This is a genomic window from Bifidobacterium sp. LH_512 (assembly GCF_056356435.1).
Genome location: NZ_JBKEUE010000001.1, coordinates 461,011 through 518,681, shown reverse-complemented (window position 1 = coordinate 518,681; position 57,671 = coordinate 461,011). Strand labels below are relative to the sequence as shown.

The window sequence follows — 57,671 nt, the reverse complement described above, 5'->3', positions numbered from 1 at the left end:
CCGCTTCGAACGCCAGACAAGATCCTGTTCCTTCGACTCCGGGTGTGGCGCTTCCGCCACTGCGCAGCACCACACGGCCACAGGTGATGTCGCGTTCTGGATCAAGCGCATGCAGATCATCGGCCGCATCGTTGACGATTGACGTAATCTGCACCTGCTGCGTCATATCGATACCGCGACCTTCATCCAAGCGCGCCAACGACAGCAAATCTTCAACCAGAACCGTCATACGTGAGCTGGACGCTTCGATATGAGCGATCGATTCGTCCGCACGTTCGAGAGCGCCCGGCATACCACGCTGCATTTTATATAGTTCGGCATACCCGTGGATGGCGGCCAGAGGAGTTCGAAGCTCGTGGCTTGCGTCGGAAACGAAACGCTTCATTTTTTCGGTCGTTTCCTCTTGTGCGTGGAAACTTCCTTCGATTCTGGCCAGCATACCGTTCAAAGAGGCCGAAAGAGAACCGAGCTCTGTGTTTTCAGGCAATGACGGAACACGTTGGCCGAGGTCGCCTGCGGCGATTTTCGCAGCTGTTTTTTCGATACGTTTTAACGGGGCCAGCGTGCTTTGCACCATAATCGTGCCCAGGACCGCGCCAAGCAACACCACGGCAATGCCGATCATCGCGCAGAATTTAGTCAGACTATCGACCGTATCGACTTGGCCACTGAGAGACAGACCGATATATACAATGCCCCGGTCGACGCTGACGCCGTCAACTTTCACCTGATAGTTCAATGCGACCACGCGCCACGGCGCGCTTGCCGATTGCAGTGTTGCGTGGCTGGCGTTGACGCCGGCAGGAACTTGCACTATTGCCGCCGTGGTAAAAGGCGTTCCCAACGTCACACCGTCTCGGCTGCCGTTCGCCGGAAGCGCTGGTCGGGATTCCACGCCGTCCTGAAGTACCGGCTGTAACGGCGTATTCTGGATTACGTCGTTGTTGTCGCGCACCTGCAGGTAATAGCTGCTGATTTGTGGCTGTTCCTTATTGCTGTTGCTCAACCATGTGATGTTATTGAGCACCAGTTCGGACTGCTGCAGCAGTTGCGTATCCGTTTTGTCCAGTAGATAGCTGCCGACGGATATGCGAATGAAGTAGGAAATGCTTATCGTGCCTACGGTCAACAGCACGATAATGCAGGTGACAAGCTTTGTGCTCATCGATACCGCATCGATATGCCGCCCGATGGCTTGATGAAACCAAGCACGGAATCTGGAGGTTTTCATATTGGAATAACCATCCGTCGACTGCCCGGGAGCGGGTGTTCCCGACGGTTGATTATTCGGATTGTTTCCCGGAACACGCGACGATTGAGGAGTCGGCTGAGGATTCATCTGACCGCCCGGCTGCGCGGCCGGTTGCGCGTTCGGCTGGGGATTCGGCTGTGACATCGGAGCTCCTTATTCGCCACGGTATTTCGCGGTTTCGCCATAGCAGCCCCGACGAACCGTTCGTCGAGGCTGCTTTGCGTTTCAGTATGCCGGTTTGCCGCCGGCTGGGGACTGCTGTCGTCGTCAGTTCTTCGGCGCACGGATCATATAGCCGATGCCGCGCTTCGTTTCAATCAGCGGAGCGACCTTATGGGTTTCGCCGTTTTCATCGGTCACCATAATGCCGTCGACTTTTTTGCGCAGATACGAGATGTAGGATTCCACGATTGCCGCATCTCCGCCCCAGTCATATTGCCAAACATGATCGAGGATTTGCGCTTTCGACAGGACGCGTCCTTCGTTGTCCATCAGATAACGCAACAGCTTGTATTCGGTCGGGCTCAGATCAATCGGCTGTCCGGCACGGGAAACGTCATGCGAGTCCTCGTTGATTTCAAGGTCGCCCACGCGGATGATCGGGTTGTCTTCAATCTGCTCGTGCGTACGACGTAGGATCGCGCGGATTCGAGCGACGACTTCTTCAAGGCTAAACGGCTTGGTCACATAATCATCGCCGCCGACGGTCAGGCCCATCACCTTGTCTTGTGTGTCATCACGCGCGGTGAGGAACAATACGGGGGCGGTGATGCCTTCTTGGCGAATTCGACGGGTTACGGTGAAACCATCGATGTCCGGGAGCATAACGTCCAGAACAATCAGATCAGGCTGCGTTTTTGAAATGACTTCGATGGCTTCGGAGCCGGATGCGGCGGTAGTGACTTCGAAACCCGCGAAATGCAATGAGGCGACAAGAAGCTCGCGGATGGACGGCTCATCGTCGACGACTACGATGGATGCTTCAATTGGTTTGCTCATGTTGTCCAGCATCGCGCGACTCACTGGACGTTTCCTGAATGTCCTCTGAGTCTTTTTTGGTTATCTTTCGTGCAGCGGAGCGGCGGGCACGTCTGCTGTGACGGCTTGCGCCCTTGCCTTTCCTGCGGCTGCGCCACATAACGATTCCCACAAGGGCTACGGCCACTACAACCACTGCGCCGACGATAGAGGCGACGGCGATTATCGTGGTCCTCATGGATTCGGCATGCTGTTTGATCGAAACGATTTCATCCATCATCGCCAATGCGGATCCGGCCCAGTCGGGAGTGTTCTGAGTCAATGGTTCGGCGGCGACGGAAGACAAATCATCAACTGTCTTCTGGCTTTTCAGCCAATCATCGGAATTCGAGGACACCGCCACAACAAGATTTCCGTCTCCCGACGCCACTGCGAGCATCACCGTGTTTGCGACGGGGTTTACTGATTGCAGCACTTCCTGGACCCATTGCGCCGGCTTTTCGTCATCGTCGAAATTCTCCAAATACAGCAGGCGGACGGTGACTCCGGTTTTGTCCAGCGTCTCGCTCATGGCATCCGTAATCTGTGCCATGTTCGCGCCAAGCAGATTCTGCGTATCAGTGATGTTGTCCGTCATTGTCGCGTCATTGGTCTGAACGCTTGAGGCGTCGGAATCCGCTGCATTCTCCGCATGCGCATATGGAGTTATCCACAGGCCTACTGTCATGCTCAACAGCATGGCGAGAAGCATGCAAATGGCTTTATGCCAAGGATTCTTACGTGTCGACAATGTTGACGACACGCCATTAAAGAGTAAAACAGGCTTCTCTTCGACCACACTACCGGTTTTTCCGGCGCTTTCGATTCGCTTTAGCATATGCTCAACTTTACCGTTCGACGGAACGAACCGTCGTTAACGGCCATAACGGCAATGGTGCATGTTACGAAAGGCAGGGAATATGGCTCAATATCAGGTGGATTCGGAACGTATCCAAGCGTCCAGCGCGGCGGTTAACGCGTCCGTCGCCGCAATCAGACAAGCCGTACAGAGCATGTATGGCAATCTCAATGATCTGCAAAACGTATGGCGCGGCTCGGCGGCCACTCAATTTGCCGGCGTAGCACAGCAATGGCATGCGGCGCAGCAACAGATGGAGCAATCTTTGGAATCGATTCAGCGTGCGCTCAGTCAGGCTTCGTTGCTGTATGCGGATACGGAAATGCAGGCGTCCCGTCTGTTCGCCGGCTGATTCGCTCCAAAAACGGGAGGACCCGTCTGCCTGTGCAGGCGGGTCCTCCTATAGTCCAGATTTCACAAATGCTGGATTAGTAGCCCATGTCCGGGGAAGCCGGGGCGGCTGCCGGCGGTTCCGGCTTGTTGGCCACAACGGCTTCAGTGGTCAGGAACAGGCCAGCGATGGAGGCGGCGTTCTGCAGAGCGGAGCGGGTCACCTTTACCGGATCGGTGACGCCAGCGGCGAGCAGGTCGACATACTCGTTGGTGGCGGCGTTCAGACCCTGGCCATCAGGCAGGGAACGGACCTTGTCGATCACCACGTCACCAGACAGGCCAGCGTTTTCGGCGATCTGCTTGATCGGAGCTTCAATGGCGCGGAAGACGATGGCGGCACCAGTGGCTTCGTCGCCTTCGAGCTCGACATCCTTCTGAGCCTTGGCAGCAGCCTGAACCAGAGCCACACCACCACCCGGCAGCAGGCCTTCTTCGATTGCAGCCTTGGCATTACGCACGGCGTCTTCGATGCGATGCTTGCGCTCCTTGGCTTCGACCTCGGTGGCCGCACCGACCTTGATGACGGCGACGCCACCAGCCAGCTTGGCCAGACGTTCCTGCAGCTTCTCGCGATCGTAGTCGGAATCGGTGTTTTCGATTTCGGCACGAATCTGAGCGACACGAGCGGCCACGTCCTCGGTGGAGCCAGCGCCCGACACGATGGTGGTCTCGTCCTTGGAAACGATGATCTTCTTGGCAGAGCCCAGCACGTCCATGCCGACGGAGTCGAGCTTCAGGCCCAGCTCTTCGGACACTACCTGAGCGCCGGTCAGGATGGCCATATCCTGCAGCATGGCCTTACGGCGGTCGCCGAAGCCCGGAGCCTTGACGGCGCAGGACTTGAAGGTGCCGCGGATGTTGTTCAAGATCAGGGTCGGCAGAGCTTCGCCGTCGACGTCCTCAGCGATAATCATCAGCGGCTTGCCGGTCTTCATCACCAGCTCGGCGATGTGGACGACATCCTGCTGAGAGGAAACCTTGCCGGAAGTCAGGAGGATGTACGGATCCTCGAGAACCGCGGTCTGGTCTTCGGCGTTGGTGACGAAGTACGGGGCGATGTAGCCCTTGTCGAAACGCATGCCTTCGGTGAAGTCCAGATCCAGGCCGAAGCGGTTGTTGTCTTCAACGGTGACAACGCCATCCTGGCCGACCTTGTCCAGAGCTTCGGCGATCTTTTCGCCGACTTCCGGATCAGCGGCGGAAATCGTTGCGGTAGCAGCGATCTGTTCCTTGGTCTCAACGTCCTTGGCGGCAGCAACAAGTTCCTTGACGATGGCTTCGGTGGCCTTTTCAATGCCACGGCGCAGAGCGATCGGGTTGGAACCGGCGGTGACGTTCTTCAGGCCTTCGTGAACCAGGGACTGAGCCAGCACGGTAGCGGTGGTGGTGCCGTCGCCTGCGACGTCATCGGTCTTCTTGGCGACTTCCTTGACCAGCTCGGCGCCGATGCGCTCATACGGGTCGTCCAGGTCGATTTCCTTGGCGATGGAAACGCCATCGTTGGTGATGGTCGGAGCGCCATAGGTCTTGTCGAGAACCACATTACGGCCCTTCGGACCAAGGGTGACCTTAACGGTATCGGCGAGCTTATCCAGGCCCGCGAGCATTCCCTGACGAGCTTCGTCGTCGTATGCGATGATCTTTGCCATTGTTCCTCCACATATGGCTTAACGGATGTATTCCCACTCCGGACGCGCGATCATGGACCAGCCGTCAGCTGCCGGTTATCACTCTCACTGCCCGAGTGCTAACTGGAAGATTAGCACTCTCGGACGTCGAGTGCCAACATGACGGTCGCGCTTTGCGCTCTTGGCATGAAAAATGATATGCCGGCGTCCCGTAAAGAAATACGGAACACCGGCATACGGCATGCATACACGCGTGCGGGAATCTATGTCAGACGTCAGATAATAAGGTTGGCCGGGGTCAGTCGAGCAAAACCACGACGATCGGTGTGGCCAGGCCATCGCTTTGTTCCACTGCGGTAATTCCCAGCGTCGCGGCGACATCTTCAGCCGTGGCCTTATCCGTTTCATTCTGATACCAGACAACTGTATACGCAGGAACCACGCCGGCCGGATTGTCCGCAACGACATTCGTGTAACCAGCCGAAGTCAGTTCACTGGCGTGCTGCGCGGCATATCCACTGATGCCCGTCGCGTTGACCACGCGCACGGAAGTCGCCTTATTGACGGTCTGCTCAACGGCGGGCTGCTGCGTGTCATCGGCGGGATCCGAAGCATTCGAATCATCGGACGATGAGGTGTCCGCAGTTGAGGTGTCATCGTCTGCGGCGTCTCCCGTCGAGTCAGCGGTCGAAGACTGGTCGGAGTCGCCATCGGAGGAGGCATCCGCCTGTTCGGCGCCGGACTGATCGTAGGAATCGGCAACCTTAGATTGCGATGACGTATTCCAAGGCAGCATATCAATCTTCGATAATTCGCCTGAGGCCATGCTCCAGAACAGCAGGCCGGCCAGAATCGCCACAATGATCACGACGACATACGGAGTCACTCGCGCGCCCACGGAACGCGCTCCACGGTGCACGCCGACCGGCCCCATAGGAGGATTGTCGAATTCGTCCTTTTCATACGATTCGTATGTCACCTTGTCGTTCTGAGCCATATCGCTGACCTCGTTTCTCATGTCTTCCTCCCAGAAAGTGTAACGGCCACTCCCGTCAGACTCAGTGAATTCACGCGAAAACAACGACAAAATAAGCATTGCATCGTACAGTGGTGGGCATGAGCAATGCGCATGTCAAACCGTTATCCGAACTTGTAGACCCGGGTTGGGCCGCCGCCTTGGCCGCAGTCGAGCCGAATGTTCATCGTATGGGAGATTTCCTTCGCGAAGAGCTCGCGAAGGGAAAACATTATCTGCCGGCGAGCAAAAACATCCTTCGTGCCTTCACCATACCGTTTGATTCCGTCAAGGTGCTGATTGTGGGCCAAGACCCGTATCCGACCCCGGGGCATCCGGTCGGATTAAGCTTCTGCGTGGCCCCGGACGTCCGTCCGCTGCCGAAAAGCCTGATCAACATCTATAAGGAGCTTGTGGACGATCTCGGCGTTCCCCAGCCGGCCAATGGAGATCTGACGCCGTGGACCAGGCAAGGGGTCATGCTGCTCAATAGATGTTTGACCGTCAGGGTCAGCGAACCCAACAGCCATCAAGGCAAGGGATGGGAAGCCATCACCGAGGAAGCCATCCGCGCGCTGAACGCACGCGTGAACCCCGACGGGTCACCGAAGCCATTGGTCGCAATTCTCTGGGGACGTAACGCGCAGACATTGGAACCTCTGCTCACCAATGCCTATATCATCAAGTCCGCGCATCCCAGCCCATTGTCCGCCACACGTGGATTCTTCGGGTCGAAGCCGTTCTCCCGAGCCAACGCAGCTCTGCAATCCATGGACGCCACACCAATCGACTGGTCATTGCCCGCCGCACAGCCCGCACCGCTCACCGGGAACCTCAATCAATAGCAATCCTGCACAGCGAACACATCGAATGCAAACGATAAGGTAACAACCATGTCTTTATTCTCTTCCCCCTCGAATCCCCCGCAGCCCGCACAGCACGCGCCTGCAGCTCCCGCGAATTCCGGCACGACTGCACTCACCCCGGAGCATCTCAACCATGCTCACCAGCTAGCCACGAAAGTGCGTTCCCATTTCTCGCAGACCATCGTCGGACAGGAAAAGATGTGCCAGTCACTGATTCTGACCATGGTGGCCGGAGGCCATATCCTGATTGAATCGGTGCCTGGCTTGGCGAAGACCACGGCCGCGCAGACGCTGGCGACTTCGGTTTCCGGTACGTTCAAACGTGTGCAGTGCACACCCGACCTCATGCCTTCCGATCTTGTCGGTACACAGGTCTTCGACTTCTCCACGCAGAAATTCTCCACGCAGATCGGCCCTATTCACGCCAATTTCGTGCTTCTCGACGAAATCAACCGTTCGAACGCGAAAACACAGTCGGCGATGCTGGAAGCCATGGCTGAAGGCGCCACCACCATCGGCGGCCAGCGCATTTCGCTGCCTCGCCCGTTCATGGTTATCGCCACGCAGAATCCGATTGAGGAAGAGGGCACATACAACCTGCCGGAAGCGCAGATGGACCGTTTCATGATGAAAACGGTTATGACCTATCCGACAGCCGATGAAGAACAGTCCATGCTGGCGATGCTGACCCGCCGCGGGTATGACGCCCTTGATCCGACCAAAACCGGCACGGATACGATTTCCATTCAGGATGTCGAATTCCTGCGTGCCGCCGCCCGTCATGTGCACGTGTCGGAGGCCGTTATGCGATATGCCGTCGACTTGTCAGCCACATCACGCGGCATGGGCACGAATCCGGTGCAAGGACTTTCCTCACTGGTCAGGCTCGGCGCCTCCCCTCGTGCTTCGATCGCGCTGATTCGCATCGGACAGGCGAATGCCCTGCTGGCCGGCCGTGATTATGTCGTTCCGGAAGATGTGAAATCGTACGCGTTGGAAGTGCTGCGCCATCGCATCATGCTCACCTTCGAGGCTCTGGCGGATGGCGTGACCACCGATCAAGTCATCGATTCCATCGTCAGGACGGTTCCCGTTCCATGATCCGCCCATTTTCCCGCCTGAAAACCCGTCCGAAAACAAGTCCGGAAACAAGCCGGAAAGCGCATACGGAGAACAGTCCGGCAGCCGGCGACGCACCCGACGCTGGAATGCATGTTTCCATTCGCAAACGTATAGAAACGCTGGGCTCATCATTGAGCCTCCCGACCGTACGCAAGGCTTTGGGCGCGTTGGAAGGCGAGCATTCATCCGGTCGCCGCGCCGGCTCGGCCGATGTGATGGACATTCGTGCCTATGAGTACGGCGATGAAGCGCATCGCATCGATTGGAAAACCAGTGCCCGCGTCGGACGTCCGATGATTGCGCAACGCGAACGTCTGGCCGCCAGCAAGGTGTGGATGTTGTTTGATGTAGGCGTTGAAATGACCGGCATATGCGACAGCGGCGAACACGCCTATGATGTTGCGGCCAACGCATTATGCATGTTCGCGGCGTTGAGCCTGCGCAGGTCGGATCCGGTGTCCTTGGTGTTCGGCGACGAATGCAGCATCACACGAGTCCCCTTCCATGGGGGGCTGGCGCAATTCGAGCGCACACTGGATAACGCCTTGCATCGAGAATGGTCCAATCGTCGCAATATCGACGCCTTGCTGAACTATGCCACGCATATTCGCGACCGCGACGCCCTTGTTGTGATCGCCACCGACGAGCATGCGCTGTCGGCGCGTCACACGAAAGCCCTTCGCCGCATCATGCAGACGCATCCCGTGATACTGATTGATGTGACGACTATCAATCCGTTCGTTTCACGCCATAACGGTGTCGTGCTTGACGGCATGTCGCCCCGTGCGGTGCCCGCTTTCCTGCGCGACCGTGAAGCGGTACGGGAAGTTGATACGCATCGTCATTTCATCGCCGCGACATTGGAACGTGAAATGACGCGCATGGGCGCTCATGTGATTCGCGCCGGATCGAGCGAGGCCATGTTCAATGCTTTCGTGCGTCTTGTTTCCACGTCGCTGTCGTATTCGATGCGCAATCATCTGAAAACCGCGACCATGCCGGCGAATATGGGAACGAATATGGGGGCGAATGCATGATAATCGCCGTGAATGGAACGGGCGTCGACGTCTCAGATCTGACGGTGACGCCGCAATTGGATTGGTCCGCCTCGTTGACGGCAGCGCTGGTGGCCTGTCTTATTCTGGCCGCATTATGTGTGGCCGGTGTCGTATGGCTGAGCAAGCCGAAGCGTCGTGCCGCACAGTCCCGCAAACAGGGCACGCATACGCAGCACGCTACAGGACGAGTATGGCAGCAGCGCATCGCCGATATCGTCGACCGCTATCAGGCGGGCGACTTGCCCCGTCGGGATGCGTTCGACGAATTGGCGGCATTGACGCGTGAATACGCTTCGTCCGTCAGCGGCAAGGATATGCGCAGCGATACGCTGCTTGATATCGGCAACCGTCCTCGTTCTTCTTCCGACAGACAAGGTTTGGAATCATTGCGTCAGACCATCGCAGCATTGTATCCGCCGCAGTTCGCCGATACCGTGACGAATGAATCCGCTCGTGAGGCGACGGTCGAGCAGGCGGCCGAATGGGTGTCCAAATTCGTGGAAAGGTGGCGATAGCACATGCTGACTTGGCAATGGATCTGGGCGTTGCCTGCCGGCCTTGCGCTTTTCGCCCTTTGCATGGCGCTGGCATGGCTGATTGCGAAACGCCGTCAGAACGCTGCCCCGCAGCTTCGCGTGTTCAGTCTTGATGATGATCTGGATACGGAAAAAGCGTCCTCTCTGTTCCGCCAATGGAGAGCGTTCAATCGCCTCGCTGCGGCGTTGCTCGCCCTCGCCGTGCTGTTGACTTTGACGTTGGTCGCCCGCCCGTCGCAGGTCGATCACGGTGAGGAGCGTTCGGCGACACGCGATATCGTATTGTGTTTGGATGTGTCGGGTTCCACACTGCCGTATGACCGTGAGGTCATTGAAACGTATCTCAAGTTGGTGGAGAATTTTCAGGGCGAGCGCATCGGCATGAGCATTTTCAATTCGACATCCCGCACGGTTTTTCCGCTGACTGACGATTACGATTTGGTAGCCGATCAGCTGCAGCAGGCGAGCGACATTTTGCAGGGCGTTCAGTCGCAGGACGACATCGATGCGATGAGCGATAAGGATTATCAGAAGATTTCCGATTGGCTTGACGGCACGCAGAACAGGACTGATGCGACCTCGTTGATTGGCGATGGCGTTGTCAGTTGCGCTGCGATGATCCCTGGTTTCGTATATGGCTCGTCCTCGTCGTCGGGCAGTGCGAGCGGTGAGATCGGAGCGGATGCGGGCAGGTCGGCTTCCATTGTGCTGGCCACAGACAATGTGCTGTCGGGAACCGCCACATATACGCTTGACGAGGCGTTGTCGATGGCGTCGGATGCGCGGATTTCAGTGGATGGTCTGTTTTCCGGCCCATCTGAAAGTCTGAATGATGAGACCACGAGCGATATGCGTACCGCAATCGAGTCGCATGGCGGTATGTTCCTGACGCGTTCTTCCGGTTCAAGTGTTGACGAGTTAGTTCGTCAGATTGATTCGCGTAGGGCCAATGCCGACGAGGATGTCGCCCAGGCGGCCGTTGTCGATGCGCCCGGCTGGTGGACGCTTGCGCTGGCTGTTGCCGTATGTGTGTGGATGTTGATTTCGTGGAGGTTGAGGCGATGAGCGGATTGTCTTTTTCCCCCGCATTGGGTTGGCCCGCCGGCATCGTCATTGCATTGGTGATGCTGGCGTTCGCCGTTGCCGAAGCCGTGTTGCATATTCGGCGCGTCAGCGAAAGCGATGAGACGCTTGCGATGTGTGTGCGACGTTGTCTGATATGCGTGATGATTGCGGTGATGGCGTTGACGCCGAGTGTCGTCTCTTCGACGACGAGCAGGGCGGTGAACGCCACTGATGTAATCGTCGCCGTTGATGTGACCGGTTCGATGGCTGTTGAGGATGCTTCGTATGCTTCGCCTGATACGGTGAGTCGTTTGGACGCCGCGAAGCAGGCTGTGCATGATTTGACCGATATGTATGCCGATGCGAGTTTCGCTGCGATTCGTTTTGGTGTGAGCGCCACCGTTGATGTGCCGTTGACGCCGGACACATTGGCCATCGGCAATTGGGCCGATGCATTGACTACGGAACCGACTTCGCTGTCGACGGGTTCTTCCCTGGACGTGCCGATCGACCAGTTGCTGTTGACGTGCAAGAACATTCATGAGCAGCGTCCTGATGATGTGATTATCGTGTATGTGATTTCCGACGGCGAACAGACGTCGTCACGTACAAGACGCACGTTCTCTTCGCTGCGTCGCTATGTCGATGATGCGTTCACGGTTGGCGTGGGTTCGACCGAAGGTGGCAGGATTCCGCTGGTGGAAAACGGCTTGTCTTCGGACGGGTCTGATGGGCAGACCGAATGGGTTGTCGATCCCGAAACCGGCGAGCCCGGCATTTCCCATCTTGACGCTGACATGTTGACCACCATCGCCGACGAGATGAGCGGTTCTTATATTTCCACAGACGCGACTCAAACCGTAGATACAGGCCATTCGGCCGAAGCGTCCGAACGCTGGCATGTCACGTCCACGGTGAAGGAGCGCACTCGTGTTTCGCCGGTGACCTGGCCTTTTGCCATCGTGGTTTTGGTGTTGCTGGCATATGAGGCCGGCGCTTGGATGGTTACGTCAAGGAGACTGCTGTGAACAATACGTTTGGCCATGGCATGACGGCTCCGACACACACGGCTGGCGCGAAGCGCGCACCGTTGCCTATACGTGTCGCGCTGATCATCGCCTCCGTACTGTTTGCGGTGGCGTGCGTGTTCGCCGCTGTGAATCTGGCTGCGCTGACGCAGTACAATCAGGCCACACAAACGCTGAATGGCAACATTCGGCAGGCGCAGGATCCGAGCACTGATTTGAATACGCTACTGGTAAGCCAGCAGCAGACCGATACGCAGTTCGGCGAGGCTAATGCGCTGCGTGCCGCGCTGCTTCCCTCGTTGCGTGATGCGATTAATGCCAATGCCGCGGTGTCGTCGACATTGACCGAGCGCATTCAGACGCAGATCAGCGCGCAATCCGGCGATTCTCAGAATTCCAATGACGTTTCCGGCGGCCAGTCCGGTGACGGCATGAATGAGTCCGGATTGACCGACGCGCAGAAACAGCAGATCGAGGACCTGCTTCGCAACAATCAGACGTCGAATAACGGCGAAACCACGGATACGTCAAAAACAGACGAGAAGAACAGTGACTCGTCACAAAATTCGTCCGATCAGGCAAAACCCTGGTAAATCAACGTTCTATGGAGATGGCCGATAAGTTATCCACAATGGTTTATCGGCCGTTTCCTTGATTTTCCAACGACGACACGCCGAACGGAGCCGTTTCGCCGTCTCTTCGTCCACAGGCCTCCGTTCGGCTGGACACTGCATCTCACGCTGGTTTGAATGGTGACATGAACACCACGACGCATACCACCGCCAATAATTCATCGCTGATTGCGGCGACGCCTGTTTCGCCGACAGCCACTGTCTTTACGCCGCAACGCACCGTCGCATTGCGTCAGACCGTCACACCATTCTCGTATATGCAATGCCGATGCCATACCATCGTCGACCAGGCACGCGATACGGTTGACACGTCAGCGGTTTTGACAACAAGCCACTTCGACAATCTGTTGGACGCCATAATCCGCACGTCGAATATCGATTGGACAGGCAATGCCGCCACCTTGTTTCGCGAGCGCATGACGATGATGTGCGAGCAGATCGTGTCATATGACGCCGATGTTGAGACGACGGTAAGGATGGCGACGTGAACTGGCATATCACTTCGTCGATTTATGGCGGCACGCAGTATGCGCCGGCAACGATGGCCGAATATACGGCGATCGCCGAGTCTTTGGTGAAGAGTGCCGCCGACATGCGGGCTTTGGCTGTTTCCTGGACAGATACGGCTCTTGCTTTGCAACGGTATCGCATGTCGATGTCGGTATGCGATTCGGCGGATCCGTCCGTGTCGGCCGCATTGTCTTCACATGCAACGTTTCCTTATGATGCCGTTGCGCAACGTTGCGGCATGCATGCACAGGATTGCACGGCATTAGGCAATGAGTTGACGCAGATGGCAGATCTGCTCATTCGGGCGCATTCATTGTATTCGAAAACCGAAGCGGAGAATCGTCGTCTGATGACCGAATTGATTCAGGGTTTCACGCAGATTTTCCCCAAGCAGATGTTCATTGGAGCGGGGGCGCTTGCCGCGGGCGGCGTATTGTACGGATCGATCAAAGAGGGAAAGTTCAACGCCACCCATGCGCTGACTTCCACCTCGTGGGCGCAGGAAGGTCTGATGAGCGGATTGGGAGCCATGGTTGGAGGCGTTTCCATCAAAAAGGGTTTGTCTCGCACCGATGAGGTGAACACCGCGGCCAAACGTCTGGCGGGGGTCACGGCTCCGGCATATGACCTGGTTCAGGGCAATGCTTTGCAGGTCAAGCAGGTGGTTTCCAATAGTGACGTCATTCAGGAGCCGCATTCCGTGGCTGAGGCCATGGAGGGATTACGCCGTCTTGGAGAGGAACGGCTGGGCAAAATCGATTTGAACAGCGGTTTGGAATATGGCACCATCGCAATTTCTCAGTACCGTAGGGCCGATGGTTCGACGTCTTGGCTGGTTACGATTCCGGGTACGGATGGCCAACCGGATTCCCCATTCGGCTGGCCACAAAATGTGGAGCTGATGAGTGGCGATAAGACGCGGCGTATGAGAGCTGACAGCGCACGCATGGTGGCCGAGGCGATGGAACGTGCTGGCATTGGCGAGGATGAGCCCGTTGCGATGATCGGGCATTCGCAAGGCGGAATCGTAGCCGCCACGCTGGCTTCCGATTGGAGCGATACCTACAACATCGAGCATATCGTCACGGCGGGATCCCCTGTTGCGAATCATCCGATTGATGAAGACACGTGGGTGACCAGTGTGGAGATCGACGATGAACTGGTCGCAGCATTGGATGGCGCGGAGAATCCCGCAACGGACACGTGGCTTACCGTCCGGGGTACGTCAACGTATACTCCCGACAACATTTCGACCACGGTCAACGACGACGGCTCGTGTACGCCCGGCATAGGGGCGGGAGCGTTGAATCCGTTCGTTGGCGCGACGGTGAAGGACCAGTCCGACGGCAAGGAGATAACTCACTGGCTGAAATACCATCAGGCCGCGTATAGGAATGCAACCGATTTGGGATCTCCAGCATTGCAACAACATGAAGAACATTTCCAGAACATTCTCGACGGCGAATTGGTGGAAACCACATATTGGCAGGGTCGGATGCAACGGTCGCGGACCATGGCCCCTTCGCAATCGGATGTCACCGTGAACATGATCGGGCGGCAATGATCGGATTAATCTATGTGTAAACGCATAGGCAAGGCCAAGTTTACGGCTGCAAGTACTCTGGTGCGTATGAAGCTTACTGATATCTCCCCCGCAATCGCATTGACCCCTCTGGACGGCCGTTATCATAACGCCACCGCACCGCTTGTCGAATACATGAGCGAACCGGCCCTGAACCGCGAGCGCATGCGTGTGGAAGTCGAATGGATGATTCTGCTGGCCAACGGTTTCGAAGGTAACGGCAATCAGCCCATCGTGTCCGGCGTCAAACCGCTTGACGAAGACGAGCAGGCGTTCCTGCGTGCGATTCCCGAACAGTTTGGCGCAGAAGGTATCGCACGGCATGCCGCCCATGAGGCTGTCACCCACCACGATGTGAAGGCCGTGGAATACTATATCGACGACCAGCTCGACAAGGCCAAAGAGACGCTGGGACGCGCGACTCAGCTGTCCGATTTGAAGACGCTGGTGCATTTCGCCTGCACGTCCGAAGATATCAACAATCTTTCCATCGCCCGTTGCGTGAAGAACGCCATCGAACAGGTGTGGCTGCCTGATGCGCAGGCCATTGTCGACCATCTTGCGGCCAAGGCCGAAGAGTACCGCGACAAGGCGCTGCTGTCGCTCACTCACGGCCAGCCGGCAACGCCGACCACGCTGGGCAAGGAGCTCGCAGTCTACGTGTACCGTCTGAACCGTCAGCTGGGCAAGGTGCGCGCTCAGGAATATCTGGGCAAGATCAACGGCGCCACCGGCACGTTCGGCGCTCACTTGGCGGCCTGCCCGGATGTCGATTGGGTTGCCGTCTCCCGCGAGTTCGTGACCAATCGCATGGGTCTGACGTGGAATCCACTGACCACGCAGATTGAATCCCATGATTGGCAGGCCGAACTGTACGGCACGATCAGCCATGCGAACCGCATCATGCACAACTTGTGCGTCGACGTGTGGATGTACATCTCCCGTGGCGTGTTCGCACAGATTCCGGTCAAGGGAGCCACCGGTTCCTCCACCATGCCGCACAAGGTCAATCCGATTCGTTTCGAAAACGCCGAAGCGAATCTCGAGCTGTCCTGTTCGCTGCTGGACACCTTGTCCGCCACGCTGGTGGAATCCCGATGGCAGCGCGACCTGACCGATTCGACCACGCAGCGCAACATCGGCTCCGCGCTGGGTTATTCCGTGCTCGCCCTGTACAACCTCAAGGGCGGTCTGGAATCCATCCATCCGAACGATATCGTGATTGAACGCGAACTGGATTCCAACTGGGAGGTACTCGGCGAGCCGATTCAGACCGCCATGCGCGCATGCGAGCTTGCAGGCCTGCCCGGCATGGAAAAGCCGTACGAGAAAGTCAAGGAACTCATGCGCGGCCACGAAATCAGCCAGACCGATGTGGAGAATTTCATCGACGGTCTCGCCTTCGATGAGGCCACTGCGGCACGTCTCAAGGCTCTGACTCCGGCGTCCTATACCGGTGTCGCCTCCAAGCTGGTCGATTTTCAGCGCTGACGCCTATCCGGCATAATCGCGTCCGACAGACACTACGTATGACGCCTCGCGTATGGGTCTGGGAGACTACACAATCTCCCGTCCCATACGCGAGGCGTCATGTTTTCTTCCATCCCCTACTTTTCATCCTCTACTTCTCATGGACGCCATCACATGAATAAGAAATATCGGCGAATCCTCAACCGCACAAAGTCATAAGACTGTATTATCGAATTAGTTCGATCGGCCCGCATATATCGGGCAAGGCACACCAATGAAAGCGGAATACGTGTCAGACGTCATCACCCCATCCGTTCAAGATGTCCATATCGAAGATGTGCGTCCTCGCCGCACCAGAGACTTCGCCGACCTCGTCCATGCCGCGGCGGCACTCGCCGGCGGCATTGTGATACTGCTGCTCACGCTGTATCTCAAAGGCACCGCATCAGGCGTGGAATCGGATATTCATACCGCCGGCAAAGCGGTTGAATGGCTTGTCAATATCCCATCATCATTGGTGCAGCAAATCGCCATCGTCGCCATCACCGTCGGTGTGCTCGCACAATTATTGATTCATGCGCAATGGCTTCAATCCGCGGTCTCACTGATTTCGCTGCTCTGCGGATTCGCTTCGATATGGGCGGTCTCCTGGCTGATAACGCATATCGCAGACCCTATGCTGATCGCATCACTGTCGTCATCATCACTGCCTCATCTATCGTCTGGAATAAGTCTTCTCCCCGACTTCTACGCGGCGATGACGGCTTTTCTTACAACCGCCGGACCTCGTCGTATGAGTTCGTCGGTGAAATGGGGTTGGAATACGCTCTATGCGGTCGCTATACTGACGGTGGTGCTGTCATGGCATTCGCTGACCGGCGTGCTGCTGGCATACGTGGTCGGCCGTGCCGTGGGCATGATCATCCGTTTCATCATGGGCACACAGAACAACGGCGTATGGGGCATGCAGATCGTACACGCGCTTCACACGCTCGATCTGAATATCATAGGTCTGCAACGCCGTTCCGAAACGCATACGGATGCGGGACTTCTACGCACCGATCTTGATGACGATCTCGTGGAGAACTCCCGCATCTACGATGCCTATGACGAAGCCGGCAACCGTTATACGGTATCCGTTTTGGACAATCAGATTCAGATCGCAGGCTATTTGAACCAGCTTTGGCAGTGGCTGCGACTGTCGGGCGTGTCAATGAGAAAAGACCGTTCCGCCATCGACGCCCATCATCATCATTACGCCATGCTGCTGGGATTGCGCAGCATCGGATTGCCCGCCCCGGAACCGTATGGGGTTATCGACAGCGGCGAATCCTCGATTCTGGTATTGAACGCCCGGCATACGCCGCTGGAATGCAATCTCAACACGCTCACAGACGACGATGTCATCGGCTTTATGACCTATCTCAAAACCGCGCATCATCGCGGCTACACGCATCGTCGTCTAACAGCCGACACGTTGGCCCGCATGGAAGACGGCACACCGGTTATCGCAGGATGGCATAACGGCGATTTCGCAAGCGGCCCCAGCAATCGCGCATTGGATCAAGTGCAGCTGCTTGTTCTGTTCAGCGCGCTTATCGGCACGGAACGCACGATTGCGAACGCCCGCAAAGTGTGGGACGACGAGCATCTGATCGGGCTCGCCCCGTTCGTGCAAAAAGCCGCGGTGCCCGCCGCTACGAAATCGATGCCCAATTGGGACAAGCATGTGCTGGAAGAACTGCGTTCCGGCTTCAGCGCACTCGCCTCGCAGGAAGTGGCCGATACCATGGAACCGGTAACGTTGTCTCGTTTCTCATTGCGTTCCTTCTTCGCCATCGCGCTGTTGGTCGTTGCGGTTTCCGTCGTGTTCACGCAGCTCAAACCCGATGAGATGGTCAAGGCCGTACGTGAGGCGAATCTCACCATGGCATTGCTCTGCATTACCTTCGGTCTCATTGCTTGGGCCGGCTCCGCGCTGACTATGGGCGCATTCATGGATAAGGACAAACGCAAGCCCTTCGCTTTGATGTGTTCGCAGATGGCGTCAGGCTTCACCGCCGTATCCATGCCCGCAGGCGTTGGCCCCGCTCTGATGAATCTGCAGTTCCTTCGTCATAACGGCTATCGCGGGGCAAAGGCAACGGCGATTATGAGCGCCGTCGCGGCTATTCAATCGGGCACTACCGTCGCGTTGGTGCTGCTGATCGGCATTTTCACCGGACGCAATACGTTGTCGGGAATGATTCCGACCAACACGCTTATTATCGCGATTTCCGTCATCGCATTGGTTATCTCGTTGGCTTTGGCGATTACGCCCATACGTTCGCTGATCATCAAAACATACTTACCTCTGCTCAAACAGTATGCACGCGCTTTGATCGATGTAATGACGCAGCCGAAACGTCTGGCGGTCGGTCTGGCCGGCGCGCTGATTCTCAATGTCGCCACCGGCTTAGGCTTCTGGGCCGCATTGTTGGCATTTGGATACCCGACAAATCCGTTTGAAACAGTGTTTCTTTTCCTGTTGGCCAACACGTTGGGTTCCGCAGTGCCGACGCCTGGCGGCCTAGGTGCCGTCGAAGCGGCTCTTTCTGTTTCGTTCAGCGCGATCGGCGTCCCCTCGCCTATCGCACTGTCCGCGACACTGGTCTACCGTGTGGCGTTCTACTGGCTGAGAATCCCGATTGGAGCCATGGCCATGAAGTGGCTGGATCGCCATAATTTGATCTAACCGGTCTCTTTTTTGCCATCTCAAGATGGAAAACCGCCAAAAACCACTGAAAAAACGCCGATTTGGCGTCATTATGCGCTAATATTCAGTATGAACGTGGATATTCGGGTAAGCAGGATATCCCCTGACTTAAGAAGGAATGCTTTATGGCATACAACAAGTCTGATCTCGTCTCGAAGATCGCGCAGAAGTCGAACCTGACCAAGGCTCAGGCTGAAGCTGCTGTTAACGCTTTCCAGGACGTGTTCGTCGAGGCAATGCAGTCCGGCGAAGGCCTGAAGCTGACCGGCCTGTTCTCCGCCGAGCGTGTCAAGCGCGCCGCCCGCACCGGCCGCAACCCGCGTACTGGCGAAACCATCGAGATTCCGGCCACCTATGGCGTGCGCATCTCCGCAGGCTCCCTGCTGAAGAAGGCTGTCACCAAGTAAGTTGTTCGGCCTTTATATGCCCGAAGGATCGGGAGCATCCATTACGGATGCCCCCGATTTTTCATATCCGCTACATGCAGCATTCCAGCAAGGAGCGCATCAATGCAGCGAAATCGGGATTCCGGTCAGGATCCGATTCAAACGGATCAATCATCATCGCCTCCCGATGAAAAGGCGCAGTAACCGCCACGCGTGTCCAATCACAGGAAAATTGAACGCCAGTCTGTCGGGCGGCTGCGATAAAACGTCCACGCAACGCGGCGCGAGTGTCGCCAGGGGCGTGCTCACGCGCGTATTCAGCCTGTAAATCATCAACAAGCACACGTATCATGCCATGCTGTTGCAGCGAAGCGAACAGCCTGCCGTTGACGATATCGTGATAATCCATATCCAACTGTTCCGCTCTGGCCACGGCAATCGGTCCACGACGACCTTCCAATACGTCAAAAAACCGGCGTTTCGCCATCCAGTCGACGCGATCGACTAAACGTATTGTCTCACCGTCATGGAAAGCGTCCAAGGTATCACGCCAATCCTGCAGCACCTGCATCACACTGGTGTGAGGCAGTGAATCGACGATTTGCGGATGCGTCTGTACAAAACGGTCAACGATATCCAAATATCGATATTGCACTGCCAATGCCCCGCCATGCATCACGCTGCCGTTCGCCATCGCGAAATCGGCGGAGCGACAGGTCAGATCGGCGCTTACCGCACGGTTCACCGCACCGGGGTCGGCGAATGCGAAATCAGCGAATCCAGTGGCGACGCCGTCACGATGGCATTGTTCGATAACGCACAACACCAGATGCGTTGTCGCCAGCTTCATCAGTGTCGCCCATTGTGAACGATTCGAATCCCCGATGATGACATGCAGACGTCGGAACGCGTCAGGATCGGCATGCGGCTCATCCCTCGTGTTCACCATCGGACGAGAACGCGTCGTCGCCGAGGAAACGGCCTCATCCAGGAAGCCGGCACGCTGCGTGATTTCAAAGCCCTCAGGCGTCACACGTCCTGCTCCGGTGAAGATCTGGCGGGTGATCAAAAACGGCAGCAACTCATGTTCCACCGTCTGTAACGGCACAAAACGGCGCACCAGATAGTTTTCATGGCATCCGAACGAATGACCGGCGGAATCCGCATTGTTCTTGAACAGATGGATTCGTGTCTGCTCTCCGTGCGTGGATTGCAACGTCTCTTCGGCTTTCAAGGCCAACGAACGCATAATCCGTTCGCCTGCGGCGTCCAAGGCCACAGCATCCCGCGGATCGGCCGCTTCCGCCGTCGCATACTCCGGATGGGATCCAACATCAAGATACAAGCGTGATCCGTTCGTCACATACATATTCGTTGAGCGCGCCATGCTCACCAAGGGGCGGAACATCATCATGGCGACCTGTCCGGCATCACAAGAACGGTCCGCGCCGGTCACACTGACGCCGTACTCGGTTTCCAATCCGAAAATACGGGAGAACCCGTCGATTTCTCGACGGGTCCGTTCTGTGACGATGCCGCTGGCGCTATCACGCAGCTGCGGCATCATTCACCGCCTTTCTGCACGAAACTGTCCACGTATTCCTCCGCATTGGAAGCGAGCACCGATTCGATATCGCCCAATACCGCATCCAGCATGTCGGGCATATCCTGTGAGGCCGTGGCCGCAACTACCTGTTCCCCGGCGTTGTTTTCCTGCGCCGACTGGGCTTGCATGAATTCCTGAGGCATAATCGTTTTCCTTCCCAACAGTCTCGGCAATCGAATCAGTCAGCGCAAATAAGCGCATAATTCGTCGGTGATGATGCCGTTCGTCGCGACCACATCGTTTTCGCGGCGCCAGTGGACGGTGTCGTCGTTCCACGTGCGCAATGTTCCTTGGGCTTCCCAGATCACAATTGCGCCTGCGGACACGGCAGGCACATCCCACTTATGTAAATTCGCCTCGAAATATGCGTCGTACGTGCCATCGGCAACCTTGCACAAATCCAATGATGTGGGGCCGACACGTTTGATATCAGCCGGTTTGCCTGCAATACGGCCAATCACATCAAGCGTGCGCTTCGATTCCTCCTGAACATACGACATGCCGAAACTGATGACGGAACTGTCCAGATGCGGCGTGGTCGACGGGATGATCTTCTCGCGCTTGTCTCCGATCGGCGTTTTACGAATGCGAATCGCACCGTTGTTCTTCACCGCCAAATAAGTCAGGCCCAAACCCGGCGCATGCACGATACCGATAATCGGCTGTGCCGAGCATTCTTCATTGAATTCGAACAGCGTCAGGGTAATCGCCCATTCGGGCATATTGCGAGCGAAATTAATCACGCCGTCAATGCCACCGACGCACCAGTATCGTTCGCCCGGATGCGGTTCCTCCGGACGAAACTGCCAAAACCCGTCGAACACATCAACGTAGGTCAGTCGATTGCTGATGAACTGATTCAGGCGTTCATCCAAATCGGAAGTGAAATGCAGATGGTCTTCCGACAATTGCAGGCTTTTCATATCACGCGGATTCGTCTGTTCGGTCAGAGCGTGCTTGCCGGCGTCCTGCATGATACGCGCGGCTTCCAATGCGATGTCTCGTAGCTTTTCCATATTCGTTCCTCTTACTGCTCCGTTGGCGTTCCGGTCTTCATCATGTGCCAGCGCTACCGCTTGGCTGTGGTACACACCAGCCGCAATGCCTTCTCACATTCGCGGCTTTTCATAAAATTCATCCTTCTCTATTAATCAGGTTCATTCTACCTGAACATTGTGATGTACGCGCCTTATATCTCACGGCATTACGCGCCAAGTATCCGCAGCGCGTCCACCGCATCATGCGCGTCAGCATATGCGCCCATCTGCCGGGTGAACGCCAGGGGATCGGACATATCAAGGGTCAGCATTCCGTCACGGGAGCGTTCATCACGCACTGTTATATGGGTCCAAGATACGGCAACGATATCCGAGGCGAAACGCTTCACGAAATCGGCACGCGTCCATGCACGCGTATCGGCGGGAGCTTCAGTCATGGCTTTTCGTGTTTCCACATCACCGATTGCGCGCTCCGTTCCGGCACGCAAACGTTCCCATACGGATTTTGCCGGATCAAGGGCAGCCCACGACAGGTCCAAGGCGCGGATGCGCGCATCATTCCATGCGCATCCGGTCTTACGGCGAAGACGCTCCATCAGCTGCCATTTGAGTAGCCATTCAACACGCGAGGCTTCAGTGGTCAGGCCCAGTCGCGTATCGTCGTCGGCATGGCGGATAGCTGCTATGTCGACGAGCGCCTGCCCCCACATCGCCATGATATTGGAGGTCGAACGGTCAGGCCATGCGGGTTCGCCTTGCGTATTGGTGCCGTAGATGATTGCCGCCGCCGCATATACGGCGGCCCGCAGATTCACTTGGATGGACCATGCTGTAGCAGTCGTACCGTTTTCGAGAGGGAATTGGGCGCCAAGCGTCAGGTCATGTGACACCGTGTGCATGGCTTCGACGGGGTCGGCCGGCATGATGCGTGGCCACAGCTCGTTCAAATCGATTCCGGCGTTGTCGGCGTGTTCGAGCAGCCATAACAGCATGCTGGTGACGCCGAGTTTCAGTATTTGTGGCGTGTCCATACGATTGGCGTCGCCGACGATGACATGCAGTCGACGCTGGTCGGCGGTGGCATGCGATTCGTCGCGCGTGTTGATGATGGGCCGGTCGAAAGTGGTTTGCAGGCCGACTTTCATATGGAAGTAGTCGGCTCGCTGGCTGAGCTGGAAGCCCGCCTGTTCGCTATGTTCGCCGATGCCGACGCGGCCTGATCCGGTGTAGATTTGCCGTGTAGCGAAATGCGCGATCATCAGTTTGGTGACGTCATCGAATGGTATGCGGCGCAGCATCATATAGTTTTCGTGCGTGCCCCAACTGGCGCCTTTGCCGTCCACGTTATTGCGGTGCAGTTCGATTGGCCGGCCGGTTTGTTCACTTGCCTTGCGCGCGGCCTGCAGCATGATGAGGTCTCCGGCGTGATCATAGCGGACAGCTTCGAATGGGTCGCATGTTTCCGGCGCGGAGTATTCGGGATGTGCGTGGTCGACATAGATGCGTCCGCCGTTGGGGGCTATGACATTGGTGATGTTCAGCTGCGGCGCGTCGGTAAGGATGTCTGGATGTACGGCGGCGCGTTCCATACGAATGCCGCGCGCGTCGTTGACGGGATCTTCCTGACGGTAATCCCATCGGACATGCTTCGTTTCGGACGTGGCGGCGGCGCCGACCACGTCGAATGACAGACGTACCGGATTATATGGTTTGCCGTCCGGGCTGGAGACTGCATATTCGGTTTCCGTGCCCATCACTCGACGTACGCTCATCGGCTTCCTTACTGCTTCTTTATAAGCGTGTATACGCTTGGATGCTGTTTTATTATTCGCGGCTGGCGTCGTCGTGATGCGCGCGGATGCGTGTGATTCGTCCGGCGTCCAATCCGTTGATTCGTCCCCATTGTTCCGCATCGGCGTCCAAAACGGAATCGCGTGTCTCATCAAATTCGTCGTTTACCGCACCGGCCAGCAGTGCGGCATCAATAGCCACGGGCCTGCCAGTGAGGATGGATGCTTTGACGGCCTTGGTTTTGGCCCTGTCGATGATGTTTTTCAGCATGGCTCCGGAAATCACATCGGAAAGATGCAGGGATTCCCAATGGCCATGCTCATCGCATACGTCACACAGATTACGTCGGTTCGAATCATCATAGATATCGTCCACCAGCAAAGCGGCAAGCGTATCCGCATCTTGGCCTTCCCGCAACGGCAGGTCGTCGGTCAGATAATGGCGAATAATAGCTTGGGCCTGCTTGGCTTTCGGGCGTTCCACATGAATTTTCATGTCAAGACGACCTGGACGCAATACCGCCGGATCAATCATGTCAATGCGATTGGACGCACCGATCACCATCACATTGTCCAATCGTTCGACGCCGTCGAGTTCGGCCAGGAACTGCGGCACGATCGTGGTTTCCACATCGGAGGAGATGCCGGAGCCTCGCGTGCGCAACAGGGAATCCATTTCGTCGATGAACACGATCACCGGACGGCCTTCTTCCGCACGCTCGCGGGCACGTTGAAAAACCAAACGGATCAATCGCTCGGATTCGCCCACGAATTTGTTGAGCAGTTCCGGTCCCTTGACCGAGAGGAACACTCCTCCGGTAGTCTGTCTCGACCGTTCAGACTGACCGCCTGTACCTCCGCCTTGCGAAAGCGCATGCGCCACCGCTTTGGCAATCAGCGTTTTGCCATTGCCTGGAGGACCGTACAGCAACACGCCCTTCGGCGGATTGAGATTGTATCGTTCAAACAATGCACGATGCTGGAACGGCAACTGTACGGCGTCACGAATGCGCTCAATCTCATCATCCAATCCGCCGATATCGTCAAAGGATACATCCGGGGTTTCCTCCAGCACCAGATCGGCATCATTCTCCCCCGGCAACGCTTCCAATGCGATGCGGCATGATCCGTCGACGATTACTCTGTCCGAAGGGTCGAACGACGTGTGGGCCAGCGCATAGCTGCGCCTGACCAGCGTAAGGTTGCCGCCCGTATCGGCGACCAGCAGCCTGCCGTCATCCAGCACTTGTTTGACCGTGCGCACAGTGCCGATGGTTTCATTGTCACGCTGTTCGACCAACACCATGTTTTCGTTCAGCAACACGGTACGGCCCGGCTCCAGGCGGGCTGCGGGAAGATTCGCCGCAACAGGCACAATCAGGCGACGATTGCCAGAAACGATTTCCGCCGCCGCATGCTGCACGCCCTGATCGTCGGTACGGCAGGAGTCGATGCGGATCATCGTGGCGAAGCTCATCGGCGGGTGTGCAAGCTGCGTAAGTTGGGCTTTGGCTTTGGCCAATTCTTGCCCCGCACGGTTCAACGCCTGCGCCAATGCATGGTTCTTTGCACGCAGCCGATCATTCATTTCAGCCATTTCGTCCATGGTGTCCACGCCCGTATCATTCATGGCTTTGATTGTCGCAGCGATTTCCGACAATCAAATGCATGCCTGAAGAAACTCTGCACTTTTGTGATGATCTGAAGCCTCGCCCGACCCTTTCACAGCCTGGCTTGTTGGTGATGGACGTTGATTCCACGCTGATTGACGAGGAGGTCATCGACGAATTGGGGGTTGCGGCCGGAGCCGGCAAGCGCATCGCGGACATCACGGCACGCGCGATGAATGGCGAATTGGATTTCGAGCAGGCTTTGCGGGCGCGCGTCGCATTGTTGAAGGGGCTGCCTTCTTCGATTTTCATGCAGGTGTATCGTTCGCTGCATACAACGCACGGCGCGAAAACGCTTATCGACACACTGCATGCGCACGGCTGGAAGGTCGGCGTAGTGTCGGGAGGCTTCCATGAGGTCGTCGACATAATCGCCGACGACCTGAAGCTTGATTATTGGATTGCGAATCGTTTAGAGATCGCTGACGGACGTCTGACAGGCCGTGCGGCGGGGCGTATCATCACCAAGCAGGTCAAACTGGACGCGCTGTGTGAATGGGCGCAGGCCGAAAACCTGCCGATGACGCAGACCGTGGCCGTAGGCGACGGCGCGAACGACATCCCCATGATCCAGGCCGCGGGCCTCGGCATCGCATTCTGCGCCAAGCCGCGTACTAAGGCCGCCGCTCCGCACTCCATCGACCGGCGCGATCTGTCCTTGATACTGGATCTGCTGGACTAAACCCCCGATAGTGGCAATACCGAATCCCATACTGGCCCCATACCAGCCCATACAGTCCCCGAATGCCGCCCCGCACCACATTCTTCTGACGGTTTTGACCGCAACACGCCGAGGCGGGCGGTCAAAACCGTCAGAAAAGAGCAATCCAGTCGGACAGCGGCTCCGCTTGAACGGGTAATTCAGGTTATGCGGCCTCCTGTTTCAATGCATCCACATCGGATTGGAACTCGGCGACATGCTCGTCAAATTCCTCCGAATCATTGTCGTACAGGTCGCTTCGCACATCGGAATAGAAATCGTAGATGTCGGATTTCGCGTCGGACCATTCATCATATACATCCGACATCGTATCCGACCACATGTCGTATGCATCGGAACTGACATCCGACCACTCGTCGTACGGCGCCAGATCGTAACCGTCCGATACTACGCCATCATAAAATTGATCGTAAAGGTCGGATGACAGATCCTCATAGATGCCGTCATACACCGCATCAGCGGCATCCTCGTAGATGACGTCGTATATGCCCTCAAGATTGTCATATTGGTCATCGAAATCTTCGTCAAGGGAACCGGCAAGATTCGCGTAATCAATTGCATATTGACGCAATTGCAGGCATATGTCCGACGTGCCGGCCAATACCTGATCGTAGTATCCCTGCACTTGTTCGACATTGGCCGTATATGCGTCATAACCGTCGATCTTTGCGACCAACGTATCGTAGTCGGCCTTCATTTGCGCAACCTGCCCGTCGACATAGGCCGTGATTTCAGCTTCAAGATTGTCAAGGGAGGACGCCTCAACCGGCGTCGCCGGCGCATCCTTCTTTTGATCCTCCTTCGTATCATTTGATTTTTCGACGGCATTCTGCGAAGCGCTCCCTGCGGCATCATTCACCGGCAACGCATCATTCGTGCTGCAGGCGGCAAGAGACGCCATCAAGGCAAAAGAGCACAGAAACACCAACGACTTCTTCATTGCAGTCCCCTTTCTCGTGGACGCAGGATGGATACGACGATGAAAGACAGGGCATATCATTGCCGTATCGTCATCGTCAATGACACCATTATTGTTGGGACAAGTGAATCCGGCATCAGCTGCCGACTGAATATCGCATGTAGAACATCCGATATGATGTGGTCGCTGTTGCCGCCTCATCGAAACAAACGGCGGACGTCGACGCACCGCCAATATCATGCAGGAAGGCCCGCCATGTTCGACAAGCATCTGACCGAAGATCTGCTGGAGCGGCTGTTGAAAAGCGACGATGTGGATTCCTATCTGGCGCAGGAGCAGCTCGAAGAATACAACCTGCAAAATTATCTTTGGCAGCTGTTGGAACGCCAGCATATGAAACGTTCCGCGCTGGCACGCGAGTCGGGCATCAACGCCACCGTCGTCTACGACATTTTTACAGGGAAAAGCCGACCAGGACGCGAGCATGCGCTGATGCTCGCCATCGGACTCAACTGCGATTTGCGCGAAACGCAGCGTCTGCTCCGTCTCGCGGGAGCGAATGAGCTGTGGTGCAAACGACGCCGCGATGCGATCATCATATGGTGTATCGATAACGGTTTCGACCTGAACGCGGTCGAAGACGAACTGCGTCGTTTGGGCGAACCAACGCTGCGCGACGATGACGACGCCGCAGGCGATGCATTCGAAGCAGACACGAAGGCGATGCCGTGAACGATTCCCAAGCCATGCACGCAATGGGCATCGATGACGCCTATCATGTCGAACGTACGCTCGCTCGCGGACCGTACGGTGTCACGGAACTGGTGACCATCGATGGCGTCGGACCGTTCGTCCGCAAGAAAATTCCTTCGGCGCTGGCCCAGCGTTCCATATGGGCCTCGCTGAACGGTCTCGGATGCGACCGCATTCCCCATGTGGCGGCCATGTATGAGCTTCCCGATTGCTTCGCGGTCATCATCGAATACGTGCCGGGAGAAACGCTGTCGCAATATCTTGACGGCCATGGCACGATCGGAGTCGACGAAGCCGTCGCCCTGACCATGCAAATCTGCGAGTCGATCCTTGCCGTGCATCATGCCGGCATCCTTCACCGCGATATCACGCCGGCCAACGTCATCGTCGCCAACGATGGCGCGCATATCATCGATTTCGGCATCGCCCGTGAACTCAGCCACGAATCGCACGGCGACCGTGACACCACCGTTTTGGGGACATACGGTTTCGCCGCCCCGGAACAATACGGATTCGCCCGTACGGATGTGCGCTCCGACGTGTATTCCATCGGCAGAATCCTCGGCACCATGCTGACCGGCATGTTCCCCGATGCCGAGAATTATGAATCTGCGCTGGACAGGACGTTGTCGGATAAGCCTGATCTGCATGCGATCATCAAGCGCGCATGTGCATTCGAACCGAGCGCTCGATACCAGAGTGCCGACGATCTGCTGGAAGCGCTCAGATCCGGCCGCGACACCTACGAAGCCGGGTACGACACCGTGCAAAACCACGGCAACGGCATGGGGGCCGCGAAGAAGACCACGGCAGTTCCGCCGCATCACGCCGTGCGCGTCATGGTCATCGCCGTCGTCGCGATTCTTATCGTCATCGTATCCGCGATGATGCTGACGATCGGAGTTCCGTTCCTTTCCGACCATGCAAACACCCTTCTCAGTTCCGGGCAGCAGGGCGATATGTCGTCGCAGACATCGCCCGGTACCGCTGATGCCACCGACGGCATGCCGAAAGACGGTAAAACGAAAAACGACGAGACGAAGGACAGCACAGCGCCGGATGACGACGCCGTTGCGTCGGGCAACCCCTTGGAGCTGGTGGAGACCGGATGGTCGGCGGAAGACGGTTTTGTAAGCTACGCGGTGGGTTTGCGCAACACCAGTGATTCGGTCAATGTCGAATTCCCCTCCATAGAAATCACCGGATACGATGACCAAGATGACATCATATTTTCGGATACGCAGGTGCTGAGATATGCCTTTGCCGGCCAGACGACATATTTCAGCGGTCTGGCCGGGGATGGCGTGGCCCCGGCACGGGTGGATTTCTCCATACTCGACCCACAATCCCATGAACTGGACTCTTCAACGGACGCTGTGGTGTTCTCCGTTTCCGATACGAAGGAAATCGTCACCGACAATGACGGGATAACCTTCACAGGACGTATCGGCATCAGTCAGAACAATACAAAGCTTCAGGAATCATCATCGGTGAACGTGTCATTGGTCCTACGAGATGCCGACGGATCCATCATCGGCGGCCAAGAAACCTTCGTCGACTGGCCGCCCGCAGGCGGAACACGGCCGTTCTCCATCAAGACGTACGGTCTTCCTGATTACGCATCCTATGAAATCCATGCGCAAATATGGTGAAAGCGGTTCGAACCGATTCGATTGGAATCGTCCCGAACCGCTTTCGAACGTGATCAATTGCAGTATGCGCCTTCGGTCAGACGGGCGCCGCGGGCCCAGTCGGCGGCGCGCATGGCCTTTTTGCCTTGGGCTTTGACTTCGAGCAGTTCCAGCGGTTCGCTGGCCGTGCCGACCCACACGTTCTTTTTGCCGGCCTGCAGCACGCCGGCGGCCAGTTCCTTCGGAACGCTCGGATTCGTCATATCGGCAGGCTGTGCACGTAGCACGTGCAACGTGGCTTCATCGTCGCCATTGTGCAATGTGCACCATGCGCCCGGATTCGGCGTGCATGCGCGAATCTGACGGTCGGCGGCGAATACAGGCACGTCAAAACGAATATGCGCATCTTCGACGGTGATTTTCGCAGCCGTTTCATACACGCCTTGAGGCTGTTCGGACGGAATGATCTGACCGGATTCCATGCCGAGCAAGGAGGCCGCCAACAGAGGGGCACCGTCTTCGGCAAGACGGGCAAGCAGTTCGCCCGCGGTCTCATGCACACCGACGCGCACGGTTTCCTGCGCCAGAATCGGACCTGCATCCATACCACGCGTAATACGGAACACGCTGACTCCGGTCACATCGTCGCCCGACCAAATCGAGCGCTGTACCGGAGCCGCGCCACGCCACAACGGCAGCAGGGAGAAATGCAGATTGTACCAACCCATCGGCAGCGCGTCGAGCACATCCTGTTTCAGGATTTTGCCATAGGCGACCACGGCCGCAGCCTGCGCACCGGTCGCAGCCAATTCGGTGATGAAGGTTTCTTCGGACGGATCCGATTCGATAACCGGCAGCCCCAATTCCAATGCCGCCTGCTTGACTGGGCTTGGCATCAGCTTGCGGCCGCGGCCAGTGGGGGCATCAGGACGTGTCAATACCGCGACGACTTCGAAATGTTCCGTATCCTCAGCCAACGCGCGCAACGACGGCACTGCAACATCCGGAGTGCCTGCAAAAAGAACTTTCAGCATTTCCTATTCCTTCATCATTCAATCATCCTGCAAATTCAATCGGCAAAGCATCAACCCGCAAATCGTCAATCAGCAAGGAACAATCGACAAAGATATTATTGCAACGCCGGAATGTTGACGCCCTGCGCTATCAGCAATTCACGAAGCCTCACCGGATCGCTGAAGCGGACGCCGCGAATTCCAGCAGCGTTCGCGCCGACGATATTCATGGCCTTGTCGTCGACGAATACCGCACCATCGGCGGCGATGCCGAATTCCTGCAATGCACGATCGTAGATCTCCTTGTGCGGCTTACGCATCTTCACGAAGCCCGACACCAATCGGCCGTCCAAATCTTCAAGAATGTCGCACTGGCGCTCCGCTTCGGCGAACATCTCCTTTTCCCAATTGCTCAGGCCCCATACACCGATGCCGGCTTCTTTCAAATCCTTGACAAGCACACGCGCGCCCGGCACAACGCCTGTCAGCGTATCGCGGAAATTCGCCACATAGTATTCGAGCATGTCGGCCCACCGGTCGCCGTGTGTGCCGCGCATCCATGCGATGGCCTCCTGCTGTGAGGCACCACCATCCATCATGTCGTTCGCATCATAAAAACCGGAGATATCGTTATCGAGGAAACGGTCGATGGTCTCCTGACGGTAACGTGACAGCATCGCGGCGCCCGGTTCCCAGTAAATCAGCACGTTGCCAAAGTCGAAAATCACATCCGTGATCGGCTTTCCGACATTGGCTGCGGCCGCATCGTCAGACACCAGCACGTCGTATTCCATATCCGGTTCTCCCGGCCAACCTTTCATCGCTTCCTCCGTCGAATCATGCCCAATAGTAAACGCATATCCATCGTTTCACGGCACTGAGACGAGCCCGGCCAATACGACAGGCTGCAAGCAGAAGGCACCAGCTGCAACACGCAGTTCTCACACATCCGGCTCGATATCAAGTCTTATATAAGATCCTTCGGATCCAATTGGAAACGCAGCTCCCCCGGTTCACGCGCAGCAACGTGTCGGGCGGTCTCTCTACGCAAGCGCAACGCCAATTCCGCACGATGCGACGGCGATACGCGAACAACCGCTTTAACACGATCGTCAGTGCCTTCCAGCTCGCGGCTGTCCACCGTTTTCGGAGGCGGAATCGGCACCGGTCCAAGCACCGCGGGCATCGCGCCCGCAGGCCCCTGCACGCTCGCCCATTCGCCGTCGAGCGCGCCAATGCGCCGCAGCAGCAACCGTACCGCTTCACGCTGTCCCCACACACATGCCGCAGCGCAGGCCGGAGGCAATCCCGTTTCGATGCGTTCCGACACCTCCTGTGTGGCGAGACGACCGGAATCCCACAGCATCAACGACTCCGCAAGCACCGGATCGCTTTCCCCGAGCAGCAAGGCCTGTCCTCCCCTGCTTCGAGGCGCACACATCGAAACGACGCGCATCCAATTGGACAGCACGTCGAGGCGTGCGTCCATGCCAAGCGCGTATAGACTCGTCCACGCATCCAAAATGGCGACGGCACTGTATTCGACGCCGTCCGAACGTTCGCCGCGCACCCTTGGCTCAGCTCCGGGAGTCGCAATCACCAGCATCGGAGCGAACGCGACCTCCTCAACAATGCCGCATGGCTGGTTGGGCGTGGAAACGACAATCGGGGCGTTGCGGAACAATCCGCGTAACTCCTGCGCGGTGCCGGCCGCTCCGACCCGTACGACGCGCATGCGTTCATTGCCGCATCCTTGGCACTGCCATCGCACGGTGGCGGCGCCGCACCAACGGCAACGCACATCGCCTTCGCGCAGGCGTTCCAACGGCCCTGTGCAACGCGGGCATCGCGCCTGCCGATGGCATCGGGAGCAGCTCAAGGTTTCGGTGACGCCGTCCTGTGGAATCGACAGCAGCACCGGCCCACGTTCAAGTGACTTCGTCAATGCGCGTACAGCGGTCTGCGGCACGCGCGTTCCGAGACTGGAATCGTTCAGACGTGCCAATTCCTCACGGTTCAGCCATCTGACCCAAGGCACGCGTTCTTTTGCGACGGTCGGAAAGGGTTTGATCAGCGTACTGTATCCGCTCACCGGCGCCGCCATGGCATGACCACCGGAGCATTCCCATTGGCTGATGACGCTGCGTGCATTGGCCATGGCAACGAAAACACCGTCATGCAGTTTCGCGCGCAAGCGCATCACGCCGCGCGCATTCGCGTATGGCATCATGCCGTCCGCATTCTGATAGGCGGCATCATCCACGATGGCGAACAAGGCCGGCCCTTCGACGGGCGCATACATGACGGCGCGTGTGCCGATCACGCAGCGCACCTGCCCCGTCGTTACGGCCAGATACGCACGATACCGTTCCGCCGGCGGCATCGCGGCCGTCAATATGGCGACGTCGCCGTCATATCCGACGAAACCGTCGGCAGAATTGCCGGTTAGATCGCCGTCGCCGTCGTCATTCGGCTTCTCCGCTTTCACTGGCGCGAAAGGCCGCAAACCGGCCATGACGAATTCGCGCAGCAGATCATTGACTTCCCGCATTCCCGGAAGCGCGATAACCGCAGGTTTTCCCGCGGCAAGCGCCTGCAAGGTGATCCATGTCAGATCGCGTTGCCATTGGCTGGCGCCCGGCAGCGGATTGCATACGAATGATTGAAAATCGTCGTCCTGTAATGCGCCGCGTAATAAAAACGCGTTCGCATAGTTGGCGGAAACGCCATTGAAAAGATCGTCGGCGACGTATTGGCAGAGCCGGCGACGGCTGTCTGCCTCGCGCGGCATCGCCATGATATTGCGCTGTTCCTGTTCGATACGTGCCACACGCGGCGGCACCGCCATACGCAGGATGTTGGCGCGGGTGCCACCATATGCGTCGGCGATTGCGGTGATGTCGTCTCGCATGGATTGCGGAACAAGCGCATCCGGCGTGATGACACGTTCGATATAGCGCAGTGCCGATGACGGAGTATCGCTGGTGTCGGCGCGATTCCAGATGATGCCGTTGAGACGCTGGCCGCCGAAACGTACACGTACAAGCGTGCCGGGCTGTGCCGCGGCGGATTGTTTCTCTTCGATCAGATAGTCGAAGGTTTGCCCGAGATGGGTGGCCTGCACGTCCAGCACAACCTGTGCGACAGGGAGATGCGCAGCTGGTGTTTTCGTGGCGGGCGCGCGCTTGCGACGCTTACGCGGGGCCAACCCGTCAAGCGTCAGCTGTTCAGCGTCCATCATGTTCATGTCTCTCAGCATACCTTCCCGGAAAACCACATAAAAGCATGCCCGGATATCTCGTAAGACATATCCGGGCAGTACAGGCAGTACAGATGTTTACGGCGGGGACGACACAGTCAATCCAAGCGGTGATATGGTCTTCGCCGTATCAGCCTTTTACTGGGCTAGTGCGGCCTTCAACGCTTCAACCTTATTGGTGCGTTCCCAGGGGAATTCCACGTCCACACGACCGAAGTGGCCGTATGCTGCGGTCTGCGCGTAGATGGGGCGTTTCAAATCGAGCTCGTCGATGATGGCGGCCGGACGCAGGTCGAATACGTCACGTACTGCCTGCTGGATTCGTTCACGGGTCATACCTTCGCATTCGGTGCCGTAGGTTTCGACATTGATGCTGACCGGGTCGGCCACGCCGATGGCGTAAGCGACCTGCACTTCGACCTTGTGCGCAAGGCCGGCGGCGACAATGTTCTTGGCGACCCAACGTGCGGCGTAGGCGGCCGAACGATCGACCTTACTCGGATCCTTGCCGGAGAAGGCGCCGCCGCCGTGATGGGCCGCGCCACCATACGTGTCGACGATGATCTTACGACCGGTAAGGCCCGCATCGGCGGCCGGGCCGCCCAGCACGAAGGATCCGGTCGGGTTGACGAGCACACGGTAATCGTCATGTTCGACACGGTCGCCAAGCACGTCATCAAGCACCGGGCGAATAACATGCTCTGTCAGATGTTCCTTCAGCCAATCCTGATCGACTTCGGGATCATGTTGGGTGGAGACCAGCACTGTATCGATGCGGATCGGTTTGTCGTTCTCGTCATATTCGACCGTTACTTGGGTTTTGCCGTCCGGACGCAAGTGCGCCACTTCACCGGTTTTACGCACCTCGGCCAGGCGCTGCGCCAGACGGTGAGCCAAGTGGATCGGCAGCGGCATCAGCACGTCGGTTTCGTCGGTGGCATAGCCGAACATGACACCCTGATCGCCGGCGCCTTGGGCTTCATAACGTTCTTCTCGGGAGGCGACCGATTCCTGTTCGTGGTTCAGACGTTCCACGCCCTGATTGATTTCGGCGCTCTGACCGGTCAATGCGACCAGCACGCCGCAGGAATCGGCGTCAAGACCGACAGTGGAGCTGGTGTAGCCGATGCGACGCACCACATCTCGCACAATACTCTGAATATCGCTGTAGCCTTCGCTGGTAACTTCGCCGAATACGAAGAACTGACCCGTGGTGGCCGAGGTTTCCACTGCGACGTGGGAGTGCGGATCCTGACGGAGCATGTCGTCAAGAATGGCGTCGGAAATCTGATCGCATACCTTGTCGGGATGGCCTTCGGTAACCGATTCGGCGGAGATGAGCTTACGTTCTGCCATAATGGCCTGCCTTATCTAATTGTTTCGTGCTACGCCGCCCGTGCCGCCTGGTGGGAGCACGTGCGATGGTGATGAGAATTCGTTCATATTCCGCCGACGCATCGCCTCCATAACGAGACCGGCATCGGCTTGGATTGGGCGCATAGGAAACGCCCCGCACCTATGCGAACGCTAATATCAGGCGCACCGCTCAGGCATCGGGGCGTTTCATGTACGTATACATGCGACCGACAGCGTCCGATATTTGCATCGAGCGTCATGCCGACCGGAAAGAGTTAAGGAGTTGAAGATCAGTTGCCTTCGCTCAAATCGTCTTCGCCAAGGGTTTCTTCAAGAAGACCCTCGTTGATTTCGCGGAACGCGATGGACAGCGGTTTCTCCTGGTTCTGGTATTCGACCAGCGGGCCGACGTTCTGCAGCAGGCCTTCATTAAGCTGGGTGAAGTACGAGTTGATCTGACGCGCACGCTTGGCCGCGAACAGGGCCAGCGCATACTTCGAATCAGCATGTTCCATGAGATCGTCGATGGGCGGATCCGCAAGTCCGGTGGGGGTAGGCTGAGTGCCGAATGCCATAGTGATTGTCTCCCAATCCTCGTAAAGCTTCAAAGGCTTCTTTTCCAACCACGTAAGTATACCCATATGATGCGACTTCCATGCATATCCCACTATGTGGCTATCGCTTTCACCATCCCAAGAAAAAAGACTTGAATGGTGGCCATGGAAATGCGATCTGCGAAATTGATGAATGGACGTATCTTTGCCGGCGCCCGCGCACTGTATCGTGCTGCCGGCGTCGACGGTAAGGATTTCGGCAAACCGATTGTGGCCATCGCCAATTCCTTCGACGAGTTCGTGCCCGGTCACGTGCATCTGAACAAGGTTGGGCGTCTGGTCAGCGAAGCCGTGAAGAAGGCCGGCGGCATTCCGCGCGAATTCAATACGATGGCCGTTGATGACGGCATCGCCATGGGGCATACCGGCATGCTGTATTCGCTGCCGAGCCGCGACATCATCGCTGACACCGTTGAATATCAGGTCAACGCGCATTGCGCCGACGCCCTGATCTGCATTTCGAACTGCGATAAGATCACGCCGGGCATGCTGATGGCCGCGCTGCGGCTCAACATTCCGACCGTATTCGTTTCCGGCGGCCCGATGGAAGCCGGCACCACCGTGCTTCCCGACGGAACCGTGAAGGAAAACACCGATCTGATCGATGTGATGTATGCTTCCGCCGACGATAACCTGTCCGACGACGACCTGCTCGCCTATGAGAAAACCGTCTGCCCGACCTGCGGCTCCTGCGCCGGCATGTTCACCGCAAATTCGATGAACTGCCTTACCGAAGCAATCGGTCTTGCTCTTCCGGGCAACGGCACTGTGCTGGCTTCTCATTCCTACCGTAAATCCCTGTTCGAACGCGCCGCGCAGACCGTGGTCGACATCGCGCACCGCTACTACGACGAGAACGACGAGTCCGTGTTGCCGCGTTCCATCGCCACCAAGCACGCATTCGAAAACGCCATGACGATGGATGTCGCCATGGGCGGCTCCACCAACACCGTGCTGCATATTCTCGCCATGGCCCAAAGCGCCGACGTCGACTTCACGCTCGACGACATCGAACGCATCAGCCATACCGTGCCGTGCATCTGCAAGGCTTCCCCGTCCGGCGAGTGGGAGATTTCCGATGTGCACCGTGCAGGCGGTATCACCGGCATCCTAGGCGAGCTCGACCGTGCAGGCAAGCTGCATCGCGACGTGCATTCCATCGACTACCCTTCGCTGGAAGCCAAACTCAACGACTGGGATATCATGCGCGACACCTGCACCGAGGAAGCGAAGCAGTTCTATCTCGCCGCCCCGGGCCATATCGTCTCCCCCGAACCGTGGACACATACCACGCTTGCCGATTCGCTTGACCGCGATCGTGTGAACGGCGCCATCCATGACATCGACCATCCAGCCGTTACCGAAGGCGGTCTTGCCGTGCTGCGCGGTAACCTCGCCCCTGACGGCTGCGTCGTCAAAACGGCTGGTGTTCCGAAAGAGATTTGGAAGTTCCATGGTCCGGCACTGGTCGTCGAATCCCAAGAGCAGGCCATTGAGGTTATTCTGAACGACACGCTCAAGCCCGGCCAGGCTCTGGTCATTCGTTATGAGGGGCCGAAGGGTGGCCCGGGCATGCAGGAAATGCTCTACCCGACCTCCTTCGTCAAGGGCAAAGGCATCGGCAAGGAAGTCGCATTGATCACCGACGGACGTTATTCCGGCGGATCCTCCGGCCTGTCCATCGGACATGTCGCTCCGGAAGCCGCAAACAAGGGGCCGATCGCTTTGATCAAGGATGGCGACATGATCGACATCGACATTCCTGCCCGTACCATCAATGTCGAGCTGACCGATGATGAGCTGGCCGCACGTCGTGCCGAGCTTGAAGCCGGCGATGGCTACGTTGCGCATCGCGACCGTAAGGTATCTCAGGCATTGAAGGCGTATGCCGCCTTCGCCCGCTCCGCGGACAAGGGTGCGACGCGCGATCCGGAGCTAATCGACCGTTTGTCTGGCCTCGCCTAAGGGGGCTGATACATTTTTGTGTGGCAGATGTCAACCGTCAGGTCGTGTCTGCTGCCAAAGAGAAGAAGAGACAGGGGAGATTCGCAATGTTGTGGACCTCCCCTGTTTACGATTGCGCACAATGCCGTATATGCGCAATCGCAATTGCTCTGTTATATAGATAAGGACGCTGCAATCATATGCATACGTCCTTATCCGATTTATCCTATTTGCATTACGTGCAGCGCCTGCGGCCGCAATCAGGCGTATTGCAATCGCAATACTGCGAATAGCCGAAATTATTCGCTTAAACCGTATTCTTCGGCGATAACATTCCACAGCTCATCCGCCGCCTGTTCGACGGTTTCGTTAACGATCACCACGTCGAATTCCGGCTCGGCCGCGATCTCTACCTTTGCGGTTTCCAATCGCTTCACACGCTGCTTTTCGTTTTCGGTGCCACGTCCGGTAAGACGACGGACCAATTCGTCGAAGCTCGGCGGCGCGATGAACACAAACACCACGTCGAGTCCGAGTTCCCCGGCGCGCTGCCTGACACGACGTGCCCCTTGCAGATCAATTTCCAGCAGGGTCGGAACATTATTCTTCAGATGCTCCTGCACCGGGGCAAGCGGCGTACCATAATGGGCCATGCCGTGCACGACGGCGGTTTCCAGGAATTCCCCCGCCTTTTCTTTGGCGAGGAATTCGTCTTCGTTCATGAACCAGTAATTGACGCCATCCACTTCGCCGGGGCGAGGATCACGTGTTGTGGCGGAAACAGATACCCAGATTTCAGGATGACGTTCCAGAAGCTTCGCTTCCACTGTGCCTTTGCCAACCGCAGTAGGGCCGCTTAATACAATAAGACGGCCGCCGCTTGGAGTGTGCTGCATATCATTCCTTTTTCTCGATATTGATACTGATTCATTGCTGGGAAAACAATGATTGCGATTGATTTCGTGCAATACATTGCAATGTGATTGCGGCGATATGTTCAACGCGATATGCGAAATTCCGATTATATGATGGTATCTAGTTGATACCGTCCTGTTCAGAAGTTTCGGTTGCTTCCATCAATGCCTGCTGAACGTCCCACGCAATGGATTCAGTCGCTTGACATAGCGATGAGATATCCGGGCCGTGCGCGGCGATGAAGCGCGAAACCGTGACGAGCACATTGCCTTTGGTGCCTTTGAACACGGTTTTGAGGTCTTTGGCTTCCGCTCCCTGCCATCCGTAGCCTGGGGAAAGAATCGGACCGGTGAATTTGGTTGGATCAACGCCGCTATCGTTGATCCATTGGCCGATGGTCGCGCCGATGATCAGGCCTGCAGAGCCCATGCTTTCAATGTCGTTATTGAATTTTTGCACGGTGCTGGCAATGCCGTAAGCGACGGTCTTGCCTTTATACTCACCGGTTTGGCGCAGGGCAGTCTGCAGGCTGGCGCCTGCCTGATTCGAGGTCAACGATGCCACGAATACGCCTCGGCCATTGTTCAGTGCGTCATTGATGACGTTTTCCAAAGAACGAGCGCCATAATATGGCAGCAACGTGATGGCGTCGGCCAGCAGTGGCGCGTCCGGCTTGAAGTAGGCGTCCGCGATTGCGGAGATTGTTGTGGACAGGCCTCCATGCAGACAGTCGACAATGGTGATGATGCCCATCTGTCGTGCTGCATAGAGCACTCGTTCGAGCGCTGCGAATCCTTTGGAGCCGTAGCGCTCGAACATTGAGGATTGGAATTTCACTGCGGCGGCGCGTCCATTCGCCGCCTGCAGCATGCGCATGGCGTAGAGTTCCGCACCTTGCGCATCGACGTTGTAACCCCAGTCAGTGAGGAGCTTCCTGTGCGGGTCGATACCGACACAGAGGGGCCCGTATTTTGCCATCGAATTGCTTAGCCGCAATCCGAAGTCGGAACGTTGGGCCTGGATCTCTTCACTGCTGAGGTCACTAATCATCAGTTCTTATGCCCTTTCCCACCGAACATCTGTGCAGAATGTTCCTGGATGCTCATGATCTGATAATCATTGTTCTTCACCGCTTCGATGGCCATCAGCACTGCGGAGAATTCCGTGATCGTCGTGAACTGAGGCAGGTCGGCGGCGATGGCGGCGGCGCGGATGGCGTAGCCGTCGGAACGGGAGCCACGGGAGTTAGGCGTGTTCAAGATCATGTCGATCTTGCCTTCCTCAATCAGCTGGACCACGTTCTTGCCGATGCTGCCCTCCGCATGTTTGATCACAACCGGCTCGTCCGGAGCGGAATCGATGCGCGTGCTGATCTTGTCGACAATCTGCGCGTCGATACCGTAACGGCGCAGCACGGAGGCCGTGCCTTCGGTGGCGCACAGCGAGAAGCCGAGTTCCACCAGTCGTGCGGCCATCAACGGCAGCTGACGCTTGTCGGTGTCATTGACGGAAACGAAAACGTTACCACCAGTGGGCAGACCACCTTCATATGCGGCGAGCTGGCTCTTGGCGAATGCGTGCGGGAAGTCACGGTCGAAGCCCATGACTTCGCCAGTGGAACGCATTTCAGGTCCGAGCAACACATCGACGGTCTTGCCGACCGGGGTACGGAAGCGCTTGAACGGCAGGACGGATTCCTTGATGGCAACCTGCTGACCCGGATGAATCATGCCGCCGTCGCCTTCCGGAAGCAGCAGACCGTTGTCACGCTGCTGCTGGATGGTTTCACCGGCCATGATACGGGCCGCTGCCTTCGCCAAAGCCACGCCGGTGGCCTTGGACGCAAACGGCACGGTACGAGAGGCACGCGGGTTGGCTTCGATCACGTACAGGGTGTTGGCCATGAAAGCGTACTGCACGTTGATTAGACCCTGGACGCCGCAGCCCTTGGCAATGGCGTAGGTGCCTTCACGCAGACGACGGATTTGATCGTCGGACAGTGTGCTCGGAGGCAGGGTGCAAGCGGCGTCGCCGGAGTGCACGCCGGCCTCTTCGATATGTTCCATAATGCCGCCGATGTACAGCTCCTCTCCATCGAACAATGCATCGACGTCGATTTCGACTGCATCCTGCAGGAACTTATCGATCAACAGCGGCGAAGGAAGGCGTCCGGACACGACGGTGTCAGCCTGGGCTTCGGCCAATGCGCGGTTGACATACTTTTCGAGCTGGGCATCGTCGTAGACGATTTCCATGCCACGACCACCAAGGACGTAGCTCGGACGCACCAGCACCGGGTACCCGATGTTCTGTGCGGCGGTGCGAGCCTCTTCCAAAGACAGCGCAGTACCGTAGCGCGGAGCGTTCATGCGCTCTTTGCGCAGCACTTCGCCGAACAGCTCGCGGTTTTCCGCCAAATCGATGGATTCCGGAGTGGTACCCAAAATCGGCACACCGGCGGCCTTCAGACGAGCGGCCAACGACAACGGAGTCTGGCCGCCGAGCTGAACGATAACACCCTTGACCGGGCCCATCTTCTTTTCAGCCTCGTAGATTTCCAGCACGTCTTCAAAGGTGAGCGGCTCGAAATACAGACGATCGGACATGTCGTAATCGGTCGACACGGTTTCCGGGTTGCAGTTGACCATGATCGTGTCATAGTCCTTGCCAAGCTCCTGCACCGCGTGCACGCAGGTGTAGTCAAACTCGATGCCCTGTCCGATACGGTTCGGGCCGGAGCCGAGAATGATCACGGCTTCACGGTCACGCTTGCGCAGTTCGGTTTCGTCCGCATAGCAGGAGTAGTAGTACGGGGTGACCGCGTCGAATTCCGCGGCGCAGGTGTCGACGGTCTTGTAGACCGGACGCAAACCGTAGGTCCAGCGCAGTTCACGGATGGTGTTCTCACCTTCGTCGCCCAAATGGCGCAGGTGGGCGATCTGCAGATCGGACAAGCCGGCCAGCTTCGCCTTCTTCAGCAGCTTCTGGGTGAGCTTTTCAGCACCCTGGACTTCCAGAGCGGTGTCGTTGATCAGGAAGAACTGCTTCAAGAACCACGGGTCGATCTTCGTGGCGTCGAAAAGCTGCTTCATGGTTGCGCCGCCCCAGATGGCGCGCTGCAACTGCAGATAACGGTGTTCGGTCGGAATCTTGACAGCTTCGATGAGTTCGGCGACTTCATCGGCGGTCGGCTTGTCGCCGTCCCAGCTGAAGCCCATATGCCGCTTGTCGATGGAACGCATCGCCTTACCCAGGGATTCCTGGAAGTTGCTGCCCAAAGCCATGGCTTCGCCGACGGATTTCATCGACGTGGTCAGGCGCGGATCGGCGCCTGGGAACTTTTCGAAGGCGAAACGCGGGACCTTGGTCACCACGTAGTCGATGGTCGGCTCGAAGGAAGCCGGCGTAGACTGCGTGATGTCGTTGCGGATCTCGTCCAGAGTATAGCCCAAAGCCAGCTTGGTCGCGATTTTGGCGATCGGGAAGCCGGTGGCCTTCGACGCCAGCGCGGAGGAACGGGACACGCGCGGGTTCATTTCGATGACGATGATGCGTCCGGTTTCCGGATGGATGGCGAACTGGATGTTGCAGCCGCCGGTATCGACGCCCACGCCGCGGATGATGGCGATGCCGATGTCGCGCAGCTTCTGATATTCGCGATCGGTGAGGGTGAACACCGGAGCCACGGTGATGGAGTCACCGGTGTGCACGCCGACCGGGTCGACGTTTTCGATCGGGCAGACGACCACAACGTTGTCTTTGCGGTCGCGCATCAATTCAAGCTCGAATTCCTTCCAGCCTTCAATGCCTTCTTCGATCAGCACTTCGTCGGTCGGGGAATAGTGGATGCCTGCGCCTGCGATGCGGTGCAGTTCCTCTTCGTTGTGTGCGATGCCGGAGCCGAGACCGCCCATGGTGAAGCTCGGGCGCACGACCAGCGGATAGCCGAGTTCGTCGGCGATGCGGTCGCATTCTTCCAACGAGTGTGCAATGAAGGAGCGAGCGGATTCGGCACCTGCCTCGTCAACGACCTTCTTGAACAGTTCACGGTCTTCGCCACGATCGATGGCTTCAAGGGAAGCTCCGATCAGCTCGACGTTGTACTTCTTCAGTACACCGGCTTCGCCCAAGGCCATGGCGGCGTTCAATGCGGTTTGGCCGCCAAGGGTCGGCAACAGCGCATCCGGACGTTCCTTGGCGATAATCTGCTCAAGGATCGGGGTGGAAATCGGCTCGATGTAGGTGGCGTCGGCCATCTCCGGATCGGTCATGATGGTGGCCGGGTTGGAGTTGACCAGAATGACGCGGATGCCTTCTTCACGAAGGACGCGGCAGGCCTGAGTGCCGGAATAATCGAATTCCGCGGCCTGACCGATGACGATCGGGCCGGAGCCGATCACCATAACGGACTTGATGTCTGTACGCTTAGGCATTGACGGTTCCCTCCTTGGCGGAACGCATCAGTTCCGCAAAACGGTCGAACAGATAGGCGGCGTCGTGCGGGCCGGCGGCGGCTTCCGGATGATACTGCACGGAGAATGCCGGGATGTCGACGCACTGCAAGCCTTCGACCACATTGTCATTCAAATCAATATGGCTGACGAACACCTTGCCGTACTTGCCGTTTTCGAACGGCGCCGGCACCGGATCGCCAATGGGGGCGTCCACGGCGAAACCGTGGTTGTGAGCGGTGACTTCAACCTTGCCGGTGGTCACATCCTTGACCGGCTGGTTGATGCCGCGGTGGCCGAACTTGAGCTTGTATGTTCCGAAGCCCAATGCTCGTCCGAGCAGCTGGTTGCCGAAGCAGATGCCGAAGAACGGATATCCGGCGTCAAGCACCTTGCGCAGCAATTCGACTTCGGGATCGGCCTGTTCCGGATCGCCCGGGCCATTGGAGAAGAACACACCGTCCGGATTGAGGTTCTGGATTTCCTCAAACGTGATCGTGGACGGCACGACATATACGCGGCAGCCACGCTCGGCCATACGATGCGGGGTCATGGCCTTGATGCCCAGATCGACGGCGGCCACTGTGTATAAAGGCTTCTTGCCTTCATATTCGCCGCACGGTTCGATGACGTAGGTTTCCTTCGTGCTGACCTCGTCATACAGGCTCATGCCCTTCATCTGCGGAGTGGCCTTCACCTCATCGAGCAGCGATTCGATGCCACGCAGCTTGCCGTTGTCATCAAGCAGTGCGTCGCCGGAGAAGATACCCGCTCGCATCACGCCTGCGGAACGCAGGTGACGAACAAGCTTACGGGTGTCGATATGGCAGATGCCGACGATGCCGTCGGCGATCAGATCGTCGTCGAGGCTGCCGGTCGCACGCCAATTGCTTACGTTCGGGCTGGGTTCACGGACAACGTAGCCTGCAACCCAAATACGGGAGGATTCCGGATCCTCCTTGTTGATTCCGGTGTCCCCGATATGCGGGAACGTCTGAACAACGATCTGACGATCGTAGCTGGGGTCAGTCAGTGTTTCCTGATATCCGGTCATACCGGTCGCAAAAACAATCTCCCCACTGGTCGTGCCGATCGCGCCGTAAGGATCACCCACATACACTTGTCCGTCCTCCAGAACGAGCACGGCATCTTGCGGGGTGAAAACAACGGCTTCGGAATCAATCTGGTTCACCAAAACCCCCTTAAATCAAGGTATTCGTACCAAGGATAACGGCCGGTTAGGACGCCTACCCCGGCCGAATCGCTTGTTTATTCGGTCTGTTCGGTCGCGTCCGCGTCCGGCTGTCCATCAGCGTTCATGTCTTCTGCAGACGCGCCGACGGAAGGAGTTTCTTCTTCAGAAGATGCGATTTCAATCGGATTGGCTTCAACATCGGTGCATACCGCGCTGAGCAAACCGTGAATGAAAGCGGGGGAATCGCCATCGCACAGCGTTTTGGCGAGACCCAATGCTTCATCAATGGCGACCATATTCGGAACGTCGTCATTGAACATGATTTCCCATGCAGCGATGCGCAGGATATTGCGATCGACAACACCCATACGGCTGACCTTCCATCCGGTGGAATGTTCGTTCAGCATGATGTCGATTGCCTTGATATGTTCGGCAACGCCTCGGACGATTTCGATGGCGTAATCCGGCAGCGGGGTCTGCGCGCCAGGCTGTGCAATGCGCTCAGCAAGAAGGGACAGGATGTCCTGTCCCTTCTCATCCGCTTCGTACAACGTATTCAGAGCCCTCTTACGAGCGGTGGAACGTGCCATGAAGCTTTCGTGCCCTTCTCTAGGTCAGTTTTCGCGGCCAAGGTAGGAACCGTCGGTGGTGTTCACCTTGACACGGTCGCCTTCGTTGATGAACAGTGGAACCTGGATTTCGGCGCCGGTTTCAACGGTGGCGGGCTTGGTGCCGGCGTTGGAACGATTGCCTTGCAGACCCGGTTCGGTGTGGGTGATGGTCAGGATCACGGAGGCCGGCAGTTCGACGCTCAGCGGGGTGCCATCGTGGAAGGAGACGATGCAGTCGGTACCTTCCAGCAGGAACTTGCTGTCGACCAGGGTCTTCGGGATGTAGTGCTGATCATAGGTCTGCATATCCATGAAGACAAAGTTGTCGCCGTCTTCGTAGGAGTACTGCAGGTTGCGGTTGTCGACGGTTTCGAATTCCATCTTCATGCCCGCGTTGAAGGTCTTGTCAACGATCTTGCCGCTCAGAACGTTCTTGATGGTGGTGCGCACGAAGGCGGGGCCCTTGCCCGGCTTGACGTGCTGGAACTTGATGACGGTCCACAGCTGGCCGTCGAGGTTCAGGACGGAACCGTTCTTGATGTCATTGGTAGTCTGTGCCACTGTTTATCACCTATTCATTCGACTAACAGGGAAAGCTTTTAAAAATAGCCTTGCCTATTATGCCACAGCATGTATACTTTGAGAGTTTGCGCTCCATAAATACGCGAAAAGGCCTCCGGACGAATCCGGAGGCCTTTTCTAATACGCTAGTTCAGCGTGTCGAATCAGTTGAGACTACTCAACGATCTTGGTGACACGGCCCGAGCCGACGGTGTGGCCGCCTTCGCGCACTGCGAAGGTCAGGCCCTCTTCCATAGCGATCGGCTGAATCAGCTCAACGCTGAAGGTAGCGTGATCGCCCGGCTGAACCATCTCGACGCCTTCCGGCAGGGTGATAACGCCGGTGACGTCGGTGGTGCGGAAGTAGAACTGCGGACGGTAGTTGGAGAAGAACGGCGAATGACGGCCGCCTTCATCCTTGGTCAGAACGTAGACTTCGCCCTCGAACTTGGTGTGCGGGGTGACGGAGCCCGGAGCAGCCACAACCTGGCCACGCTCAACATCGGTACGGTTGATGCCACGGAGCAGCAGACCGGTGTTGTCGCCAGCCTCGCACTCATCCATCTGCTTGTGGAAGGTTTCGATGGAGGTGACGGTGGTGGACTGGGTCGGACGGATGCCGACGATCTCAACGTTGGTGTTGATCGGCAGCTTACCACGCTCGACACGGCCGGTGACCACGGTGCCACGACCGGAGATGGTGAACACATCTTCGATCGGCATCAGGAACGGCTTGTCCAGATCGTGGGTCGGGGTCGGGATGTACTCGTCGACGGCCTTCATCAGTTCCTTGACGGCTTCAACCCACTTCTCGTGGTCCGGAGCGTCATCGTGCAGTGCGCCGTAAGCGGACAGGTGGATGACCGGGCAGTCACGATCGAAGCCGTTTTCGTCGAGGAGGTCGCGGACCTCTTCTTCGACGAGCTCGACCAGCTCTTCATCCTCAACCATGTCGCACTTGTTCAGGGCGACCAGGATGCGCGGAACGCCAACCTGGCGAGCCAGCAGAACGTGCTCACGGGTCTGAGCCATCGGGCCGTCGGTGGCGGCCACAACGAGGATGGCGCCATCCATCTGAGCAGCACCGGTGATCATGTTCTTCACGAAGTCGGCGTGGCCCGGGCAGTCGACGTGGGCATAGTGACGAGCTTCGGTCTGATACTCGATGTGAGCGATGTTGATGGTGATACCACGCTGCTGCTCTTCCGGAGCGGCATCGATCTGGTTGAAGTCATAAGCCGGGTTGACATCCGGGTATTCCTCGTGCAGCACCTTGGAGATGGCGGCGGTCAGGGTGGTCTTACCGTGATCGACGTGGCCAATGGTACCAATGTTAACGTGCGGCTTAGTACGCTCGTACTTTTCCTTTGCCATGTGTTGTCCTCCTGGACGTCTCGTAGTAAGCCTTGAAACCCGTTTCAAGGCACTCGCTACAGTTTACTGGGTTTGACGGGTTTGTGCCACTTTGGTGCCCGAACCCAGTCAGCGCTACAGAATATTAGCGCTGACTGGAGACAGTTTCCACCTTAGCGGCGGGCGTGTCACTCGCCGCGCTGGGCCTTGATGATCTCGTCCGCGACGTTCTTCGGAACCTCAGCGTAGGAGTCCATCTGCATGGTGAACATTGCGCGACCCTGGGTCTTGGAGCGCAGATCACCGATGTAGCCGAACATCTCGCTCAGCGGCACCTTGGCGTCGATGACCTTGACACCGGTGGCGTCGGTCATGGACTGGATGGAGCCACGGCGGGAGTTCAGGTCGCCCATCACATCGCCCATGTACTCTTCCGGCGTACGGACTTCCACGGCCATGATCGGCTCGAGAATGACCGGGTTCGCCTTCGGAGCGGCTTCCTTGAAGCACATGGAGCCAGCGATCTTGAAGGCCATTTCCGAGGAGTCGACGTCGTGGGTCTGACCGTCGGTGACGGTGGCCTTGACGCCAACAACCGGGAAGCCAGCAAGAATACCGGATTCCATTGCTTCCTGAACACCAGCATCGATCGAAGGAATGAATTCCTTGGTGATGTGGCCGCCGGTGACCTCGTTGGCGAACTCGTAGGTTTCGCCATTCTCGGTATCGAGCGGTTCGAAGTTCATCAGGACCTTTGCGAACTGGCCGGAACCACCGGTCTGCTTCTTGTGCGTGTATTCCTGGTTCATGACGGCCTTGCGGATCGTCTCGCGGTATGCGACCTGCGGCTTGCCGACGTTGCACTCCACCTTGAATTCACGACGCATACGGTCAACGATGATGTCGAGCTGAAGCTCGCCCATGCCGGAGATCAGGGTCTGGCCGGATTCTTCGTCGGTCTTGACCTGGAAGGTCGGATCTTCATCGGACAGCTTCGCCAGAGCGATGCTCATCTTCTCCTGATCGGCCTTGGTCTTCGGTTCCACGGCGACCTCGATAACCGGATCCGGGAAGGTCATGGACTCGAGGGAGATCGGGGCCTTCTCGTCGCACAGGGTATCACCGGTGGTGACGTTCTTCAGGCCGACGAAGGTGTAGATGTTACCGGCATCGGCGGAATCGACCGGATTTTCCTTGTCGGCGTGCATCTGGAAGATCTTGCCGACGCGTTCCTTCTTGCCCTTGGTGGAATCGAGCACGGTGTCGCCCGGCTTCACGGAACCGGAGTACACGCGCACGAACACGAGCTTGCCATAGAACGGGTGGGTCGAAATCTTGAAGACCAGAGCGGAGAACGGATCGGAAGCCAGCGGCTTGCGGTCGATCTCGATGGACTCGTCCTTCGGATCGAAGCCCTTGATGGACGGAACATCTTCCGGAGACGGCAGGAAGTCGACGACGGCGTCCAGCATCGGCTGAACACCCTTATCCTTGAATGCGGAACCGCACATGACCGGGTATGCCTCACGGGCGATGGTCAGCTTGCGGATGCCGGCGCGGATTTCTTCCTCGCTCAGTTCGCCGGACTCGAGATACTTCTCGAGCAGCTCTTCGTCGGATTCGGCGACCAGGTCCAGCAGCTCAGCACGATACTGCTCAGCCTTATCCTGCAGATCGGCCGGGATGTCGGTGGTGTCATAGTGCGCACCCATGTCGCCCTTGACGTCGTTCCAGACATAAGCCTTCATACGAATCAGGTCGACGACGCCCATGAAGTCGTTCTCAGAGCCGATCGGCAGCTGAATGACGAGCGGGGTGGCGCCCAGCTTTTCCTTGATGGTGTCGACAGAGTAGTAGAAGTCGGCGCCGAGCTTATCCATCTTGTTGATGAAGCAGATACGCGGAACGCCATACTTGTCAGCCTGACGCCACACGGTTTCGGACTGCGGCTCCACGCCTTCCTTACCATCGAACACGGCGACGGCACCGTCGAGGACACGCAGAGAACGCTCGACCTCGGCCGTGAAGTCCACGTGACCCGGGGTGTCGATGATGTTGATCTGGAACTTGTCACCGGTGTCATGGGTCTGACGGTTCCAGAAGCAGGTGGTTGCTGCGGACTGGATGGTGATGCCGCGCTCCTGCTCCTGAGCCATGAAGTCCATCGTCGAGGCACCATCGTGGGTCTCGCCGATCTTGTAGTTCTTGCCGGTGTAGAACAGAATACGCTCGGTGGTGGTGGTCTTACCAGCATCAATGTGAGCCATGATGCCGATGTTACGAACCTGATTCAGGTCGTTAAGCACGTCTTGTGCCATGAGTATTCCTTAACTCTCGGTCTCGGCTGATTACCAACGGTAATGAGCGAATGCCTTGTTGGCCTCCGCCATCTTATGAGTATCCTCGCGACGCTTGACAGAAGCGCCCAAGCCATTGGAGGCATCGAGGATTTCGTTGGCCAGACGCTCGGCCATGGTCTTCTCACGACGAGCGCGGGAGAAGTCCGTCAGCCAGCGCAGGGACAGAGTGTTTGCACGGGCCGGCTTGACTTCAACCGGCACCTGGTAGGTGGCGCCACCGACGCGGCGGGAGCGAACTTCCAGGGACGGACGGATGTTGTCCAGAGCGCGCTTCAGAACGGCAACCGGCTCCTGATCGGTCTTTTCCTTGACCATATCGAGAGCGGAGTAGACGATGTCTTCGGCGATCGACTTCTTGCCGTCAAGCAGAATCTTGTTGATGAGCTGAGCCACGACGGTCGAGCCGTAGATCGGATCGGGCAGCAGCTGGTGCTTCTTAGCAGGTCCTTTACGTGACATATCTCTTACTTCGCCTTCTTTGCTCCGTACAGGGAACGACCCTGCTTGCGATCCTTCACGCCCTGGGTATCAAGGGCGCCACGAACGATGTGGTAACGCACACCCGGCAGATCCTTGACACGGCCGCCGCGCACGAGCACGATGGAGTGCTCCTGCAGGTTGTGGCCTTCACCCGGAATGTAGGCGGTGACTTCCACACCAGAGCTCAGGCGCACACGAGCGACCTTACGCAGAGCCGAGTTCGGCTTCTTCGGGGTGGTGGTGTAAACACGGGTGCACACGCCACGGCGCAGCGGGCTGCCCTTAAGAGCCAAAGTCTTGGACTTCTTCGGCTTTGCCTGACGTCCCTTACGGACAAGCTGTTCAATAGTAGGCAACTTGAATTCTCCGATTCAGTGGTTTCTCTAACTTCTGTGTGACCGCCGCACTGCGCCCACACTCCACCGACTGATTCGGTAAAGATAGCCACAGTCCACCGGCCCGATGGCCCTTCACTCTTTCACAAACCGCATTGCTGCGCGCGATCCAAACGAGATCCGGGATATCCCGACCAATGCTCCTGTCACATAAGGTGCATCGTCGGCACACACGACTTTCTATGATACATAACAGCCGGACAACAAACGACAACCGTGTCGCGAGCGACTCCACCCTGCCGACGGATATGAAAAAACCTCCCCGCTTAGGGAGGTTTCTTTGGGGTGGCTAACGCGGCTCGAACGCGCGACCTTCTGAACCACAATCAGATGCTCTACCAACTGAGCTATAGCCACCATTGCTGTTCCGTTTCCAGCTCGCTGTACCGGACAACGAATGAAGACTATACACGACTTTTCCAGAACACAAAATCTCGGCGCGTTTTCGGCGTGTCGTTCCCCTTATATGGAGCGTCGCAAAAAATCGCGACCTATACTTATATGTGAAGGCCGGAGTTGTTTATCGGCCGAGTAATTCGGCAGGTTGCAACGGGGCGCCAAGGCCGTGAGGTTCATGCGCAACGCCTTCAAAAAATAATTGAATATGCAAACAGACAGGCTGCGATTCGTGTGCGCGAAACATCGACGACCGGCATGAGGCCGGAGCACACAATGCGAATCCAACAGCAAGGAAATAGGCAGGCGGCAATCGATGGGAATCGTCCCCCACCTGCACAAGAGGCGAAAGGCAGCGCGCAAGGCGGCGCGCGTATATGAAATAGGCGGATCAACCTCCTTCCGCAAAGGATGGCCCCGGCAGATGGATCGCATCGGCCGGGGCCGTCCCATGTTGAGCATCGACGTGCATCGCATGATGCAACCGCATACACGAGTACACTGCAATTCATCATCCGTACGACACTCAATGCGAAAGCATGCAATGCGGCAGACGGCAAAAAGGAGGAACAATGCTGTCATTTCAAAACGACTATTCTTGCGGCGCCCATCCCGCGATCATCCAGCGTCTCGCTGAAACCAATGAAACGCAATTCCCCGGCTACGGCACCGACGACATCTGCGAATCAGCAAAAAACAAAATCCGCAAGGCTTGCGAAACCCCTGATGCCGACGTGTGGTTCCTGGTAGGCGGCACGCAGACCAATCAGACCGTCATCGACTCCATCACCCCACAATACGCGGGCGTCATCGCCGCCAACACCGGGCATGTGAACGTGCATGAAGCCGGTGCCATCGAAGCGACAGGCCACAAAGTGCTGACCCTGCCGCATCACAACGGCAAAATCGACGCCGCCGAACTCGACCAATACTGCGCCGACTTCTACGCGGACGGCAATTTCGAACACATGGTTTTCCCCGGCTGCATCTACATTTCGCAGGCGACCGAATACGGCACGCTATATTCGCTGGCTGAGCTTGAAGCGATCAAAAAAGTTTGCGTGAAATACGACATGCCGCTGTTCGTCGATGGAGCACGTCTCGGCTATGCGCTGACCTCCTCCGCCAATGACGTCACATTGCCGGATTTGGCCCGCATCGCCGACGTGTTCTACATTGGCGGCACCAAGGTGGGCGCGTTGTTCGGAGAGGCGGTTGTATTCACGCATGGCAACACGCCGAAGCATTTCCTGACGCTGATCAAGCAGCATGGCGCACTGCTGGCGAAAGGCTGGCTGCTCGGCCTGCAATTCGACACGCTGTTCACCGACGATCGGTATATGACGATTTCACGACACGCCAACAAGGCCGCCGAACATATTCGTGAAGTGTTGAAGGCCAAGGGCTACCAGCTGACTTTCGACGCACCGACCAATCAGATTTTCGTGACGCTGGAAAATTCGCAGGCGAAAACGTTGCAGCGACATGTGCTGCTCGGTTTCACTGAAAAAGCGGACGACACGCACACGGTGATGCGTATCTGCACCAGCTGGGCGACGACGGATGAACAGGTGGACGAGCTGATTTCGCTGCTGTAAGGCGCGGCGATGCGACGGCAATAGGCCAACGGAAATGCGGCACGGTGCCGGCAACGTACGCGCAATTGCATGCGACTGCGTGCGCATGCGCGACTGAGAACAGGCGTATGGTGGCGATGCTGCATGACGACGCCGCACCGCATCGCCATCATGCAGCATCACAGGAAACAGTGTTACCGCAGCGTATCTGCCCTCAATGGCACAATGATTCGCATGACTGAACTCAGCGCAAATTCCGCAATGTCGTCCGTTTCCGCCGCAGCCGCGGCAACCAACTCCGCTGCCGAAAACCGCCCATTGGGCACGCCGCTTGGCCACAAGCCGACACGCGTGCTGTTCCTTGGCGCCGGCGAATTAGGTAAGGAAGTGACCATCGAGCTGATGCGCCTGGGCGCATGGGTGTGTGCCGCCGATTCATATGCGGGAGCCCCTGCCCAGCAGGTCGCGCACGAATATCGCGTGCTTGATATGGCGAACCCGCAGGAATTGCGCGCTTTGTTCGACGAAATCCAGCCTGACATCATCGTGCCGGAAGTCGAAGCCATTGCGACATCCGAATTGGCTGATGCCGCCGCCCGTGGCGCTCATGTGGTGCCGAGCGCTGAAATCGCGGCGATCTGCATGGACCGCGAGCGCCTGCGTGTGATCGCGCATGAGGAATTGGGCTTGCCGACCACGCCGTATCGTTTTGCGGGTTCATTGGAGGAGCTGCGTGCGGGCGCCGAGGAAGTCGGCTATCCGTGCGTGGTGAAGCCGATTATGAGCTCTTCCGGCCATGGCCAGTCGGTTGTGCGCACGCCGGAGGCGATTGACGCCGCTTGGGTCGAGGCGCAGGAGGGCCGCCGCGCCGCCGGCGAAGGCGATATGTCCCGCGTGATTGTTGAAGCGTTGGCACCGTTGGATTATGAACTTACCGTGCTTACCGTCAGTTCCAGCGCGGGTATTACGACGTGCGCGCCGATTGGCCAGCGTCAGGAAAGCGGCGATTACCGTGAATCCTGGCAGCCTGCGACGTCTGATGACACGGTGTTGGCTGAGGCGCATCGCATTGCCTGTGCAGCGGTCGAAGGCCTTGTGGCGAAGGCGAAAGCCTCCGGCGAGCGTGGCTGGGGCGTGTTCGGTGTGGAATTGTTTGTGTTGTCCGACGGTTCGGTGCTGTTCAATGAAGTGTCGCCACGACCGCACGATACGGGCATGGTGACGATGGCATCGCAGCGTTTGAGCGAGTTCGCGTTGCATGCGCGCGCGATTTTGGGGTTGCCGGTTACGGCCGACCATGTGGCGTTGTCTATTCCGTCTGATGCGGTTGCGGCCAGCCATGCGATCGTCGTGGAAGGCGATGGCGAGGCCGTCTTCTCGAATATCGGCAAGGCGCTGGCCGCCCCGGGCACGGATCTGCGTATTTTCTCGAAGCCTGAGGTGCATGGACATCGTCGCATGGCCGTTGCGCTGGCCGTCGGCTCCGACGAGGCCGATGCTCGCGCTAAAGCTGCACATGTGGAAGATGCGCTGACGATCACCGTGCGCTGATGCCGGCGGTATGCTGACTGTCGGCTCTGACCTGAAGGCGTTGCCGCATGTCCTTTGCTATTCGGCAACGCCTCCGGACCATTTCGTCCATACCGGAACCAACCGCTGCAGGCGGGCTAAGTCGGCACGCGAGCGACGAAAAATGTAGCCTCCGCTTGCTAGCCTTTAACCGTTAGTTCACCATAGAATTCCACTCCTATCACAATTCGGAAGGCGAGTTATGGAGAAACTGGAGAAGCTCTACGAGGGCAAGGCCAAGAAGCTGTACGCAACGGACGATTCGGATGTCCTCTGGGTCGAATACATGAATCAGGCCACCGCCGGCAACGGCGCGAAAAAGGCCCAGATCGAAGGCAAGGGCAACCTGAACAATCACATCACTTCCGTGATCTTCGACCTGCTCAAGGCCCGCGGCGTGGAAAGCCACTTCATCAAGCGCCTGTCCGACACCGAGCAGCTGGTGCGCAAGATGGATATGTATCCGTTGGAAATCATCATGCGTAACACGGCCGCAGGCTCCTTCGCCAAGCGTTACGGCGTCGAAGAAGGCACCGATCTGAAGAAGCCGATTCTCGAATTCTGCTACAAGTCCGACGATCTGGGCGATCCGTTCATCAACGATGACGGCATCGTCGCTTTGAGTCTCGCCACCGAAGAGGAACTGGCTGAAATCTCCCGTCAGGCTCGCGCCGTCAACGACGCGCTGGTCGACATTTTCTCGAAGATCGACGTCAAGCTCGTCGACTTCAAGATTGAAGAAGGCAAGACTTCCGACGGCGTGATTCTGCTCGCCGACGAAATCACCCCGGACACCTGCCGTCTGTGGGATCTGAAGGATAAGTCCGGCAAGATCGAACATCTTGACAAGGATCTGTTCCGCCGCGACCTGGGCAATATCATCCCCGCCTATGAAGAGATCTACAGCCGACTGAAGGCTCTGGCCGACGCCGAGGGCATCGTCGCAGCTGAATGATTCGTTTCTAGCCCGCATCACGACGCGAAGCCGGATGCGGGCTCCTTCGTTTCTTGACAGATTGACTTTTACTTTTAAGGCTCAACTGTCAATCGCATTTGTAATCCACACCATCCAAAACGAGAGCTAAGGGAAAGCAGTGGTTTTTCGCGTTTATGTGGAAAAGAAGCCGGGCTTCGACGTCGAGGCGCAACAGCTCGGTACCGAACTGAAAACGATTCTGGGAATCGACGACCTCGAAGGCGTGCGCATCGTGAATCGTTATGACGTGGAAGGCATCAGCGGAGAGCTGTTCGATTCCACCGTTCCGGTTGTGTTCAGTGAGCCGCCGGTCGACAACACGTACGCCGACATGCCTGATTTCGGCGGCGCCACCGTATTCGCCGTGGAATTCCTTCCCGGCCAGTTCGACCAGCGCGCCGACTCGGCCAGCGAATGCATCCAGCTGATCAGCCAGGGTGAACGCCCGACTGTGCGTTCCGCCAAAGTGTACGCGCTGGAAGGCGATCTGAGCGCCGAAGACGTTGCCGCAATCAAGAAGTATGTGATCAATCCGGTCGAAGCTCGCGAAGCCGGCTTGGAAACCAAGGAAACCTTGAAGGCTCAGGTTCCGGTTCCGGGCAAGGTCGAGGTCATCGAAGGCTTCCGTTCCATGGATGACGACACGTTGAAGGCGTTCATCGACGAACGTGGTCTGGCCATGGATCTGGCCGATCTGCGTTTCTGCCGCGAATACTTCACCGAAGAGAAGCGCGATCCGACGATTACCGAAATCAAGGTGATCGACACCTACTGGTCCGACCACTGCCGCCACACCACGTTCGGCACGCAGCTGGAAGACATCCAGATCGATGACGCCGTGGTCAAGGCCGCATTCGACCGCTACATGGAAATGCGCCACGAGCTCGGCCGCGACGAAAAGCCGGTGTGCCTGATGGACATGGGCACCATCGGCGCGAAGTGGTTGAAGAAGAACGGCATTCTAAAGAATCTGGACGAGTCCGAAGAGATCAACGCCTGCACGGTCAAGGTGAAGGTGGATGTCAACGGCGAAGATCAGGACTGGTTGTTCCTGTTCAAGAACGAAACACATAACCATCCGACCGAAATCGAACCGTTCGGCGGCGCAGCAACCTGCATTGGCGGCTGCATCCGTGATCCTCTGTCGGGCCGCTCCTACGTGTATCAGGCGATGCGCGTGACCGGCGCCGCAGACCCGACCGTGCCGGTCGCCGACACGTTGGAAGGCAAGCTCCCGCAGCGCAAGCTCGTCACCACCGCCGCCGCAGGCTATTCTTCCTACGGTAATCAGATCGGGCTCGCCACCGGTCAGGTCAATGAAATCTATCATCCGGGCTATGTGGCCAAGCGTATGGAAGTCGGCGCCGTCGTAGCGGCGACCCCGGCTGAATACGTGCGCCGTGAAACCCCGGCTCCGGGCGACAAAATCATTCTTCTGGGCGGCCGTACCGGCCGTGACGGCATTGGTGGCGCAACCGGCTCCTCCAAGGCGCACAATGTCGAATCGCTGGAGTTGGATGGCGCCGAAGTGCAGAAGGGCAACGCCCCGATCGAACGCAAGCTGCAGCGTCTCTTCCGCCGCGGCGATGCGTGCAAGCTGATCAAACGCTGCAACGATTTCGGCGCAGGCGGCGTTTCCGTGGCCGTGGGCGAAATCGCGGACGGCCTATATGTCGACCTCAACACCGTACCGAAGAAGTATGAGGGCCTCGACGGCACCGAACTGGCGATTTCCGAATCGCAGGAGCGTATGGCCGTGGACGTGGCCGCTGAGGATGTTGATGAATTCCTCGGATACGCGAAGGAAGAGAACCTGGAGGCCACCGTCATCGCGACCGTGACCGAAGAGGCTCGCATGACGATGGTGTGGAACGGCGACAAGATCGTTGATCTGTCCCGTGAATTCCTCGCCTCGAACGGTGCCCCGAAGCATCAAGTCGCCCATGTGGAAGCGCAGACGTCCTACGTCACGCCGTGGAACGAAGGCACGCTGGCCGACCGCATGGACCGTATGGTCTCCGACCTGAATGTGGCCTCCAACAAGGGTCTGTCGGAACGTTTCGACTCCACGATCGGCGCGGGCACCGTGCTGATGCCGTTCGGCGGCGTCAAGCAGCTGACCGCTCCGATGGCGATGGTCGCCAAGTTCCCGGTGTTCGGTGAAACCACCACCGCGTCCGCGATGGCTTGGGGCTTCAACCCGTACATCATGGAGAAGAACCAGTTCACCGGCGCATACCTTTCCGTGGTGGAGTCCTTGGCGAAGCTGGTGGCCGCCGGCTTCGAACATGAGAAGGCATATCTGAGCTTCCAGGAGTATTTCGAGAAGCTTCGTGACGAGCCGACTCGCTGGGGCAAGCCGATGGCTGCCGTGTTGGGCGCTTTGATGGCACAGGTTGACCTGGGTGCGGGCGCGATCGGCGGCAAGGATTCCATGTCGGGCTCCTTCGAAGACCTTGATGTGCCGCCGACCCTAATCTCCTTCGCCGTGGCTGTGGGCGACATGCGCCGCGCCACCTCCCCGGAGTTCAAGGGCGCAGGACATCGCATCGTGCGCATCGCTCCGCGCTATCTGGCCGATGGCCTGACCCCAGATAAGGATTCGCTGCTGGAAGCCTTCTCGCTGGTCGAGGAGCTCACCGGCTTGCATGGTGCCGTGTCCGTGTCTACGCCGGGCTATGGCGCAACCGCCGAAGCCCTGTTCAAGATGACGCTGGGCAACCGCATCGGTGTGAAGCTCAACGACGGCATCGCTGTGGACGACCTGTTCGCTCCGGCCTATGGTTCCTTCATTGTGGAGCTGGCTGACGATGCGAAGATTCCGGCTGCCTCCAACCTCGTTGAAGTCGGCGAAATCGGCGTCACCACCGAAGAGTATGTGTTCGAAGCCGCCGGCGAGCGTCTGGACTTGGCGCACGTGCAGGAGACCTGGGAGCATGGCATCGAATCGGTGTTCCCGTACCGTGGCAAGGGCGAGTCTGTCGAAACCGTCAGCTTCGAAGCCGCAAAGAAGACCGTATACGTCGGAGCTGGCGTTGCCAAACCGCATGTGGTTATTCCGGTTTTCCCGGGCAACAACTGCGAATACGATTCGGCCGCCGCATTCGAACGTGCCGGCGCCGACGTGTCGACGCTGATCGTGAACAACCTCTCCCCCGCCGCCGTGGCCGAATCCACCGCAGCATTGGTTGAGGAAATCAACAAGAGCCAGATCGTCATGATTCCGGGCGGCTTCTCCGGCGGTGACGAACCGGACGGTTCCGCCAAGTTCATCGCAGCGTTCTTCCGCGCTCCGGCCGTCACCGAAGCGGTGCGCGACCTGTTGAAGAACCGTGATGGTCTGATGCTGGGCATCTGCAACGGCTTCCAAGCGCTGATTAAGCT

At 57.6% G+C, this 57,671-nt stretch carries 47 protein-coding genes and 1 tRNA gene (2 of these 48 only partly in view); 21 read left to right on the top strand and 27 right to left on the bottom strand.

Going from position 1 to position 57,671, the window contains the following annotated elements; genetic code table 11:
* The 3 genes from AC1AWD_RS02260 to AC1AWD_RS02250 all read right to left on the bottom strand — a co-directional run.
* Window positions 1-1,231, bottom strand: partial view of a HAMP domain-containing sensor histidine kinase gene (locus AC1AWD_RS02260; protein WP_476564541.1) — the 5' portion only. It extends 554 nt beyond the left edge of the window; only the first 1,231 of its 1,785 coding nucleotides appear in the window; the start codon lies at window positions 1,229-1,231; its stop codon lies off the left edge, out of view.
* Window positions 1,232-1,519: 288 nt separating this feature from the next.
* Window positions 1,520-2,251, bottom strand: coding sequence for a response regulator transcription factor (locus AC1AWD_RS02255; protein WP_476563422.1), 732 nt, complete (start codon window positions 2,249-2,251; stop codon window positions 1,520-1,522).
* Window positions 2,235-2,969: a TPM domain-containing protein gene (locus AC1AWD_RS02250; RefSeq protein ID WP_476563421.1), complete on the bottom strand. Its 735-nt coding sequence runs from the start codon at window positions 2,967-2,969 to the stop codon at window positions 2,235-2,237. The genes AC1AWD_RS02255 and AC1AWD_RS02250 overlap by 17 nt, the downstream gene beginning before the upstream one ends.
* A gap of 220 nt (window positions 2,970-3,189) precedes the next feature.
* Here AC1AWD_RS02250 and AC1AWD_RS02245 point away from each other — a divergent pair, with 220 nt between their 5' ends.
* Window positions 3,190-3,480 carry a WXG100 family type VII secretion target gene (locus tag AC1AWD_RS02245; protein ID WP_476563420.1) on the top strand — a complete coding sequence of 97 codons (291 nt, stop codon included), beginning with the start codon at window positions 3,190-3,192 and terminating at the stop codon, window positions 3,478-3,480.
* A 76-nt stretch (window positions 3,481-3,556) separates the two neighbouring features.
* Here the strand turns inward: AC1AWD_RS02245 and groL are convergent, their stop codons facing one another.
* Both groL and AC1AWD_RS02235 read right to left on the bottom strand, forming a co-directional pair.
* Window positions 3,557-5,170 carry a chaperonin GroEL gene (groL, locus tag AC1AWD_RS02240; RefSeq protein WP_476563419.1) on the bottom strand — a complete coding sequence of 538 codons (1,614 nt, stop codon included), beginning with the start codon at window positions 5,168-5,170 and terminating at the stop codon, window positions 3,557-3,559.
* A gap of 277 nt (window positions 5,171-5,447) precedes the next feature.
* On the bottom strand, window positions 5,448-6,146 hold the full coding sequence (locus AC1AWD_RS02235) for a LytR C-terminal domain-containing protein (protein WP_476564540.1): 699 nt from the start codon (window positions 6,144-6,146) through the stop codon (window positions 5,448-5,450).
* A 119-nt stretch (window positions 6,147-6,265) separates the two neighbouring features.
* On the opposite strand from AC1AWD_RS02235, the gene AC1AWD_RS02230 reads away from it, so the two are divergent.
* The 12 genes from AC1AWD_RS02230 (at window position 6,266) to AC1AWD_RS02175 (ending at window position 19,195) form a co-directional block, all read left to right on the top strand.
* Window positions 6,266-7,009 carry a uracil-DNA glycosylase gene (locus AC1AWD_RS02230; protein WP_476563418.1) on the top strand — a complete coding sequence of 248 codons (744 nt, stop codon included), beginning with the start codon at window positions 6,266-6,268 and terminating at the stop codon, window positions 7,007-7,009.
* 48 nt (window positions 7,010-7,057) lie between these two features.
* Window positions 7,058-8,131 (top strand): AAA family ATPase, encoded by a 1,074-nt coding sequence (locus AC1AWD_RS02225; protein ID WP_476563417.1) that lies wholly within the window; start codon window positions 7,058-7,060, stop codon window positions 8,129-8,131.
* 107 nt (window positions 8,132-8,238) lie between these two features.
* Complete coding sequence (locus AC1AWD_RS02220) at window positions 8,239-9,189, top strand: DUF58 domain-containing protein (RefSeq protein WP_476563416.1); 951 nt, start codon at window positions 8,239-8,241, stop codon at window positions 9,187-9,189.
* A gap of 8 nt (window positions 9,190-9,197) precedes the next feature.
* Window positions 9,198-9,725, top strand: coding sequence for a hypothetical protein (locus AC1AWD_RS02215; protein ID WP_476563415.1), 528 nt, complete (start codon window positions 9,198-9,200; stop codon window positions 9,723-9,725).
* Window positions 9,726-9,728: 3 nt separating this feature from the next.
* Window positions 9,729-10,811 (top strand): vWA domain-containing protein, encoded by a 1,083-nt coding sequence (locus AC1AWD_RS02210; protein WP_476563414.1) that lies wholly within the window; start codon window positions 9,729-9,731, stop codon window positions 10,809-10,811.
* Window positions 10,808-11,839, top strand: coding sequence for a vWA domain-containing protein (locus tag AC1AWD_RS02205; protein WP_476564538.1), 1,032 nt, complete (start codon window positions 10,808-10,810; stop codon window positions 11,837-11,839). Before AC1AWD_RS02210 ends, AC1AWD_RS02205 begins: the two co-directional genes overlap by 4 nt.
* Window positions 11,836-12,432, top strand: coding sequence for a DUF6466 family protein (locus AC1AWD_RS02200; RefSeq protein WP_476563413.1), 597 nt, complete (start codon window positions 11,836-11,838; stop codon window positions 12,430-12,432). The genes AC1AWD_RS02205 and AC1AWD_RS02200 overlap by 4 nt, the downstream gene beginning before the upstream one ends.
* A gap of 164 nt (window positions 12,433-12,596) precedes the next feature.
* The gene (locus AC1AWD_RS02195) at window positions 12,597-12,959 is read left to right on the top strand and encodes a hypothetical protein (protein ID WP_476563412.1); all 363 of its coding nucleotides are present in this window, start codon (window positions 12,597-12,599) and stop codon (window positions 12,957-12,959) included.
* Between the two features lie 53 nt (window positions 12,960-13,012).
* Window positions 13,013-14,545, top strand: coding sequence for a PGAP1-like alpha/beta domain-containing protein (locus AC1AWD_RS02190; protein ID WP_476564536.1), 1,533 nt, complete (start codon window positions 13,013-13,015; stop codon window positions 14,543-14,545).
* 66 nt (window positions 14,546-14,611) lie between these two features.
* Window positions 14,612-16,054 carry an adenylosuccinate lyase gene (gene purB, locus AC1AWD_RS02185; RefSeq protein WP_476563411.1) on the top strand — a complete coding sequence of 481 codons (1,443 nt, stop codon included), beginning with the start codon at window positions 14,612-14,614 and terminating at the stop codon, window positions 16,052-16,054.
* A gap of 253 nt (window positions 16,055-16,307) precedes the next feature.
* On the top strand, window positions 16,308-18,767 hold the full coding sequence (locus tag AC1AWD_RS02180; RefSeq protein WP_476563410.1) for a lysylphosphatidylglycerol synthase transmembrane domain-containing protein: 2,460 nt from the start codon (window positions 16,308-16,310) through the stop codon (window positions 18,765-18,767).
* Between the two features lie 146 nt (window positions 18,768-18,913).
* Window positions 18,914-19,195: an HU family DNA-binding protein gene (locus AC1AWD_RS02175; protein ID WP_003808664.1), complete on the top strand. Its 282-nt coding sequence runs from the start codon at window positions 18,914-18,916 to the stop codon at window positions 19,193-19,195.
* A gap of 70 nt (window positions 19,196-19,265) precedes the next feature.
* Here the strand turns inward: AC1AWD_RS02175 and AC1AWD_RS02170 are convergent, their stop codons facing one another.
* The 5 genes from AC1AWD_RS02170 to arc form a co-directional block, all read right to left on the bottom strand.
* Window positions 19,266-20,738, bottom strand: coding sequence for a proteasome accessory factor PafA2 family protein (locus tag AC1AWD_RS02170; RefSeq protein WP_476563409.1), 1,473 nt, complete (start codon window positions 20,736-20,738; stop codon window positions 19,266-19,268).
* Window positions 20,738-20,908, bottom strand: coding sequence for a ubiquitin-like protein Pup (locus AC1AWD_RS02165; protein ID WP_476564535.1), 171 nt, complete (start codon window positions 20,906-20,908; stop codon window positions 20,738-20,740). The genes AC1AWD_RS02170 and AC1AWD_RS02165 overlap by 1 nt, the downstream gene beginning before the upstream one ends.
* Window positions 20,909-20,962: 54 nt before the next feature.
* Window positions 20,963-21,796: an inositol monophosphatase family protein gene (locus tag AC1AWD_RS02160; RefSeq protein WP_476563408.1), complete on the bottom strand. Its 834-nt coding sequence runs from the start codon at window positions 21,794-21,796 to the stop codon at window positions 20,963-20,965.
* 188 nt (window positions 21,797-21,984) lie between these two features.
* Window positions 21,985-23,550: a depupylase/deamidase Dop gene (gene dop / locus AC1AWD_RS02155; protein WP_476563407.1), complete on the bottom strand. Its 1,566-nt coding sequence runs from the start codon at window positions 23,548-23,550 to the stop codon at window positions 21,985-21,987.
* A gap of 52 nt (window positions 23,551-23,602) precedes the next feature.
* Complete coding sequence (gene arc, locus AC1AWD_RS02150) at window positions 23,603-25,198, bottom strand: proteasome ATPase (protein ID WP_476563406.1); 1,596 nt, start codon at window positions 25,196-25,198, stop codon at window positions 23,603-23,605.
* Window positions 25,199-25,236: 38 nt separating this feature from the next.
* Here arc and serB point away from each other — a divergent pair, with 38 nt between their 5' ends.
* Window positions 25,237-25,920 (top strand): phosphoserine phosphatase SerB, encoded by a 684-nt coding sequence (serB, locus tag AC1AWD_RS02145; protein ID WP_476563405.1) that lies wholly within the window; start codon window positions 25,237-25,239, stop codon window positions 25,918-25,920.
* A gap of 184 nt (window positions 25,921-26,104) precedes the next feature.
* Here the strand turns inward: serB and AC1AWD_RS02140 are convergent, their stop codons facing one another.
* Entirely contained in the window at window positions 26,105-26,899 is a 795-nt protein-coding gene (locus AC1AWD_RS02140) for a hypothetical protein (protein ID WP_476563404.1), read from the bottom strand.
* Between the two features lie 234 nt (window positions 26,900-27,133).
* Between AC1AWD_RS02140 and AC1AWD_RS02135 the strand changes: the two genes are divergently transcribed.
* Together AC1AWD_RS02135 and AC1AWD_RS02130 are read left to right on the top strand one after the other, a co-directional pair.
* The gene (locus tag AC1AWD_RS02135) at window positions 27,134-27,610 is read left to right on the top strand and encodes a helix-turn-helix domain-containing protein (RefSeq protein ID WP_476563403.1); all 477 of its coding nucleotides are present in this window, start codon (window positions 27,134-27,136) and stop codon (window positions 27,608-27,610) included.
* Window positions 27,607-29,283 (top strand): serine/threonine protein kinase, encoded by a 1,677-nt coding sequence (locus AC1AWD_RS02130; RefSeq protein ID WP_476563402.1) that lies wholly within the window; start codon window positions 27,607-27,609, stop codon window positions 29,281-29,283. Before AC1AWD_RS02135 ends, AC1AWD_RS02130 begins: the two co-directional genes overlap by 4 nt.
* Before the next feature lie 53 nt (window positions 29,284-29,336).
* Here AC1AWD_RS02130 and fmt read toward each other — a convergent pair whose 3' ends face one another.
* From fmt to rpoZ, 5 genes are all read right to left on the bottom strand, one after another.
* Window positions 29,337-30,296, bottom strand: a complete 960-nt coding sequence (gene fmt, locus AC1AWD_RS02125; protein WP_476563401.1) for a methionyl-tRNA formyltransferase — start codon at window positions 30,294-30,296, stop codon at window positions 29,337-29,339.
* A 95-nt stretch (window positions 30,297-30,391) separates the two neighbouring features.
* Complete coding sequence (locus tag AC1AWD_RS02120) at window positions 30,392-31,096, bottom strand: HAD family hydrolase (RefSeq protein WP_476563400.1); 705 nt, start codon at window positions 31,094-31,096, stop codon at window positions 30,392-30,394.
* Window positions 31,097-31,242: 146 nt separating this feature from the next.
* Window positions 31,243-33,522: a primosomal protein N' gene (locus AC1AWD_RS02115; RefSeq protein WP_476563399.1), complete on the bottom strand. Its 2,280-nt coding sequence runs from the start codon at window positions 33,520-33,522 to the stop codon at window positions 31,243-31,245.
* Window positions 33,523-33,672: 150 nt separating this feature from the next.
* A complete protein-coding gene (metK, locus tag AC1AWD_RS02110; RefSeq protein ID WP_476563398.1) occupies window positions 33,673-34,890 on the bottom strand; it encodes a methionine adenosyltransferase in 1,218 nt (405 codons plus the stop codon).
* Window positions 34,891-35,180: 290 nt separating this feature from the next.
* Entirely contained in the window at window positions 35,181-35,465 is a 285-nt protein-coding gene (gene rpoZ, locus AC1AWD_RS02105; RefSeq protein ID WP_476564533.1) for a DNA-directed RNA polymerase subunit omega, read from the bottom strand.
* Between the two features lie 144 nt (window positions 35,466-35,609).
* Between rpoZ and ilvD the strand changes: the two genes are divergently transcribed.
* Window positions 35,610-37,469: a dihydroxy-acid dehydratase gene (gene ilvD / locus AC1AWD_RS02100; RefSeq protein ID WP_476563397.1), complete on the top strand. Its 1,860-nt coding sequence runs from the start codon at window positions 35,610-35,612 to the stop codon at window positions 37,467-37,469.
* A 278-nt stretch (window positions 37,470-37,747) separates the two neighbouring features.
* Here ilvD and gmk read toward each other — a convergent pair whose 3' ends face one another.
* From gmk to AC1AWD_RS02045, 11 genes are all read right to left on the bottom strand, one after another.
* Window positions 37,748-38,344 carry a guanylate kinase gene (gene gmk, locus AC1AWD_RS02095; RefSeq protein WP_476563396.1) on the bottom strand — a complete coding sequence of 199 codons (597 nt, stop codon included), beginning with the start codon at window positions 38,342-38,344 and terminating at the stop codon, window positions 37,748-37,750.
* A gap of 139 nt (window positions 38,345-38,483) precedes the next feature.
* Entirely contained in the window at window positions 38,484-39,413 is a 930-nt protein-coding gene (pyrF, locus tag AC1AWD_RS02090; protein ID WP_476563395.1) for an orotidine-5'-phosphate decarboxylase, read from the bottom strand.
* Window positions 39,413-42,796, bottom strand: a complete 3,384-nt coding sequence (carB, locus tag AC1AWD_RS02085; RefSeq protein WP_476563394.1) for a carbamoyl-phosphate synthase large subunit — start codon at window positions 42,794-42,796, stop codon at window positions 39,413-39,415. The genes pyrF and carB overlap by 1 nt, the downstream gene beginning before the upstream one ends.
* Window positions 42,789-44,006, bottom strand: a complete 1,218-nt coding sequence (gene carA, locus AC1AWD_RS02080) for a glutamine-hydrolyzing carbamoyl-phosphate synthase small subunit (protein WP_476563393.1) — start codon at window positions 44,004-44,006, stop codon at window positions 42,789-42,791. The genes carB and carA overlap by 8 nt, the downstream gene beginning before the upstream one ends.
* 77 nt (window positions 44,007-44,083) lie before the next feature.
* Complete coding sequence (nusB, locus tag AC1AWD_RS02075) at window positions 44,084-44,599, bottom strand: transcription antitermination factor NusB (protein WP_476563392.1); 516 nt, start codon at window positions 44,597-44,599, stop codon at window positions 44,084-44,086.
* Between the two features lie 24 nt (window positions 44,600-44,623).
* A complete protein-coding gene (efp, locus tag AC1AWD_RS02070; protein ID WP_476563391.1) occupies window positions 44,624-45,181 on the bottom strand; it encodes an elongation factor P in 558 nt (185 codons plus the stop codon).
* 174 nt (window positions 45,182-45,355) lie between these two features.
* Window positions 45,356-46,555 (bottom strand): elongation factor Tu, encoded by a 1,200-nt coding sequence (tuf, locus tag AC1AWD_RS02065; protein ID WP_476563390.1) that lies wholly within the window; start codon window positions 46,553-46,555, stop codon window positions 45,356-45,358.
* A 167-nt stretch (window positions 46,556-46,722) separates the two neighbouring features.
* The gene (gene fusA, locus AC1AWD_RS02060) at window positions 46,723-48,852 is read right to left on the bottom strand and encodes an elongation factor G (protein ID WP_476563389.1); all 2,130 of its coding nucleotides are present in this window, start codon (window positions 48,850-48,852) and stop codon (window positions 46,723-46,725) included.
* 30 nt (window positions 48,853-48,882) lie between these two features.
* Window positions 48,883-49,353, bottom strand: coding sequence for a 30S ribosomal protein S7 (gene rpsG / locus AC1AWD_RS02055; protein WP_003813834.1), 471 nt, complete (start codon window positions 49,351-49,353; stop codon window positions 48,883-48,885).
* A gap of 5 nt (window positions 49,354-49,358) precedes the next feature.
* Entirely contained in the window at window positions 49,359-49,730 is a 372-nt protein-coding gene (gene rpsL / locus AC1AWD_RS02050; protein ID WP_003808601.1) for a 30S ribosomal protein S12, read from the bottom strand.
* Window positions 49,731-50,050: 320 nt separating this feature from the next.
* Window positions 50,051-50,126 (bottom strand) — tRNA-His (locus AC1AWD_RS02045).
* 611 nt (window positions 50,127-50,737) lie between these two features.
* On the opposite strand from AC1AWD_RS02045, the gene AC1AWD_RS02040 reads away from it, so the two are divergent.
* The 4 genes from AC1AWD_RS02040 to AC1AWD_RS02025 all read left to right on the top strand — a co-directional run.
* Entirely contained in the window at window positions 50,738-51,763 is a 1,026-nt protein-coding gene (locus tag AC1AWD_RS02040; RefSeq protein WP_476563388.1) for a threonine aldolase family protein, read from the top strand.
* A gap of 213 nt (window positions 51,764-51,976) precedes the next feature.
* Complete coding sequence (purT, locus tag AC1AWD_RS02035) at window positions 51,977-53,293, top strand: formate-dependent phosphoribosylglycinamide formyltransferase (protein ID WP_476563387.1); 1,317 nt, start codon at window positions 51,977-51,979, stop codon at window positions 53,291-53,293.
* 220 nt (window positions 53,294-53,513) lie between these two features.
* Window positions 53,514-54,266, top strand: a complete 753-nt coding sequence (gene purC / locus AC1AWD_RS02030; protein ID WP_476563386.1) for a phosphoribosylaminoimidazolesuccinocarboxamide synthase — start codon at window positions 53,514-53,516, stop codon at window positions 54,264-54,266.
* A gap of 139 nt (window positions 54,267-54,405) precedes the next feature.
* Window positions 54,406-57,671 carry the 5' portion of a phosphoribosylformylglycinamidine synthase gene (locus AC1AWD_RS02025; protein ID WP_476563385.1) on the top strand. It continues 457 nt past the right edge of the window, so only the first 3,266 of its 3,723 coding nucleotides appear in the window; the start codon lies at window positions 54,406-54,408; the stop codon falls past the right edge of the window.

Excerpts from the sequence above, each read along its gene's own strand:
- AC1AWD_RS02255 (WP_476563422.1), bottom strand. The coding sequence starts at position 2,251 with ATGAGCAAACCAATTGAAGCATCCATCGTAGTCGTCGACGATGAGCCG.
- AC1AWD_RS02250 (WP_476563421.1), bottom strand. The coding sequence starts at position 2,969 with ATGCTGTTGAGCATGACAGTAGGCCTGTGGATAACTCCATATGCGCAT.
- AC1AWD_RS02245 (WP_476563420.1), top strand. The coding sequence starts at position 3,190 with ATGGCTCAATATCAGGTGGATTCGGAACGTATCCAAGCGTCCAGCGCG.
- groL (WP_476563419.1), bottom strand. The coding sequence starts at position 5,170 with ATGGCAAAGATCATCGCATACGACGACGAAGCTCGTCAGGGAATGCTC.
- AC1AWD_RS02235 (WP_476564540.1), bottom strand. The coding sequence starts at position 6,146 with ATGGCTCAGAACGACAAGGTGACATACGAATCGTATGAAAAGGACGAA.
- AC1AWD_RS02230 (WP_476563418.1), top strand. The coding sequence starts at position 6,266 with ATGAGCAATGCGCATGTCAAACCGTTATCCGAACTTGTAGACCCGGGT.
- AC1AWD_RS02225 (WP_476563417.1), top strand. The coding sequence starts at position 7,058 with ATGTCTTTATTCTCTTCCCCCTCGAATCCCCCGCAGCCCGCACAGCAC.
- AC1AWD_RS02220 (WP_476563416.1), top strand. The coding sequence starts at position 8,239 with ATGCATGTTTCCATTCGCAAACGTATAGAAACGCTGGGCTCATCATTG.
- AC1AWD_RS02210 (WP_476563414.1), top strand. The coding sequence starts at position 9,729 with ATGCTGACTTGGCAATGGATCTGGGCGTTGCCTGCCGGCCTTGCGCTT.
- AC1AWD_RS02205 (WP_476564538.1), top strand. The coding sequence starts at position 10,808 with ATGAGCGGATTGTCTTTTTCCCCCGCATTGGGTTGGCCCGCCGGCATC.
- AC1AWD_RS02195 (WP_476563412.1), top strand. The coding sequence starts at position 12,597 with ATGAACACCACGACGCATACCACCGCCAATAATTCATCGCTGATTGCG.
- AC1AWD_RS02190 (WP_476564536.1), top strand. The coding sequence starts at position 13,013 with ATGGCCGAATATACGGCGATCGCCGAGTCTTTGGTGAAGAGTGCCGCC.
- purB (WP_476563411.1), top strand. The coding sequence starts at position 14,612 with ATGAAGCTTACTGATATCTCCCCCGCAATCGCATTGACCCCTCTGGAC.
- AC1AWD_RS02180 (WP_476563410.1), top strand. The coding sequence starts at position 16,308 with ATGAAAGCGGAATACGTGTCAGACGTCATCACCCCATCCGTTCAAGAT.
- AC1AWD_RS02175 (WP_003808664.1), top strand. The coding sequence starts at position 18,914 with ATGGCATACAACAAGTCTGATCTCGTCTCGAAGATCGCGCAGAAGTCG.
- AC1AWD_RS02170 (WP_476563409.1), bottom strand. The coding sequence starts at position 20,738 with ATGCCGCAGCTGCGTGATAGCGCCAGCGGCATCGTCACAGAACGGACC.
- AC1AWD_RS02165 (WP_476564535.1), bottom strand. The coding sequence starts at position 20,908 with ATGCAAGCCCAGTCGGCGCAGGAAAACAACGCCGGGGAACAGGTAGTT.
- AC1AWD_RS02160 (WP_476563408.1), bottom strand. The coding sequence starts at position 21,796 with ATGGAAAAGCTACGAGACATCGCATTGGAAGCCGCGCGTATCATGCAG.
- dop (WP_476563407.1), bottom strand. The coding sequence starts at position 23,550 with ATGAGCGTACGTCGAGTGATGGGCACGGAAACCGAATATGCAGTCTCC.
- arc (WP_476563406.1), bottom strand. The coding sequence starts at position 25,198 with ATGAATGATACGGGCGTGGACACCATGGACGAAATGGCTGAAATGAAT.
- serB (WP_476563405.1), top strand. The coding sequence starts at position 25,237 with ATGCCTGAAGAAACTCTGCACTTTTGTGATGATCTGAAGCCTCGCCCG.
- AC1AWD_RS02140 (WP_476563404.1), bottom strand. The coding sequence starts at position 26,899 with ATGAAGAAGTCGTTGGTGTTTCTGTGCTCTTTTGCCTTGATGGCGTCT.
- AC1AWD_RS02135 (WP_476563403.1), top strand. The coding sequence starts at position 27,134 with ATGTTCGACAAGCATCTGACCGAAGATCTGCTGGAGCGGCTGTTGAAA.
- fmt (WP_476563401.1), bottom strand. The coding sequence starts at position 30,296 with ATGCTGAAAGTTCTTTTTGCAGGCACTCCGGATGTTGCAGTGCCGTCG.
- AC1AWD_RS02120 (WP_476563400.1), bottom strand. The coding sequence starts at position 31,096 with ATGAAAGGTTGGCCGGGAGAACCGGATATGGAATACGACGTGCTGGTG.
- AC1AWD_RS02115 (WP_476563399.1), bottom strand. The coding sequence starts at position 33,522 with ATGAACATGATGGACGCTGAACAGCTGACGCTTGACGGGTTGGCCCCG.
- metK (WP_476563398.1), bottom strand. The coding sequence starts at position 34,890 with ATGGCAGAACGTAAGCTCATCTCCGCCGAATCGGTTACCGAAGGCCAT.
- rpoZ (WP_476564533.1), bottom strand. The coding sequence starts at position 35,465 with ATGGCATTCGGCACTCAGCCTACCCCCACCGGACTTGCGGATCCGCCC.
- ilvD (WP_476563397.1), top strand. The coding sequence starts at position 35,610 with ATGGAAATGCGATCTGCGAAATTGATGAATGGACGTATCTTTGCCGGC.
- gmk (WP_476563396.1), bottom strand. The coding sequence starts at position 38,344 with ATGCAGCACACTCCAAGCGGCGGCCGTCTTATTGTATTAAGCGGCCCT.
- pyrF (WP_476563395.1), bottom strand. The coding sequence starts at position 39,413 with ATGATTAGTGACCTCAGCAGTGAAGAGATCCAGGCCCAACGTTCCGAC.
- carB (WP_476563394.1), bottom strand. The coding sequence starts at position 42,796 with ATGCCTAAGCGTACAGACATCAAGTCCGTTATGGTGATCGGCTCCGGC.
- nusB (WP_476563392.1), bottom strand. The coding sequence starts at position 44,599 with ATGGCACGTTCCACCGCTCGTAAGAGGGCTCTGAATACGTTGTACGAA.
- tuf (WP_476563390.1), bottom strand. The coding sequence starts at position 46,555 with ATGGCAAAGGAAAAGTACGAGCGTACTAAGCCGCACGTTAACATTGGT.
- fusA (WP_476563389.1), bottom strand. The coding sequence starts at position 48,852 with ATGGCACAAGACGTGCTTAACGACCTGAATCAGGTTCGTAACATCGGC.
- rpsG (WP_003813834.1), bottom strand. The coding sequence starts at position 49,353 with ATGTCACGTAAAGGACCTGCTAAGAAGCACCAGCTGCTGCCCGATCCG.
- AC1AWD_RS02040 (WP_476563388.1), top strand. The coding sequence starts at position 50,738 with ATGCTGTCATTTCAAAACGACTATTCTTGCGGCGCCCATCCCGCGATC.
- purT (WP_476563387.1), top strand. The coding sequence starts at position 51,977 with ATGACTGAACTCAGCGCAAATTCCGCAATGTCGTCCGTTTCCGCCGCA.
- purC (WP_476563386.1), top strand. The coding sequence starts at position 53,514 with ATGGAGAAACTGGAGAAGCTCTACGAGGGCAAGGCCAAGAAGCTGTAC.